Below are 43641 nucleotides of genomic sequence, written 5' to 3' on the forward strand. Positions count from 1 at the left end.
TTCAGGTAGTAAAAGGGGAGGTAACGGTCAACGGCGAGCAGGCTTCCACCAGCGACGCGTTTGCCATTTGGGACGAACCCCATCTGCACATCAGCGCCGACAGCGCGGCGGAAATTCTGCTGTTCGATCTGCCTGCTGTCTGATCCCTGCGATTTGGGTGCGGCAAGCCGCGCCCTTTTTGTTACACTCTCTTTATCTCTCCCTCACCTGACATGACGATGAAGAAGAAAAGACCGGTATTACAGGACGTTGCCGATCGCGTGGGCATCACAAAAATGACCGTCAGCCGCTATCTGCGCAACCCCGATCAGGTTTCCGCCGCGCTACGAAGCCGCATCGCCGAGGCGCTGGACGCGCTGGGCTACATTCCTAATCGCGCGCCCGATATCCTTTCCAATTCCACCAGTCGGGCGATTGGCGTGCTGCTGCCATCGCTGACCAACCAGGTGTTTGCCGACGTACTGCGCGGTATCGAAACGGTCACCGACGCGGCGGGCTATCAGACCATGCTCGGTCATTTCGGTTACAGCGCAGAAAAAGAAGAGTTGCAGATGCGCTCGCTGCTGGGCTGGAACATTGACGGACTGATCCTCACCGAGCGCACCCACACGCCGGGCAGCCTGAAAATGCTTGAAACCGCCGGGATCCCGGTGCTGGAGATGATGGACAGCGTATCGCCCTGTCTGGATATGGCGGTCGGCTTCGATAACGTTGAGGCCGCCCGGCAGATGACGCAGGCCATTTTGAAGCGCGGCCATCACCATACCGTCTACCTCGGCGCGCGCCTTGATGAGCGTACGCTACTTAAGCAGCAGGGTTACGAACGGGCAATGCGCGAAGCGGGGCGAACGCCGCACAGCGTAATGATTGAGGATGCCTCGTCATTCTCCCTCGGCGGACAACTGTTAAAAGAGGCGCAAAAACGCTATCCGCAAACCGACAGCCTGTTCTGCACCAATGATGACCTGGCGGTGGGCGCGATATTCGAATGTCAGCGACAGGGGCTTCGCGTGCCGCAAGATATGGCTATCGCGGGTTTTCACGGTCACGATATCACCCAGGTGATGACGCCGCCGCTGGCGACGGTGATCACGCCGCGCGAGCAGATGGGGCGTGAGTCCGCCACGCTTTTGCTGGCGCGCATCCGCGGGGAACAGGTGCCCGATCGGCCCGTAGACGTGGGGTTTGCCATTTCCGAAGGCGGCAGCATCTGATGCTATCCGGCATCATTTTGACGAAATGTGCCTGCCTGGTCTGAAATTGCCATTTTTTTGAAGCGGTTCACAGATACCACCTTTTTCTTGCACAGGTGTTGCCTTGCATGGCACGCATCCAGACAATGTTACCGATAACAAATCGCGTTGACGCCTCTTCTCAACCTTTTGCGGAGCAGAAAATATGAACACCTCCCCGTCGTCCCATCACGTTTTTGTGCTGATGGGCGTTTCAGGAAGCGGCAAATCCGCCGTTGCCAGCGCTGTGGCCTGGCAGCTTAAAGCCGCTTTTCTCGATGGGGATTTTCTCCATCCTCGCGCCAATATTGAGAAAATGGCTGCCGGCCATCCGTTGAACGATGAGGATCGCCAGCCGTGGCTTGAGTCCATTAATGATGCGGCTTTCGCCATGCAGCGCACCAATGCGGTGTCGCTGATCGTCTGCTCTGCGTTGAAAAAGCGCTATCGCGATATTCTGCGTAAAGGCAATGAGAACCTCTCTTTCATCTACATGAAAGGTGATTTCGATACTATCGAAGCACGCCTGCGCGCGCGCAAAGGGCATTTCTTTAAGCCGCAGATGCTGGTTACCCAGTTTGAAACGCTGGAAGCGCCGGGCGACGATGAGCCGAACGTGCTGGTAGTCGATATTGCGCAATCGCTGGACAAGGTTGTGGCCGAAACGATTGCCACCATCGACAATGTGGTCAATCCGGGGGCGTAATGGCAACGGCAACGCTGGTTTTAACGGCGGCGGGTTCCGTTCTGCTGCTGCTTTTTCTGGTCATGAAAGCACGTATGCACGCTTTCCTTGCCCTGATGTTGGTGTCGGTCGGCGCCGGCGTTTTTTCCGGCATGCCGCTGGATAAAATCGCCGATACCATGCAAAAAGGCATGGGCGGCACGCTGGGCTTTTTAGCCATTGTGGTGGCGCTTGGCGCGATGTTCGGCAAGATTTTGCATGAGACCGGCGCGGTCGATCAGATAGCCATTAAGATGCTGAAAACCTTTGGCGAACACCGTGCGCACTATGCCATGGGCATCGCCGGGCTGATCTGCGCGCTGCCGCTCTTTTTTGAAGTGGCGATCGTGCTGCTGATCAGCATCGCCTTTGCCGTCGCGCGTCGAACCAATGACAATCTGGTGAAGCTGGTAATCCCGCTGTTTGCCGGTGTCGCTGCGTCTGCCGCTTTTTTGATGCCCGGCCCGGCACCAATGCTGCTTGCCTCGCAGATGCACGTTGATTTCGGCTGGATGATCCTGCTTGGCCTGTGCGCGGCGCTGCCGGGCATGCTGATCGCCGGGCCGCTGTTCGGCAATTTTATCAGCCGCCGGGTGACCTTTACTTTGCCTGAAGATACGCACCATCCTGAATTTGAAGAGAGCACGCTGCCGTCGTTTGGCTTCAGCCTGTCGCTGATTCTGTTTCCGCTGGTATTGGTGGGTTTAAAAACCATCGGCGCGCGTTTCGCCCCGCAGGGCAGCACGCTTTATCAGTGGCTGGAGTTTGTCGGTCATCCGTTTATCGCCATTTTAGTGGCCTGCCTGGTGGCGATTTATGGCCTGGCGTATCGGCAGGGAATGGATAAAGAGCGCGTGATGGCGATCTGCGGCAGCGCGCTGCAACCGGCGGGCATCATTTTGCTGGTGATCGGCGCCGGTGGCGTATTTAAGCAGGTGCTGGTGGATTCAGGCGTTGGCCCGGCGTTGGGCAATGCCCTGACCAGCGCGGGACTGCCGGTGGCGCTCGCCTGCTTTATTCTTGCGGCGGCGGTGCGGATTATTCAGGGATCGGCGACGGTCGCCTGTCTGACGGCCGTTGGACTGATCATGCCCGTTATCGAGCCGCTGCACTATTCAGGCGCGCAGATGGCTGCGCTGTCGATCTGCATCGCGGGCGGTTCTATCGTGGTCAGCCACGTTAACGATGCGGGTTTCTGGCTGTTTGGCCGCTTCACCGGCGCCACGGAAGGGCAAACGTTGAAAACCTGGACGATAATGGAAACGCTGCTCGGCACCAGCGGCGCACTGGTCGGGATGATCGCGTTTACGCTGCTGTCGTAATCCTGCCGCGCGGGCGAACGGCGTCGTTGAGGGGCAGCCTGCCGGGACGTCGTAAATCCGTCCCGGCTCTTCTGAGGCCAACGGTGTTGTCTTCAGCTTCAACAAGCAACGGCAGGGAGAGGCTGTTCGCAGGCGCTGGCCGTCCAGCCCAGGGATACGCGATGAGCCTTAAATCTTCAGATAAGCGCGAATGCCGTCAAGAAACATCTGCGTGGCTAACATAATCAGGATCAGTCCCATCAGCCGCTCCAGCGCGTTCACGCCTTTCTCTCCCAGCAGCCGCAAAAACAGCCCGGAAAGCAGCAGGATAATCACCGTGGCGCCCCATGCAATCAGCAGTGCGCCAACCAGATGAGACATCTGGTCGGGATACTGATGCGACAGCAGCATCAGCGTCGCCAGCAACGACGGTCCGGCAACCAGCGGGATCGCCAGCGGAACCAGAAAGGGTTCTTCACCGGCGGAAAGCCCGCTGCTGCTGCTTTCGTGGGAGGGAAAAATCATTTTTATCGCAATCAAAAACAGAATGATGCCGCCCGAAATCGATACCGTTTCCGTACGCAAATTAAGAAAGGCGAGAATTTTTTCTCCGGCAAAGAGAAACAGCAGCATGATCACCAGGGCAATCAGCATTTCGCGGATAAGCACCATCCGGCGACGTTTTGGCTCCAGATGCTTTAAAACCGACATAAAAATCGGCAAATTGCCCAGCGGATCCATTATCAGCAACAATAATACTGTTGCCGAAATCATTTCAGTCATTGTAATTATTCTCTTAATTATCAGGTTTGCATCGGGTTATAAGCAGCGCTGCTAAAAAAACGCCGTTAATCGATTTAATTCACTTGCCACTTCTGCTGCATTTTGTAAGGTAAATGCAGATCGTTTTCTTATTCTATTTACTCTAACAGGTCAGATGCGACTGACGCAGCCCGTTTTCAGGCACGAAGCCGGAAAAAACTGCGCATGTCGTCTGAAGCAGGTACAACATGAAATCAGTGGGTTTGATCGGCTGGCGCGGCATGGTGGGTTCCGTGCTGATGCAGCGTATGAGCGAAGAGCGTGATTTCGACGCTATTCGCCCGGTTTTTTTCTCAACGTCTCAGCACGGTCAGACCGCGCCTGAATTCGGCGGCGTTGCTGCGGGCGTGCTTCAGGATGCTTACAACATCGACGGCCTGAAAGCGCTGGACATCATTATTACCTGCCAGGGCGGTGACTATACCACCGAAGTCTATCCAAAACTGCGTGCTTCTGGCTGGCAGGGTTACTGGATTGATGCCGCCTCCACGCTGCGTATGCAGGACGATGCCATTATCATCCTCGATCCGGTTAACCATCACGTTATTCGTCAGGGCCTGGAAAAGGGCATCAAAACCTTTGCTGGCGGCAACTGCACCGTCAGCCTGATGCTGATGTCGCTGGGCGGGCTGTTCGCCAGCAACCTGGTTGAGTGGGCCTCGGTCGCCACTTATCAGGCGGCCTCCGGCGGCGGCGCGCGCCACATGCGCGAACTGCTGAGCCAGATGGGCATGTTGCATGATGGCGTGGCGACCGATCTACAAAACCCGGCGTCGGCCATTCTGGATATTGAACGCAAGGTCACTGAGATGAGCCGCAGCGGCGTGCTGCCGACGGACAACTTCGGTGTGCCGCTGGCGGGCAGCCTGATCCCGTGGATCGATAAACAGCTGGAGAACGGCCAGAGCCGCGAAGAGTGGAAAGGGCAGGCGGAAACCAATAAAATTCTGCAACCGGCCGCGACCATTCCCGTTGACGGCCTTTGCGTGCGCGTTGGCGCGCTGCGTTGTCACAGCCAGGCCTTCACGCTGAAGCTGAAAAAAGACGTGCCGCTGCATGATATTGAACAGATGCTGGCCGCGCATAACGCGTGGGTCAACGTGGTGCCTAACGACCGCGAAGTGACCATGCGTGAACTTACGCCTGCCGCCGTGACCGGCACGCTGAAAACGCCCGTTGGCCGCCTGCGTAAGCTGAATATGGGGCCGGAGTATCTCTCCGCCTTTACCGTCGGCGACCAGCTACTCTGGGGCGCGGCCGAACCGCTGCGTCGTATGCTGCGCCTGCTGGTGGATTAACCGACTCACCGCCGATCTGCCTTATCTCACGATCGGCGGTTTTTATTCTTTTTTACCCTGTCATCATGCTTCTTTCAGCGCCGTTCACGTTTTCTGTCTGTTTTTTAATCGTTAAAATTTAACCGCAATCGCGCCGTCCTTTTTTTTCCATCAAATCGTGCTGAAAATCTCGGAAATTTTGATCTACAAGCCATATTTTTCTCGTTTCAACCCGAGCTTTTGTTACGGCCTGGCTATGCTTAAAACTATCGCGTAATCAAAGAGCGACCAGAGTACTGGTCTGAACGCGCTTAAGACATTTAATGCAGGTTGTCGCGCGCTGCGGCGGTTTTAACAGAGGATGCTCGTCTTCCCCGGCAGCGTGTTTTTGGCTCAATGAAGAGCAGCACATCCCACCGGATCGTCTGCCAAACATCACGGGAAGAAAGACATGTCCGAGCTTACGGATCACTCGCTTATTAATGCTTTATTTTCCGGTCACTACTCTGACCCGTTCGCCCTGTTGGGCATGCACCAGACCAGCAAAGGGCTGGAGGTGCGCGCACTGCTGCCGGATGCGACCGAGGTCTGGGTCATTGAAACCAACACCGGCCGCAAGTGCGCCCGACTTGAATGTATTGACTCGCGCGGTTTTTTCCAGAGCGTTATTCCCCGTCGCAAAAATCCTTTCCGTTACCAGCTTGCGGTCACCTGGCACGGTCAGCAGAACCTGATTGATGACGCTTACCGTTTTGGCCCGCTGCTGGCGGAAATGGACAGCTGGCTGCTGGCGGAAGGCACGCACCTGCGCCCCTATGAAACCATGGGCGCCCATGCGGACGTCATTGATGGCGTCATCGGTACGCGTTTTTCAGTCTGGGCGCCCAACGCTCGCCGCGTATCGGTGGTCGGGGATTTTAACTTCTGGGACGGACGCCGCCATCCGATGCGCTTCCGCCGTGAAATCGGCGTCTGGGAACTGTTTGTGCCCGGCGCGCTCCAGGGACATCTCTATAAATTCGAAATTATCGACGCGCACGGCGAGCTGCGGCTGAAGGCCGATCCCTATGCCTATGAAGCGCAGATGCGCCCGGAGAGCGCCTCGATGATCTGCGGATTGCCGCCAAAAGTCAGCATGCCGGAAGTGCGCCAACGCGCCAACGATTTTGATGCGCCCATCTCTATTTACGAAGTGCATTTAGGATCGTGGCGTCGTCATACGGACAACAATTTCTGGCTGAGCTACAAAGAGCTGGCCGAGCAACTGGTGCCCTACGCCAAAGAGATGGGTTTTACGCACCTGGAACTGATGCCGATCAACGAGCATCCTTTTGACGGCAGCTGGGGCTACCAGCCAACCGGCATGTATGCGCCAACCCGCCGCTTCGGCACGCGTGATGAGTTCCGACTGTTTATTGATGCCGCGCACGAAGCCGGGCTGAACGTGCTGCTGGACTGGGTGCCGGGCCACTTTCCTTCCGATGACTTCGCGCTGGCGAAATTCGACGGCACCGAGCTGTATGAGCACGGCGACCCGCGCGAAGGCTACCATCAGGACTGGAACACGCTGATTTATAACTTTGGCCGCCGCGAAGTGAGCAACTTCCTGGCGGGCAATGCGCTTTACTGGCTTGAGCGTTTTGGCATTGACGGGCTGCGCGTCGACGCCGTTGCCTCAATGATCTATCGCGACTACAGCCGTGCCGAAGGGGAATGGGTGCCGAACCATCTCGGCGGCCGCGAAAATCTGGAGGCGATCGCCTTCCTGCGCTACACCAACCGCGTACTGGGCCAGGCCGCGCCCGGTTCGGTGACCGTGGCGGAAGAGTCTACCGACTTCCCTGGCGTGTCGCGTCCGCCGGAAACGGGCGGTCTGGGATTCTGGTACAAATGGAACCTGGGCTGGATGCACGACACGCTGGACTATATGTCGCTGGATCCGGTGTACCGCAAGCATCACCACAACAACCTGACCTTCGGTATGATCTACAACAGCACCGAAAACTTTGTGCTCCCGCTCTCTCATGATGAGGTGGTACACGGCAAGAAATCGATTCTCGACAGAATGCCGGGCGACGCGTGGCAGAAATTCGCCAACCTGCGCGCCTACTACGGCTGGATGTTTGGTTTTCCCGGCAAAAAGCTGTTGTTTATGGGGAACGAATTCGCGCAGGGCAGAGAGTGGAATCACGATACCAGCCTTGACTGGCACCTGCTGGAAGGCGACGACAACTGGCACAACGGCGTTCAGCGCCTGGTAAAAGATCTTAATCACACCTATCGCGCACATACGCCGCTGCATCAGCTTGATTTCGACGCCATGGGCTTTGAGTGGCTGGTGGTGGACGATTTCGAAAACTCGGTGCTGATCTTTGCCCGCCGCGACCGCGAGGGCAACGAGGTGATCGTCGCCAGCAACTTCACGCCGGTGACGCGGCATGACTACCGTTTTGGCGTTACCGAGCCCGGTAGCTGGCACGAGGTGCTTAATACCGATTCAGGCCACTATCACGGCAGCAATACGGGCAATCAGGGCAGCGTTCACAGCCAGCCGCAGCCAGGCCATAATCGGGAGCATTCGCTCAGCATTACGCTGCCGCCGCTTGCCACGCTCTGGCTGGTGAAGGAGGCGCGATGAGCCCACTGCTTGCCGGTAAACCGACGCCTGCGGGCGCCGTTTACGACGGCAAAGGCGTCAACTTTGCACTTTTTTCGCGGCACGCAGAGCGGGTGGAACTGTGCCTGTTCGATAAAAACGGCAAAGAGACGCGGTGGGCTTTGCCTGCGCGCACCGGTGATGTCTGGCATGGTTACCTGTCAGATGCCGAGCCGGGGCAGCGCTATGGCTATCGCGTTCACGGCCCCTGGCAGCCGGAAAATGGCCATCGTTTTAATGCGAACAAATTATTAATCGATCCCTGCGCGCTGGCGGTCGACGGGAAGGTCAGTAAAGACGCGCGCTTTCTCGGCGGTGAATGGGAAAGAGACACGCAGGATAACGCAGCGATAGCACCGAAAAGCGTGGTCGTGGCCAATGATTTCGACTGGGAAAACGACAGACCTCCGCGCGTGCCGTGGGGATCAACCGTGCTGTACGAAGCACACGTACGCGGCCTGACGTTGACGCACCCCGATCTGCCGCCTGACATCCGCGGCACCTATGCGGCGCTGGGCCATCCGGTGATGATCGCGCACTTCACGCGGCTTGGCATCACCAGCCTTGAGCTGCTGCCGGTGGCCTGCTTCGCCGACGAACCGCGTTTATTGCAAATGGGGCTCAGCAACTATTGGGGCTACAACCCGATGGCGCTGTGGGCGCTTGATGAACGTTATGCGGCGGGCGACTGCGCCAGAAACGAATTCCGCCAGGCGGTCAAGGCGCTGCATCAGGCAGGCATCGAAGTGATCCTGGATGTGGTGTTCAACCACACGGCGGAGCTGGAGGAGATTGGTCCGACGCTGTCGCTGCGTGGCGTGGACAACAAAAGCTACTACTGGCTGGACGACCACGGCGGCTATCAAAACTGGACCGGCTGCGGCAACACGCTGAACGTCAGCCAGATGCTGGAGTGGACGCTGGACTGCCTGCGCTACTGGGTGGAGGCGTACCACGTTGACGGCTTCCGCTTTGACCTGGCCCCCGTGCTGGGACGCACGCCCGATTTCCGGCGCGACGCGGCGTTCTTTACGGCACTGGCGACCGATCCGCTGCTCTCAACGTGCAAGATGATCGCCGAACCGTGGGATATCGGCCCCAACGGCTATCAGATGGGCAATTTTCCTGCGTCCTTTGCCGAATGGAATGACCGCTTTCGTGACGTGATGCGTCGTTTCTGGCTGCATGGCGACGTTGCTAACGGCGAGTTCGCGCAGCGGTTTGCTGGCTCAGCTGAGGATTTCAGTGAGGAAGGGCGACTGCCGTCCGCCAGCGTTAACCTGCTCACCGCCCACGACGGCTTTACGCTGCGCGATCTGCTCAGCTTTAACGATAAGCACAACGACGCGAACGGTGAACAAAACCGTGACGGCCACGGCAGCAACTTCAGCCACAACCACGGCGTGGAAGGGCTGGAGGCGCCGGAAAGCGTGATGGAACGGCGTCAGAACAGCGCCAGGGCGCTGTTGGCAACATTGCTGCTGTCGCAGGGTACGCCAATGCTGCTGGCGGGCGATGAGCTTGGCAACACGCAGCATGGCAACAACAACGCCTACTGTCAGGACAACGCGCTCTCATGGATTGACTGGCAGGCCATTGACCATCGCCTGTTTGATTTTACCGCCGCGTTGATTCATCTGCGGCGGCGCATTCCTGCACTTCAGCGCGACAGCTGGTGGCAGCCGGATGATAACAACGTTAAGTGGCTGGATCAGCATGGCCATCCACTCAATGCCGACGGCTGGCAGCATGGCGCGCATCGCTTACAAATTCACCTGTCGCACGACTGGATTTTTACCCTTAACGCCACCGAAGAAGTGTGCGATTTCTTGTTACCTCAAGGGGAATGGTGCGCCATTCCCCCCTTCGCCGGGGATGATAACCCGACTTCAACAACTGTCTGGCATGCGCCGCCTCATGGTGTATGTGCGTTCCATAAACAATCATAACAGGAGTCAGACATGGTCAAATTAGATAAGAACGATCCCCTGATGCTGGCAAGACAATTGCCATCACAAACTATAGCCCTGATCCTGGCGGGCGGCCGCGGTACGCGCCTGAAAGACCTGACCGCCAAACGCGCCAAACCTGCCGTACACTTTGGCGGTAAATTCCGTATCATCGATTTTGCGCTCTCCAACTGCCTCAACTCCGGCATTCGACGCATCGCGGTGATCACCCAGTATCAATCGCACACGCTGGTGCAGCACATTCAGCGCGGCTGGTCGTTCCTGACGGAAGAGATGAATGAGTTTGTCGATCTGCTGCCTGCTCAGCAGCGGCTGTCAACGGAGCACTGGTACCGCGGCACCGCCGATGCCGTCACCCAGAACCTCGATATCATTCGGCGCTACGATGCGCAGTACGTGGTGGTGCTGGCGGGCGATCACATCTACAAGATGGACTATTCGCGGATGCTGCTTGACCACGTGGAAAACGCTGCGAAATGCACCATCGCCTGCCTGCCCGTGCCTCTGGAAGAGGCCAGCGCGTTTGGCGTGATGGCGGTGGGCGATAATAACCGCGTGAGCGCGTTCCTGGAAAAACCGGCCGATCCGCCGCACATGCCGGGCGATGAAAAACAGGCGCTTGCCAGCATGGGCATCTATGCTTTCAATGCGGATTACCTTTACCAACTGTTGGAAGAGGATCTGCAAAACCCGAACTCTAATCACGACTTCGGCAAGGACATTTTGCCGAAGGTGGTTGAGGCAGGCGAGGCGCTGGCACACTCCTTCAGCGACTCCTGCGTACAGAGCGACGACACAGCGCCGCCGTACTGGCGCGATGTCGGGACACTGGAAGCCTACTGGAAGGCTAACCTCGATTTGGCTTCGGTCACGCCGGAGCTGGATATGTACGACCAGAACTGGCCGATCCGCACGCATACCGAACCGCTGCCGCCGGCAAAATTTGTTCAGGACCGATCCGGCAGTCACGGTATGACCATGAACTCACTGGTATCGGGCGGCTGCATTATTTCCGGCTCGGTGGTGGTGAATTCCGTGCTGTTTTCCCGCGTGCGGGTTAACTCATTCTGCAATATTGAATCATCCGTTCTTTCACCGGATGTCGTGGTAGGGCGCTCCTGTCGCCTGCGCCGCTGCGTTATCGATCGCGCCTGTATTTTACCCGAAGGCACGGTGATTGGTGAAAACCCGGATGACGACGCGCGTCGCTTTTACCGTTCCGAAGAGGGAATTGTGCTTGTTACGCGAGCAATGCTGGCGAAGCTGGGCTGGCAGGACTAGATATTAATAATAACGCGCAGTTTGGCAAAGAAAGGCACAAGCATAATCGATGCGGGGGATCGCGTCAGGATACGGTGAAGGAGCCGATGATGCAGGTTTTACATGTCTGTTCAGAAATTTTCCCGCTGCTTAAAACCGGCGGGCTTGCTGATGTTGTAGGAGCATTACCGGCCGCGCAGATCGCTGAAGGCACTGATACGCGCGTGCTGGTTCCGGGTTTCCCGGATATCAAGAAAGGCATCGCCAACACGAAAGTGGTGGCGAAGCTGAATACCTTTGCGGGTGATGTCGAGCTGCTCTTTGGTCTGTTTGACGGGGTGGGGATCTACATTATCGACGCGCCGGATCTCTATGATCGGCCCGGCAGCCCCTACCACGATGAGTCGCAGTATGCCTATGTGGATAACTATCTGCGCTTTGCGCTGCTGGGCTGGATGGGCTGCGAAATGGGCTGCGGCCTGGACACCTGGTGGCGGCCGGACGTGGTGCATGCGCACGACTGGCATGCCGGCCTGGCCTGCGCCTATCTGGCGGCGCGAGGTCGACCGGCTAAATCAGTGTTTACCGTGCACAACCTCGCCTATCAGGGGCTGTTCGCCGCGAAGCATTTGGATGAGATCCAACTGCCGCCGTCCTTCTTCGACATGCACGGTCTGGAGTTCTTCGGTCAGATTTCCTATCTGAAAGCGGGACTGTTTTTTGCCGATCACATCACGGCGGTAAGCCCCACCTACGCGCGTGAGATAACGCTGGCGGAGTTTGGTTACGGCATGGAAGATCTCCTGCGCCAGCGGCACATGGAAGGCAGACTGACCGGCATTCTGAACGGCGTCGATCCGAATATCTGGGATCCGGCGCAGGATCTGCTGCTGACGGCGCGCTACAACCGCGACGTGCTGGATGCCAAACAGGAGAACAAACGCCAGCTGCAAATCACCATGGGCCTGAAGATTGACGACAAGGTGCCGATATTTGCTGTGGTCAGCCGTCTGACCAAACAGAAAGGGCTGGATCTGGTGCTGGAGGCGCTGCCGGGCCTTCTGGAGCAGGGCGGTCAACTGGTGCTGTTAGGCGCGGGCGATGCCGTGCTGCAACAGGGATTCCTCGCCGCAGCGGCGGAATACCCCGGGCAGGTTGGCGTACAGATTGGTTATCACGAGGCGTTCTCACACCGCATTATGGGCGGCGCCGACGTGATTATGGTGCCAAGCCGCTTCGAACCCTGCGGTCTGACGCAGCTTTATGGTCTGAAATACGGCACGCTGCCGCTGGTGCGTCGCACTGGCGGGCTGGCCGATACGGTGTTTGACAGCTCCCTGGAGAATCTGGCTGACGGTGTCGCCAGTGGTTTTGCCTTTGAAGACAGTAACGCCTGGTCATTACTGCGCGCAATACGACGTGCATTCGTTCTCTGGTCACGTCCTTCGCTGTGGCGCTATGTTCAGCGTCAGGCAATGGCGATGGATTTTAGCTGGCAGGTAGCCGCCGTGGCCTATCGCGATCTCTATCAACGGCTGTTGTAAACAGGAATTGGGAAAACTGACATGAACGCACCTTTTACCTATACCGCTCCCACGCTCAGCGTGGATGCGTTGAAGCATTCCATTGCTTACAAGCTGATGTTTACGATTGGCAAGGATCCGTCGATTGCCAACAAACACGAATGGCTCAATGCCACTCTGCTGGCGGTGCGCGATCGGATGGTGGAGCGCTGGCTGCGTTCAAATCGGGCTCAGCTTTCCCAGGACGTGCGGCAGGTTTACTACCTGTCGATGGAGTTTCTGGTTGGCCGTACATTATCAAACGCGCTGCTGGCGATGGGCATGTACGAAGACGCACAGGCCGCGCTGGAAGAGATGGGCTTCAATCTGGACGATCTGATTGAAGAAGAGAACGATCCCGGTCTCGGCAACGGTGGTCTTGGTCGGTTGGCGGCCTGCTTTCTGGATTCGCTGGCGACGCTCGGCCTGCCGGGGCGCGGCTACGGCATTCGTTACGACTATGGCATGTTCAAGCAAAACATCGTCGATGGCCGGCAGATGGAGTCCCCGGACTACTGGCTGGAATACGGCAACCCGTGGGAATTCCAGCGTTTTAACACGCGCCACAAGGTACGTTTCGGCGGTCGTATTCAGATGGAAGGCAGCCACGCGCGCTGGCTGGAAACGGAAGAAGTGCTGGCGATGGCTTACGATCAAATCATTCCCGGTTTTGATACGGACGCCACCAACACGCTCAGGCTGTGGGGGGCGCAGGCAAGTAATGAGATCAATTTAGGTAAATTCAACCAGGGCGACTATTTTGCGGCGGTTGAGGACAAAAACCACTCTGAGAACGTCTCCCGCGTGCTCTACCCGGACGACTCAACCTACTCAGGTCGCGAACTGCGCCTGCGTCAGGAGTATTTCCTCGTTTCCGCCACGGTGCAGGACATTTTGCATCGCCACTGGACGATGCATCAGACCTTCGACAACCTTGCCGACAAAATTGCCATTCACCTGAACGATACGCATCCGGTGCTGGCGATCCCTGAATTAATGCGTCTGCTGATTGATGAAAATAAGTTCACGTGGGATGACGCGTTCGACGTCGCCTGTCAGGTCTTCTCCTATACCAACCACACGCTGATGCAGGAAGCGCTGGAAACCTGGCCGGTGGATATGATCGGCAAAATTCTGCCGCGCCATCTGCAAATTATTTTTGATATTAATGATTATTTCCTGAAAACTATTCTGGATTACTACCCGGAAGATAAGGAACTGCTGTCGCGCATCTCGATTATTGATGAAAAAGATGGCCGACGCGTGCGCATGGCGTGGCTGGCGGTAGTGGTCAGTCATAAGGTCAACGGCGTGTCGGAACTGCACTCAAACCTGATGGTGCAGTCGCTGTTTGCGGATTTCGCCGCCCTGTTTCCGGGCCGCTTCTGCAATAAAACCAACGGCGTGACGCCGCGCCGCTGGCTGGCGCTGGCTAATCCGCCGCTTTCTGACGTGCTGGACGACACTATTGGCCGCAACTGGCGTACCGAACTGAGTCAGCTGGACGAGCTGAAGCAGCATATTGACTATCCGAGCTTCCTGACCCGCATCAGCGACGCCAAGTTACGCAACAAAAAGCGTCTGGCGGAATATGTCGCGCAGAAGCTGGATATTGTTATCGATCCGCACGCGCTGTTTGACGTGCAGATTAAGCGTATTCACGAATACAAACGCCAGTTGATGAATGTGCTGCACGTGATCACCCGTTACAACCGCATTAAGGCTAACCCGGACGCCAACTGGGTGCCGCGCGTGAACATTTTCGCCGGTAAGGCCGCCTCGGCTTACTATACTGCCAAGCATATTATCAACCTGATCAACGACGTAGCGCAGGTGATCAATAACGATCCGCAGGTGAAGAACAAGCTGAAGGTGGTGTTTATTCCTAACTACAGCGTAAGCCTGGCGCAGATCATTATTCCCGCCGCCGATCTCTCCGAACAGATTTCCCTGGCCGGAACCGAAGCCTCCGGCACCAGCAACATGAAATTCGCCCTCAACGGCGCGCTGACCATCGGTACGCTGGACGGCGCCAACGTTGAAATGCTCGAACACGTAGGCGAAGAGAATATCTTTATTTTCGGTAACACCACGCCGCAGGTGGAAGCGCTGCGCAGTAATGGTTATAACGCGCGCCAGTTCTACGAGCAGGATGCTGAACTGCATCAGGCGCTGACGCAGTTGGCCACCGGCGTCTTCAGCCCGCAGGAGCCAGGACGTTACCAGAATATTTTTGATTCGCTGGTTAACCTGGGTGACCACTACCAGCTTCTGGCCGACTATCGTAGCTATGTGGATACGCAGGATAAGGTAGACGAAGTCTATCGCCATCCGGAAGAGTGGACGCGTAAGGCGCTACTGAATATTTCCGGAATGGGCTACTTCTCTTCGGATCGGACTATTCAGGAATATGCCGATGAGATTTGGGGAATAACGCCAATCCGGTTGTAGACTATCGTCAATAATACATCCTGTAATCCGCCTGTTTGCCTGGCGGATTACAGGGAAACGTTATGTAATCACGCTATTTCTCTTCTGATAAAAACACTCCCTCGATTTTCAGCGTAAACAGCGTTATTAATTAACGTAATATGACGCACTATTACCACTTCCTGCTGAATTTACCTGATTAATGAAATGTGATGCTTGTCGTTTTTTTAAAGCGGCGAAATTGCTATTTATAGCTGCCTCCACGGCAATGAGGCTGGTTTACGGGTTAAGGACAAGGATGCTGGAACGTAACGGATTACGACTTTTGACACCGGGCGAGAAATTATTAGCGAACGAACTTTTCTTCAACTCTGTCAGCTATTATCAGGTTTGGGTACATCACGGCAGTTTTCTTCCTTTTGATATGCAGGGAAATCATACGGCGATGACGCCGCTCGGCGAAATATGGTTTGAGAGTCATGTTTACCAGGATGACTTTTTTATGGCAACCGTTGATTTTCAACATCTCTTTTTGCATGAAATGATGCATGTCTGGCAATATCAGCATGGCATGAACGTGATGATGCGCGGCCTTTTTTCATGGGCAGCGGACTATACCTATGATTTTGATAAGAAAAGGCTCTCTGATTACTCAATGGAGCAGCAGGCGAGTATTGTTGCTGACTATTGGCTATTCAATCGTTATGAAAAGACAAAGTATATTGAGTTAAATAACTACAAAGGATACTCCCGTGATGAAAAGTCATCAGCACTTGCGTCAAAATATAAGAAGATTTTGAGAGGCTTTCCAGAATGAAAAAATCACTTTTTCTTTTTATGATGATGATGTTGCTGTCAGGTTGCGGTTTACAAGATTATCCGGTATTCAGGTATCAGGGTGAGGTCTTTGTACCTGATGACAATCTGGTGTGCATAAAGTCCGCTTCAAACGATATGCTTACTTTCTATACGATCAGTTCTACTGAGGATGATCACAAGACCGATCTGGCTGTTGGGAGAGATATCAAAAAGCAATATCCTGATACATGCATCAGGCTGGTTTTAACACCCGGCGTTGAATACACCATGCTCTATATTCTGAATGGCGTTAAATATCGCGTGGTTTTCGATAGCAACGGCACAATAAACAGAAGTCCGTAAATTCTGAAGGCATAAAAAAGGGCGAAAATGACCGCCCTTATGTCATCGACAGCCGTTAAGAGGCAAGTGACATTGCCCCTGTAATATTGATAAGAGCAGGCTTTCTGATTACTCAATGGAACAGCAGGCGAGTATTTTTGCTGACTATTGGCTATTAAAAAGTCATGATGCGACATACTATAGCTATTTGATAAAATATAGAAATTATCGTGAGGAAAAAAACGCTGCGTTGCTGCAATCAAAGTATCAGGAAATAATGAAAGGATTTCCGTTATGAAGAAATTTTTTTTGCTTTTTACCTCAGTATTTTTTCTGTCAGGATGTTGGTTTCAAGACTCATTGGTTTTTAAGAATCCCGGATATGTATATGTTTACGACAGGTTTGTTTGTATCAAGTCCTCTTCAGGCGATAGCCTCAATTACTTCATGATAAGCTCGCCTGAAAACAGGCACATGAAGCCGGTCAGATTTGGTGATAATCTGAACAGAAAATATCCCGATACCTGCATCCTGGTCGTTTTAACACCCGGTGTTGAATACACCATGCTCTATATTTTGAATGGCGTTAAATATCGCGTGGTTTTCGATAGCAACGGCACAATAAACAGAAGCCCGTAAATTCTGAAGGCATAAAAAAGGGCGGAAATGACCGCCCTTATGTCATCGACAGCCGTTAAGAGGCAAGTAACAGTGCCCCTGTAATATTGATAAGAACAGGCTTTCTGATTACTTAATGGAACAGCAGGCGAGTATTGTTGCTGATTATTGCTATTCAATCGTTATGAAAAGACAAAGTTTATTGAGTTAAATAACGAAAAGAAATACTCCCGCGATGAAAAATCATCAGCTCTTGCGTCAAAATATAAGATGATTTTGAGAGGCTTTCCAGAATGAAAAAATCACTTTTTCTTTTTATGGTGATGATGTTGCTGTCAGGTTGCGGTTTACAAGATTATCCGGTATTCAGGTATCAGGGTGAGGTCTTTGTACCTGATGACAATCTGGTGTGTATAAAGTCCGCTTCGAACGATATGCTTACTTTCTATACGATCAGTTCTACTGAGGATGATCACAAGACCGATCTGGCTGTTGGGAGAGATATCAAAAAGCAATATCCTGATACATGCATCAGGCTGGTTTTAACACCCGGTGTTGAATACACCATGCTCTATATTTTGAATGGCGTTAAATATCGCGTGGTTTTCGATAGCAACGGCACAATAAACAGAAGCCCGTAAATTCTGAAGGCATAAAAAAGGGCGGAAATGTCCGCCCTTTTGTCATCGACAGCCGTTAAGAGGCAAGTGACAGTGCCGGTTTTTTTGCATGCTGCGCAAGCCATTCGGCCACGCGGGCACGCTGCTCATCATTTAAATGGATACCCATTTTCGTTCGACGCCACAATGCATCGTCCTCGGCACGCACCCACTCGTTTTCGACCAGATAACGCAGCTCCGCCTCATAGAAGTGATGACCGAACAGCTCGCCAAGATCGTCCAGGCGGGTTGCATCCTTCAGGATCAGTTCACTGCGGCTGCCGTAGGTGCGCGCGTAGTGCCTGGCCTGTGCTTCGCTGATAAATGCGTAGCGACGGCGCAGGCTGGCGGCGTAGTCTTCCCGCGTGCCGGCGATGTCGCCGCCGGGCAGCACGCAGCTTTTCGTCCAGGCCGGGCCGATGTTGCTGTAATACTTCGACAGCTTCTCCATTGCGTGTTCGGCCAGCTTGCGGTAAGTGGTCAGCTTGCCGCCGAATACCGAAAGCAGCGGCGCCTGGCCGTTGTCATCGCGCACGTCGAGCGTATAGTCGCGGGTGATGGCCTGCGGTGAATCCGATTCGTCGTCACACAGCGGACGCACGCCTGAGTAGGACCAGACGATGTCTTCGCGGCTCAGCGTTTTCTTAAAGTGCGCGTTGAAGACGTTGAGTAGGTAGTCCGTCTCGTTCTCATCAATATGAACGTTTTTCGGATCGCCTTTATATTCGACGTCGGTGGTGCCCACGATGGAGAACTCATCCATCCACGGGATCACAAAGACGATGCGGTGGTCTTCGTTTTGCAGAATATAGGCCTGCTTTTCAGTGTGAACGCGCGGCACCACGATATGACTGCCTTTGATCAGGCGGATGCCGTAAGGCGATTTCAACTTGAGACCGTCATCGAACAGCTGTTTCACCCACGGACCGGCGGCGTTCACCAGGCCTTTTGCCTGCCAGGTATGGATTTTACCGCTGTCGATATCTTCTGCTTCGACCGTCCACAGACCATTTTCACGCCACGCGCGGGTCACTTTGGTGCGCGTGCGGACTTCGCCGCCGTGTTTTTCCACTTCCTGCGCGTTGAGCACGACCAGGCGAGCATCGTCCACCCAGCAGTCGGAATATTCGAAACCGCGCACAATTTCAGGTTTAAGTACCGAATCTGAGCCAAAACGCACGCCTTGGCTGCCTGGCAAACTGGTACGTTTGCCCAGATGATCGTACATAAACAGCCCAATGCGGATCATCCATGCCGGGCGCAGATGTGGGCGGTGCGGCAGACGGAAACGCATCGGGAAAGCGATATGCGGCGCCATTTTCAGCAGCACTTCGCGTTCGGCCAGTGCTTCGCTCACCAGGCGGAATTCATAGTGTTCAAGGTAGCGCAGGCCGCCATGAATCAGTTTTGAACTGGCAGAAGAGGTAGCGCAGGCCAAGTCTTGCGCTTCCAGCATCAGTACTGACAGGCCGCGTCCGGCGGCATCTGCCGCAATCCCGGCGCCGTTAATGCCGCCGCCGATTACGATCAAGTCTTTGGTTTCCACGTTATCTCCTCCGATGTTCGGAATAGTTCTTTAATGTTCGTTTTCGAACATAATAATAATCGGAAACCAACATTGATGCCAGCGTTAACGTAATAAAAACATTTATGCGTGATGTAGGTAACATAATTGTACAAAGAAAAGACGATTAACCCTCCAGGTTAATGGGTTATTGTGCGTGGCGTTCACGCTACAATGATGTTTATTTGTCACTCTTTGACGAGACTTCACCATGGAAAAATTCGACTGTATCAGCGTACAGCGCGCGCAAGCGCTGCTGGCTGACCACCGCGCCAATCTGGTCGACGTGCGCGATCCGCAAAGCTATGCGACGGCGCACGCCAGCGGCGCCTTTCATCTCAGTAACCATTCCCTCAACGCGTTTATTGAGCAGGCCGATCTGACCGCGCCGCTGCTGGTAATGTGTTATCACGGCAACAGCAGTAAAAATGTGGCGCAATATCTTCTGGGGCAGGGCTTTACTGAAGTCTATAGCATTGACGGCGGCTTTGAGGCCTGGCAACGCGCTTTTCCGCAACAAACGGAAGCACTGGCGTAGCCGATAAGTAAGAGATATTCTGCTTTTTATTGTGAAACAGGGACTTCCGCTGGCGATGATGCGCATTACTGAATTTTCCAACCCTCGTATGGCGCAGGCCTTCGTGGACTATATGGCAACGCGTGGCATCCAGCTGCGTATTGAACATGAAGAGCGCTACACCCTCTGGCTTGATGATGATTCGAAAGTGAATCTGGTTGAAAACGAACTTAGCCAGTTCATTCGCGAACCGGAACACCCACGCTATCTGGAAGCCAGCTGGCACGCCGGAACCACCAACAGCGGCCTTCAGTATCAGAGCACCTCGCTGATGGACAACATTCGCCAGCGTGCCGGGCCGTTGACGCTGAGCGTGATGGTTATCTGTATCGCCGTATTCGTGTTGATGCAGACGCTGGGCAACGAAACCGTTATGGGCTGGCTTGCCTGGCCGGATGAGGGCCAGCGGCTTGAGCTGTGGCGCTGGTTTACCCATGCGCTGCTGCATTTCTCCCTGCTGCACATCGCGTTTAACCTGATGTGGTGGTGGTACCTTGGCGGCGCGGTTGAAAAACGGCTCGGTGCCGGTAAGCTTTTCGTGATTTTAATTATATCCGCGCTGCTGAGCGGCTGGATGCAGGCGAAGTTCAGCGGCGTAATGTTTGGTGGGCTATCGGGCGCGGTTTATGCGCTGATGGGCTATACGTGGCTCCGGGGCGAGCGCGATCCTGAAAGTGGGATCTGGCTGGAGCGTGGTCTGATGGCCTTCGCGGTGTTATGGCTGGTCGTCGGTTATATGGGCTGGTTTGGTCTCTCAATCGCTAATGCTGCCCATGTCACCGGCCTGCTGGTCGGGCTGGCGATGGCCTTTGTCGATACCCGAAACAAAAAACAGGCTTGAGTAAAGGCACGGGTGAATTAACAGGAGAGCTTTGTGAAGCAGACGCAACGTCACGACGCCATTATCGATTTGGTGCGTCGTCAGGGTTATGTCAGTACGGAAGAGCTGGTGGATCACTTTACCGTCAGCCCACAGACCATTCGCCGCGATCTGAACGATCTGGCGGAGCAGAACAAAATTCAACGCCACCACGGCGGCGCGGCGCTGCCTTCCAGTTCTGAAAACACCGCGTGGCAGGATCGTAAAATGATGTGGTCGGCGGAAAAAGCACGCATCGCCCGCCGGGTTGCCAGCCAGATCCCCGATGGCGCCTCGCTGTTTATTGATATCGGCACCACGCCGGAAGCGGTGGCCCACGCGCTGATGAATCACACGAATTTGCGGGTGGTCACCAACAACCTCAACGTCGCCATGCTGCTGATGTCCAAACCGGATTTCAGCCTGATTATTGCCGGTGGTGAAGTACGAACCCGCGATGGCGGCATCATCGGTGAAGCCACGCTGGACTATATCTCACAGTTTCGCCTCGACTACGGCATCCTGGGCATCAGCGGTATCGATATGGATGGCTCGCTGCTCGACTTCGATTACCATGAGGTACGCACCAAGCGCGCCATTATTGAGAATTCACGCTGCGTAATGCTGGTGGCGGATCACTCAAAATTTGGCCGTAACGCGATGGTCAACCTCGGCAATATGAGCCTGATCGACTATCTGTTCACCAACGAAGCGCCGCCGCCCGGCGTGCTGAAAATGATTGAGCAGCACGACGTTCATCTGGAACTCTGCTGACCCCGCGCGGCACGGACGCCGCATCATCCTTATTTTTAACCATAATTTCCCACAGCGATGAGCATTTTTCCCTTTTACGGTCTTAACTGTAAGAGGCGTGAGCCCGTATTTGATTTTGTTCGTTTTTTAAGAAGGAAGGGGTATGTCGCAGCAGAGAGTTAATCCGTTTCGTTCTGGTATAAATAACGGGCGGAAGCATGGATAAAAAAAAGTTTGAACAGATGGCGGCTGCGGCAGGTATTGCCGCGAAATACGTCAATGCCAAAGGCGAGCCGGAAGAGATCGGTCGCGAGGTGCGCGAACGGCTGCTTGCCGCGATGTCTGACCTCTGGAAAGCAAAGCCCGGCCCGATCCCGGTCTGCAAGGTTTTTATTCGTAAACGCACCATGCAGTTGGGCGTGACCGGCAAAGGCGAGTATGTCTGGCGACTGGAGACGGAAAACCAGCGCGAATACAGCGGTCAGGTCAGCGCCGGTGAGGCGATCACGCTGCCGGGTGCGTTACCCTTTGGCTACCATCAGCTCCGGCTGAGTCAGGGTAAAAAGTCCTGGACATGCCGGGTCATCATCGCGCCGAAACGCTGCTATGAACCTGCGCCGCTGCTGGAAGGCAAGAAGCTGTGGGGCGCCTGCATACAGCTTTATACCCTGCGCTCGGAAAATAACTGGGGCATCGGCGATTTTGGCGATCTGAAACAGATGATTGCCCACGTGGCCGAACGGGGCGGCGCTTTTATCGGACTCAATCCCATCCATGCGCTCTATCCCGCCAGCCCGGAAAACGCCAGCCCGTACAGTCCCTCATCCCGACGCTGGCTTAACGTTATCTATATCGACGTGGCGGCGGTGGCGGATTTTCAGCAAAGCAAAGCCGCACAACGCTGGTGGCAGCAGAAAAATACCCAGGCGCGCCTGGCTAAGGCGAGGCAGGGCGAGTGGGTGGATTACCGTCTGGTCAGCGAGCTGAAAATACAGGGGCTGCGCCATGCCTGGCAGCATTTCTGCCAGCGGCCGGACAACGACGACGCCTGTGAGGCATTTGAGGCCTTTATCGCCCACGGCGGCGGCAGCCTGTTCTGGCAGGCGGCTTATGATGCGCTGCATGGCGCGATGCTCACTGAGGATCCGCAGCGCTGGGGCTGGCCAGCCTGGCCCGAAGCGCTACAGGATATCCACGGCGAGGCGGTGCAGGCATTCTGTCAGGAGAACGAGCAGGAGATCCGTTTCTGGCTGTGGTTGCAGTGGCTGGCCGACACGCAGTTTGCCGCCTGCTGGCAGCTCAGCCAGCAGCATGAGATGCCCGTTGGGCTCTATCGCGACCTCGCGGTCGGCGTGGCGGAAGGCGGCTCAGAAACCTGGTGCGATCGAGAACTGTATCGCCTGGCGGCCTCCGTTGGCGCGCCGCCGGACCCGCTCGGGCCGCTCGGGCAAAACTGGGGGCTGCCGCCGATGGATCCGCACGTGATGACAGCGCGCGGTTACCAGCCCTTTATCGATTTGGTTCGCGCCAACATGCACAACTGCGGCGCGCTGCGCATCGATCACGTAATGTCGATGCTGCGGCTGTGGTGGATCCCGCATGGTGAAACCGCCAACGTTGGCGCTTACGTTTATTATCCGGTTAACGATCTGCTGGCGATTCTGGCGCTGGAAAGCCACCGCAACAAATGCATGGTGATTGGCGAAGATCTGGGCACCGTGCCGCAGGAGATTGTTGCCATGCTGCGTCAGGGCGGTATCTATTCGTGGAAGGTGATGTACTTCGAGCAGGAGAGCGGCGATCGCTATCGGGCGCCGTCTGCCTGGCCGCGGCAGTCGATGGCCAGCGCCACCACGCACGATCTGCCGACGCTGAAGGGCTTCTGGACGGCGGGCGACCTGGCGCTGGGCGAAACGCTGGGTGTATATCCTGACAAAGCGGTGCTGCAAGCGCTCTGTCAGCAGCGTGCGCGGCAGAAGCAGGCGCTGCTGGAGGCGCTTCATCAATATGGCTGCCTGCCAAAGCGTAGCGGAAAAAAAGCCAGCGTAATGAAGATGACGCCCGTGCTGAACCGTGCGCTGCATCGCTTCATCGCCGACAGTAACAGCGCGCTGTTGGGGCTGCAACCGGAGGACTGGACGGGTATGGACAAGCCAGTGAACGTGCCGGGCACCACCGATCAGTATCGCAACTGGCGGCGCAAGCTCAACGTCACGCTGGAAGAGATGTTTGCGGACAGAGAAGTAACTGGGTTGCTTAACGATCTGAACCGAAGAAGGAAAACCGGGAAGCCGTTAAAAAAGGCGTAAGAGAGGATGCGGGCGGTGAAGGCCGCCCGCATGAATAAAGAACTTAGTAAAAAGAGTGTTCGCCGCGTTGATGCTCGGTCAAATCGCGTACGCCTTTCAGTTCAGGGAAGGTCGCCAGCAGCTCTTTCTCAATACCCTCCTTCAGGGTCACGTCAACCATCGAACAGCCGTTACAGCCGCCGCCAAACTGAAGAATGGCGTAGCCTTCATCGGTGATTTCCATCAGCGATACCCGGCCGCCATGGCTGGCAAGCTGTGGGTTGATCTGCGCCTGAAGCTGATACTCGACGCGCTCAATCAACGGCGCATCATCGCTCACTTTGCGCATTTTGGCGTTAGGCGCTTTCAGCGTGAGCTGGGAACCGAGGTTGTCGGTAACAAAGTCGATTTCCGCTTCTTCCAGATACGGCGCGCTCAGTTCATCAACGTACGCAGAAACCCTGTCAAACTTCAGTTCAGTATCGGTGGCTTCGACCGCGTCTGGCGGACAGTAAGAGACGCCACACTCCGCCGTTGGCGTGCCTGGATTAATCACGAAAACGCGAATCTGGGTGCCATCTTCCTGTTTTGACAGCAATTTTGAGAAGTGCTCCTGGGCAGCATCAGTAATTCGGATCATGGCGATTGCTCAATAGTTGACTAATTTAGTTGGTTATTATACGCCCAACGCCGACGCTCTACAAGGTTCGGCACAGGCACCATACCTGCACGCTGGCCGCTCCGGCGGCAAGTAAAATGCCGCTGATCTCTTCGACGGTACTGCCGGTGGTGACCACGTCATCCACCAGGGCGATATGTTGCCCTTTGACGGCGATTTCAACCCGAAATGCACCGCGCAAATTCCGGCGGCGGGCACTGGCGCGCAGGCTGCGCTGGATTCTGGTCTTACGCGTTCGCGTCAGCCCGCCCGCAGCATAGCGGCAGCCACACCAGCGGGCCAGATAACGGGCGATATCGCTGAGCTGATTATAACCGCGCCGCCAGGCACGCATTTTATGTAAGGGTACACTAAGAAGCAGGTCGGGATTGCGCAGCCCGTGCTGACGACGTGCCGCCAGCCAGCTCAGCAGCAGCAGTCGCGCCAGCGTTCGCGACAGCGCGGTAGCCTGATGAAACTTCAGCTTTTTTACCAGGTCGCTCACCGGCGGCCGCCAGTCGCTTACGGCGATGAGCCTGCTCCAGGCGGGAGGGCGCGCCAGACAGCGGCCGCACGCCTGACGAGAGTGCAAAGAGGGCAGGCCGCAGCGCGGACAACAGGGCGGCAGCGCGGGCAGGCTGCGCAGGCACAGGCTACAGCAGCCATGATGCGACAGCGTCAGCGGCATCTGACATAGCCAACAGGCGGTAGGGATTGATAGCATAGCGGCCTCCATGGCAAAAACGGGACTATAACGGATGACGCAGCTTTACTGGCAAACTATCGGCAGGGGTGATCACGATCTTGTGATGCTGCACGGCTGGGGGCTGAATGCAGAGGTATGGCACAGCATTGTTTCGCGGCTCAGCCCGCATTTTCGCCTGCATCTGGTCGATCTCCCTGGCTATGGCCGCAGCCGTGATTTTCCGGCGATGGACGTTGAGGAAATGGTTGCGGCGCTGTTGCCGTTCGCGCCGCAGAAGGCCATCTGGCTGGGCTGGTCGCTGGGCGGCCTGGTGGCCAGCAAAATGGCGCTGCTGCACCCGGCACAGGTGAGCGGATTAGTCAGCGTCACCTCCTCCCCCTGCTTTACGGCGAACGACGACTGGCCAGGTATTAAAGCGGACACGCTGCGCGGCTTTCAGCAGCAGTTGCGCGATGATTTTCAGCGTACCGTGGAGCGTTTTCTGGCGCTGCAAACGCTGGGCACCCAGACCGCCCGCCAGGATGCGCGTTTATTAAAAAGCGTGGTGCTGGCGCTGCCTGCGCCGGAGGTGGGCGTGCTCAACGGCGGTCTGGAGATCCTGCGCACGGTGGATATTCGTAATGAGATGCAGGCGTTAACGATGCCGATGCTGCGTATTTACGGCGCGCTGGACGGCCTGGTGCCGCGTCGCATTGCGCCGTTGCTGGACGCGGTCTGGCCGCAGAGCGAGTCGGTTATTATCGATAAAGCAGCGCACGCGCCCTTTATCTCTCACCCGGACAGCTTCTGCGATCGCCTGGTCGTCTTCGCGGCGGGACTGAAAGAGTAATTTTTCTCCTTAAACAGTGGCGATTTATTCATTAGAGATAATAATTGTTCAGGTAGGCAGGATCGCTTAATTTTACCTCTGGACTGCCGGGAGCAGGCTGCGTCCGCTCCCCCGAATGCGCATCCGGCGACTGCTTACTTCCGCTAATAATTAAGGAGTTTTTTTAATGAATATGTTTAAAACAATTGCAGTGGGTCTGCTGGTTGGCGGCGTTTCTTTCGGTGCATTTGCGGCCAAAGAAGTGACCAAGGAAGACGTGCAAAAGATGAATCTGGAAAAAATCGGCACGGTAAACACCACCTCGGAAACCACCTCGCCGATGGATGCGAAGGAAGCCCTGTCGAAGCTTGCCGATGAGAAGGGTGGGAAATACTTCCTGGTGATTGCAGGGCGCGAACACGGTAAGTTCAGCGCCACGGCGGATGTTTATAAATAACACGCCTTACAGGCGGCGCTCTGCCGCCTGTTTCTCTTAACTTTTCAGCCAGAGCCAGTGCCACGGCGCCAGCGTTAACGGCTGTTCCCCGTCTACGATCTCATCATGAACGATATCGCGATAACGCTGACTTTCCGGCGGTGTCCATGCAATCGCGCGCGCACTGAGGTTATAAACACACAGCAACGGACCTTCATCATTTTTCGTCCGACGGCGCATCACCAGCAGCGCGTTATCGCTCTCCAGCACCTCCATCGGCGCATCGGGGTGAAAAGCGGGCTGGCGAATACGGATCCGAATCAAATGGCTTAACGCATGATAAACCCGATGGCGCAGCGACTGCGGATCGCTTAAATCGGCTTCAATCGCGCTGATGGCATACTTTTCGCGGTTGATCGCCCGGTTGTGGCCTGCGGCTTTAACCCCTTCTATATCGTTTCGCGAACCGAGAATGCTCTGCACATAAACCGCAGGCACGCCGGGAAATGCCAGCAGCAGCGCGTGAGCCAGCAGGAAGCGCAGCAGGCGGGTATCGTCACTGTCATCTTTTTTATTCAGCGCATCCATATAGGTGACGTTGATTTCGTAAGGGCTGGTGGTGCCGTCAGGATTATTTTTGTAGGAGATTAGCGCGCCTTCCATCGCCAGGTCGCGCACCAGCGAAACGATTTCCGTTTCCGGTAAAATGCCCCGCAGCGGATTCAGACCGATGCCGTCATGGGACGCGAGAAAATTAAAGAAGGTGGTGGCGCCGCCGCCCTGATCCAGCGAGGCGGCCCACTGTTTCAGCGCACGGGACGAGCCGTTATGGATGGCGTGCAGCACCAGCGGCGGCAGCGAGAACTGGTACACCATCTGCGCTTCATCATGCCCGTTGCCAAAATAGCTGATGTTGTCTTTGTGCGGCACGTTGGTTTCGGTGATGATCACCGTACCTGGCGCAACCTCGTTTGCAATGGCGCGAAACAGTTTTACCAGCAGATGCGTTTTATGCAGATGAATACAGGAGGTGCCGGGCGTTTTCCACATGTAACCTACCGCATCAAGCCGCACGTAGTCGGCACCTTTCGCCAGATAATCCAGCAGCACGTCCACCATGGTTAACAGCACCGCAGGATTGCCGAAGTTCAGGTCGATCTGATCGGCGCTGAAAGTTGTCCAGATAAAATGCGTGGTGCCGTCGGCCATTTCAAACGGTGTGAGCAGCGGCGAGGTACGCGGACGGGTGACGCCACTGAGATCGGTGGCGGGCGGCATGCTGATAAAATAGTCATTCCAGGCGGGGTCCATCGCCAGATACTGCTTAAACCAGGCGCTGTGCGCCGACATGTGATTGCAAACGAAATCAAACATCAGGCGCGTATGCTCGTGCAGCTCGGCGATATCTGTCCAGTCGCCACAGATGGCGCTGACCTGATGGTAATCGATAACGGAAAAACCATCGTCGGAGGAGTACGGGAAAAAGGGCAGCAGATGCACGAGATTAAAAGTGGATTGCAGATGCTGCTGATAAAATCGCGATAAGGTGCGTAAGGTTGGGGCTTCGCTCTCACGGAACTGATCTGCGTAGGTGATCAGCACCACATCTTTTTCATCCCAGTGCGTTTTACGCTGATGGTTGAGCGCGGCGCGCGTGCGCTGAATGGCGTTTATCAGCCTTTCCCGGCAGTCGGCGGGAAAGGCATGGTCGTAGATCTCATCGATTAACTGATTAATAACGTCCATTTTTTACAGTGTGCCGCTGTCAGCCACGTTAACTTTCACTGTAGACCGTTGAAGCAAAATCGCAACTTCAACACTGCGGATCAGTGGCAGCTTCCGCTTTTGGCGCAGCCCTGGCAGCCCGATGCGGTGAGAGTCTTCAGCGCCAGACGCTCCGGCGGCAACCTGACCTTTTTCAGCGTGATCCACAGCAGCAGATTAAACAAAACGACCGCCAGCAACGTAGCGCTTGCAGACTGCGGATGCTGCGTAAAGGTGGCGAACTGATAAAAAATCGTCGCCAGCGAGTAAGCCAGGTTCAGGCCCCAGAAAATTGAGAACAGCATCCAGCGGCGGCTGCTTTCACGCGCAACGGCGCCCATCACCGAGACGCAGGGAATATAGAGCAGCACAAAAATCAGATAGCTGTAAGCTGCGGCGTCGTTGCCAAATTTAGCATGCATGACCCCCATTGCGCCGCCAGCCATTTCACCGTCGCCTTTACTGGCTTCAATTGGATTGAACAGCACGTCCGGCCTGAATGCCGCCTGGACGCTGTCCCACGTTTCCGTCAGCGCCTCACCCAGTTCGTTAAACAGGCTGAACTCTTCGGCATCAAACGCTTCTTCATGCAGCGCTTCAGCGGTATAGAGCGTGTTCAGCGTGCCGACCACCACCTCTTTCGCCATCGCGCCGGTGATTAATCCCACCGTTGCCTGCCAGTTATCGGCCTGCACGCCCATCGGTGACAGCAGCGGCGTGAGCTGGCGGCTCAGCATCGCCAGCGCCGAATCATCGATAGCGGACACCGGCCTGCCGCTGAATGAAAAACTGTTCAGGGCGCCGATGAGTACGCAGACCGCTACGATCACTTTACCGGCTCTGAATACAAAGCTTTTCAGCCGCTGCCAGGTCTGAATCAACAGGCTTTTCAGGTGCGGCACGTGCCAGGTGGGCAGTTCCATAATAAATGGCGTCGCCTCGCCGCGCAGCAACGTATGTTTCAGCGCCAGACCGGTCAGAATGGCGGCGGTGATGCCCAGCAGGTAAAGGCTGAATACCACCAGCGACCCGTTCTGACCAAAAAAGGCGGCGGCGAACACCGCAAAAATTGCCAGTCGGGCGCCGCAGGACATAAACGGCGCCATCAAAATGGTCATCAGCCGCTCGCGCGGCGCGTCAAGCGTGCGTGCGCCCATCACCGACGGCACGTTGCAGCCGAAACCAACGATCAGCGGCACAAACGATTTTCCCGGCAGTCCCAATGCCTGCATCAGGCGATCCATCACAAAGGCGGCCCGTGCCATATAGCCGGAGTCCTCCATCAGCGAGAGAAACAGATACATCAGGCCGATTTGCGGCACCAGCGGCATCACGGTATTGATGCCGCCGCCAATGCCCTGCGCGAGAAACAGCGTCAGGGGCAGAGGGAAGTGCAGCGTGGCGCCGAGCCACTGCATACCGTGAATAAAAATTGCCGCCGAACCGAGGTCAAACAGCGGCTGGAGCGCGCCGCCCAGGTTGATCGCCAGGAAAAACATCAGATACATCACCAGCAGAAAAACCGGCAGCCCGAGCCAGCGGTTAAGCACCAGGCGATCGAGACGGGCGGATAGCTGATGCGGCGTGGCGCTGTCGGGCAGGATCGCCGCCTGGCTGATGGTTTCAATGGCCTGATAGCGCGCGGCCGCGATACGCAGCGGCATATCCTGCGGAACGTCGGGCGACGTCAGCAGCCGGGCGGCGTCGCCCATTTGCGAGGCGCAGTAAATATCACCTTCAAGCGCCTGGCGCGCCAGCCAGTCGCGCTGGCGTGGCGATAACTGAGCAGGCATCGCTTCGCTCAGCGATCGGACGGCCTTCTGCACCGCGGCGGGCCAGTCAATGGCGATGTGATCTGGCTCGCCGCGTCGGGCATCAATGGCGGCTTTCAGTTGCTCAATGCCTTTGCCGCGACTGGATACCAGCGGCACCACCGGGCAACCGAGGCGCTGCGCCAGGGTGGGGATATCAATGATTATCTTCTGGTTCTGCGCGATATCGAGCATATTCAGCGCCACGATGCAGGGCACGCCCAGCTCTTTAAGCTGTAGCGTCAGGTAGAGATTGCGCTCGAGATTGCTGGCGTCCACCACGTTAATCACCAGATCCGGCTCGCCGCTCAGTATATAGTGGCAGGCGATTTGCTCGTCCAGCGAAGCGTGTTCAGACGCTGTGGTCAGGGAATAGGTGCCGGGAAGATCCACCAGCCGTACGCTGGACTGGGCGGTGGTAAAGAAACCTTCTTTGCGCTCAACCGTGACACCGGCCCAGTTTCCCACCCGCTGGCGCGCGCCGGTGAGCTGGTTGAACAGCGTGGTTTTTCCGGCATTTGGGTTGCCGATCAGTCCGATCGTTAACGTTTTCACTTTTCGCTCTCCTTAGCGCAGCGCTTCAAGCTGAAGAAATGCGAGGTCTTTTTTCCGTAACATCAGGTTGACGCGAGGGGTGGCGATTTGCACGGGATCGCCAAACGGCGCGATGCGCTTAACCTCAAAAACCGCGCCGGGCAGCAGCCCGAGCGACAACAGCTTCTGGCGGAACGCGGCGCTGACGTCAGATGAGAAGGTAATAATTTTATAATGCTGTTGCGGCATGAAATGCATAATCCACCCTGATGACGGAAGGTAATAATCAAGGGGGAAAATTATAATGAGAATTATTCTCGAATAATTTGATGCAAGACAAGCTTAGGGATGGACAAAAAAAGAGCGGATCGAACAATCCGCTCTGCGATCTTTAATTTTTCTTGCCGAAAGCCGCTGCCAGCGCATCGCCCATCGCGCTGTTGCCAGCGGGCTGCGCAACCGGCCGGGGGCGTGGTTTCCCGCCGCGCGGTGCGGCTGCGCCATCGCGTGCGCCGCCGTTGCCGCGACGCGATGTGGTTTCGCCAGGCTGCTCGTCCAGCCGCATCGTCAGCGCAATGCGCTTGCGTTGCAGATCGACCTCCATCACTTTGACTTTGACGATATCGCCTGCTTTAACCACCTTGTGCGGATCGTCAATGAAGCGGTCAGAGAGCGAGGAGATATGCACCAGCCCATCCTGATGCACGCCGATATCAACAAACGCGCCAAAGTTGGTGACGTTGGTGACCGCGCCTTCCAGCACCATACCCGGCAGCAAATCGTTCATCGTTTCGATGCCTTCCGCAAACTGCGCGGTTTTGAATTCAGGACGCGGGTCGCGGCCGGGTTTTTCCAGCTCTTTGATAATGTCGCTGACCGTCGGCACGCCGAAACGCTCGTCGGTAAAGTCTGCCGCTTTCAGCCCACGCAACGCCGTTGGATTGCCCATCAGCAGATCCAGAGTTTGCTGCGTGGCCGCCATAATACGCTGCACTACCGGATAGGCTTCCGGGTGAACCGTTGAGGCGTCCAGCGGGTTGTCGCCCTGGCTGATGCGCAGGAAACCAGCGCACTGCTCAAAGGCTTTCGGCCCCAGCCTGCCCACCTTCAGAAGCTGCTGGCGATTCTGGAAGCGGCCATTTTCATCGCGCCAGCCGACGATATTCTGCGCGATCATTTTGCTCAGGCCCGCCACGCGGGTGAGCAGCGGCACGGAGGCGGTGTTCAGATCAACGCCCACGCCGTTAACGCAGTCTTCCACCACCGCATCCAGCTTCTTCGCCAGCTGACTCTGGCTGACATCGTGCTGATACTGACCGACGCCGATGGATTTCGGATCGATCTTCACCAGCTCGGAGAGCGGATCCTGCAAGCGACGCGCGATGGAAACGGCACCGCGCAGGGAAACGTCAAGATCGGGGAACTCCAGCGCCGCCAGCTCGGAGGCCGAGTAAACAGAGGCGCCCGCTTCGCTGACGATCACCTTTTGCGCCTGTACCTGCGGAAACTGTTTCTGCACGTCCATAAAGAAGCGCTCGGTTTCGCGCGAGGCGGTGCCATTGCCGATCGCCACCAGCTCCACCTGATGTCTGGTGCAGAGCGCCGCCACGGCGGCAGCGGCTTTCGCCGTCTGGCCGGTGTGAGGATAGATGGTGTCGGTGGCGACCAGCTTGCCGGTGGCGTCCACCACGGCAACCTTCACGCCGGTACGCAGGCCGGGATCGAGCCCCATGGTCGCGCGCATGCCCGCCGGGGCGGCCATCAGCAGGTCGTGCAGGTTGCGGGCAAAGACGTTAATGGCCTCGTCTTCAGCACGTTCGCGTACCGTGCCCATCAGCTCGGTTTCCAGATGTAGCAGCACCTTAATACGCCACGTCCAGCTCACCACGGCTTTACGCCAGCCATCCGCCGGTGCGTTGTTCAGGCGCAGATTAAGGTGATCGGTGATGATCTGCTCGCCGTGGCTTTCGCGCGGCGGCTCATCAAACTGCGGATCGGCGTTCAGCGAAAGCTGCAATACGCCCTCATTGCGCCCGCGAAGCATCGCCAGCGCGCGGTGTGAAGGAACGGTGGCGAGCGCTTCGTGATGGTCGAAATAGTCGCGAAATTTCGCGCCTTCTTCCTCTTTCCCTTCCACCATGCGGGAAACCAGATGCGCGTTTTTCCACAGGTAGTCGCGCACTTTCGCCAGCAGCGCGGCGTCTTCAGCGATGCGTTCCATCATGATGTAGCGTGCGCCATCCAGCGCGGCTTTGATGTCGGCTACACCTTTCCCGGCATCAACAAAATCAGCGGCCAGCACGTCAGGATGGTGCGACGGATCCTGCCACAGCGTTTCAGCCAGCGGCTCCAGACCCGCCTCAATAGCGATCATGCCGCGCGTGCGGCGTTTGGGCTTGTAGGGCAGGTAGAGATCTTCCAGCTCGGTTTTACTCAGGGTGCCGTTAATGGCACTGGCCAGTTCATCAGTCAGCTTGCCCTGCTCGCCAACGGATTTGAGGATTGACTGGCGACGCTCTTCCAGCTCGCGTAGGTAGCCCAGACGGCTCTCCAGCTGGCGCAGTTGGGTGTCGTCCAGCCCGCCGGTCACTTCCTTACGATAGCGTGCGATAAACGGCACGGTATTCCCTTCATCCAGCAGACGAACAGCGGCGTCCACCTGTTCTGCTCTGGCGTGCAGCTCACTTGCGATTATGCGGCTCAGCGAATCTTTCATTTTTGCGTACTTTATGGCTTAAGGATCAGCGGACAGTTATACGGACTGCGGGCAGAAATTGCCAGCGTGTGAAGACCGCGCTGCATGCATTCAGGATTGTTTAACGTAGTCGATTTCGTTGACGTACCAGGTCGCTTCGCCGCCCGGCGTGTTCACCGCCACCACCTCGCCAACCTCTTTTTTCAGCAACGCGCGCGCCATCGGCGAGTCGATTGAAATATAGTCTTTTCGACCGAATATTTCGTCGTAGCCGACGATGCGAAAGCGTTTAATGTCGCCGTCGTCGTTTTCCACCTCAACCCATGCGCCGAAGAAGACTTTGCCTTCCTGCTGCGGCGAATAGTCAACGATACGCAGCTGCTCCAGACATTTGGTCAGGTAGCGAACGCGCCTGTCGATCTCGCGCAGCCGCTTTTTATTGTATTGGTAGTCGGCGTTTTCGCTGCGATCGCCAAGACTGGCCGCCCAGGTGACTTTTTTGGTCACTTCAGGACGCTCTTCGCGCCAGAGAAAATCCAGCTCCGTTTTGAGCTTGTCGTAACCTTCACGGGTGATCAGTTTCGTTTTCATCAGTATTCCGTCGTGACCTGGCGTTGATGCGTATTTTGTGATGGGTGAAGACGGGATGCAATCGTAATGGTGGGATACGCTTATCTGAAAGAGGCAACGGGATTTCAAAACGATGCTCAACCGGAGCGGGACAGTTATACAGCGCGGGTGCGAGAGCTACCGGTAATGGGAAAGAGTGGGTTCAGTGCTGAGTATGTGTACGTTCTGCGTTGAGTAAAAATAGTTTATAACTACATCAGAATTTCCAGAACTTCGTGTCTTCTGATTTTACTGTATATCTGATATTTTAATTACAACAGCAAGCAATATTGCGGAGAAAAAACATAGCATGCTTAAAAAAGACATTTTATAAAAAAATCTCATCCAGTTTGTCAATTTATTACTTTCAGTATCAAAAAAATCATAGAATTTACTCTCGGAAGGAATCATGCGTATTTTTCTTCTTTTGTGTATTCTTAGAAAAAATTTAACCATCGGATAAGCGCCAAAAAAACCAACTGATGCATGGAAAAAGAAAGGAGAAGGGAGAGAATGTTGTTGCTCGAATAATTCTATTAATTTTTTATATTTCTTTCTGTTAAGAATATATGAAAAAAATGAAATAATAAATAATAATATGCTTGTACACATTAAAAATAAACCTAATTTTTTTATAAGCATAGTCAGTCTCCTAAAAATATATCTATTGTTTCTTCTGCGGCCCTGCTGGCAACATAACCCGTCGCCAGCGATCCTATTGCTGCACAGGTAACACCGCCGATTCCTGCTGTGGCAACACCAATGGCTGCACAAATGCTTAATCCCGCCGTGGCGCCATAAGCGCCGATTCTTACATTTGCCAAAGTGCCCGCTCCAAACTTAACATATTCTTTAAAAGCAAACTTCCCGCACTCATTTTCCCGGCCCACCGTGCAGGCATGTATCACGTCATTGCTGACGTTGGCAAAGGAAAAGCCGATGCCGATATAGCCGCCTTGCTTTAAAAACCGCGCCGCTTTCGCCGCGTTGCTGGTATAGGTTGAATAGCCCGGGATGCCCGCCACGCCGACTGACGACCATTCATGCACAATGGATCGGCTGGAGAGATTCAGCGCTTTGCGTATATCCTCATACGGTCTGAACTTTACCGAATAGCGGGCCAGGGACTTTATCAGCGGCTTATTCACCAGTTGTTTTAGCTGATTGAACAACTGATTCCGTTCAACGAAAAACTGTCGGCTGATTAAGGTGCCCTGCGATCGATATTGATGCTGATAGCTGGCCTCAATTTTCTGTAACGTCTGCTCAATGGCGGAAAAATACCGCGCGCCCAGGTCGCTCGCTACGCCAAATATTTTGTCTCCGGCGCGTGTCAGTCCGGCGATCATAGCGTAGTGTTCATGTAAAAAAGTGGCTTCATCAACGTTGACGCCCGTCAATGCGGTATTGGCTTTCTGTTTCACCTGTCTGAGCGAATGCAGCATTTGCTGAGTTATTACGGAGTCTGGATCGGTGACAATCACTATCTGGCCAGGTTTCAGCCAGGCCGTGTCAGCATTAATTTGCAAAAACTGACGCGCCGCGGCCGAGTAACTATTCCGAAAGAGCAGGCTGGCCTGAAAATCCAGGGTGCCGGGTTCTTCAACAATACAATACCCGGGGGCAATATTACGCGACATACGTACTCCTTACGTGATGAGCAGATTCTCCTTCAGGCAGAAAGCTGGCGGATATCGTGCCGGCAAGCCTGCTTACTCTTCGCAATTTTTTTGCATGTTCCAGGTAAAGGCAACTTCCGGCCCTTTCATACCGTCTGCCGACTGCAAACGGTATTGCTGACGCACCCGTGAGGCTTTAAAGGCATAATGCACAAACAGCGTTTCGCCGTCGTTAATGCCATCATAATTAACGGTGATGACCTGAACGTCTTCAAGCGTAATAAGGCAGTTACTTTCTGAAGGGTTGCCAGCCTGACAAACGGCAAGGTTTACCGTGGGGATATGGCGGCCGCTTAAACAACAGGCAAGCAGCGCGCTGGTCGCTTTATCGATGGGGGCGTTGACGGAAAGAGGCCTGAAAGCCACTTTACCGGTTGCGTTGCCGCCAGAGCAGGCTTGCAGCGCACCCCATCTGAATGAGGCGATCGCGGTCCATCCCTGATAGTTGGCACTCACTGATTCTCCGCTGATGCCTTCAGCGCGTAAAAACATGGCGACCTCCGTGTGGCGCTATCCGTTAATTCCCTGAAAAAGCTGCCTGTATGGTAGCCAGTAAGCACGGAGTAAACTGTGATCGCGCTCTTTCGTTCCTGAAAAAACACGCGCTAATGCGACCAGTTCTGTAAAAAAATAAAGATAAGCCTCTGTTTAATATGCTTTGTAACAATTTCGGCTAGAATATAAACCATTAATGACTGTCACAATCAGGCAACTTTTTGAAGAATACGGGCTTGGGCAATTGCGCCTTTGGGAGTAACACAATGCAAGAGAACTACAAAATTCTGGTCGTGGATGACGACATGCGTCTGCGTGCGCTGCTTGAACGCTATCTGACGGAGCAGGGCTTTCAGGTTCGCAGCGTGGCAAACGCCGAGCAGATGGATCGTCTGCTGACGCGTGAATCCTTTCACCTGATGGTGCTGGATCTGATGCTGCCGGGCGAGGATGGCCTCTCCATCTGCCGCCGTCTGCGCAGCCAGAGCAACCCAATGCCGATCATCATGGTGACGGCAAAAGGGGAAGAGGTGGATCGCATTGTCGGGCTGGAAATCGGCGCGGACGACTACATTCCAAAACCGTTTAACCCTCGCGAGCTGCTGGCACGCATTCGCGCCGTGTTACGTCGTCAGGCCAATGAGCTGCCGGGCGCGCCGTCCCAGGAAGAAGCCGTGATCGCCTTCGGTAAATTTAAGCTCAACCTCGGCACGCGCGAAATGTTTCGTGAAGACGAGCCGATGCCGTTAACCAGTGGTGAATTTGCCGTGCTGAAAGCGCTGGTCAGCCACCCGCGCGAACCGCTGTCCCGTGACAAGCTGATGAACCTGGCGCGTGGCCGTGAATACAGCGCGATGGAGCGCTCTATCGATGTGCAAATCTCCCGCCTGCGCCGCATGGTGGAAGAAGATCCGGCGCATCCGCGCTATATCCAGACCGTGTGGGGCCTGGGCTACGTCTTTGTGCCGGACGGCAGTAAAGCATGAGGCGACTCCGCTTCTCTCCGCGAAGTTCGTTTGCCCGTACGCTGCTGCTGATCGTTACGCTGCTGTTTGTCAGCCTGGTCACCACCTATCTGGTGGTGCTCAACTTTGCCATTCTGCCGAGCCTTCAGCAGTTTAACAAAGTGCTGGCTTACGAAGTGCGTATGCTGATGACAGACAGGCTTCAGCTTGAAGATGGCACCCAGCTTGAGGTTCCACCGGCGTTTCGCCGCGAAATCTATCGCGAACTGGGCATTTCGCTGTATACCAATGCAGCGGCGGAAGAGAGCGGATTACGCTGGGCGCAGCATTACGAATTCCTCAGTCAGCAAATGGCGCAGCAGCTTGGCGGCCCGACCGACGTGCGCGTTGAGGTCAATAAAAACTCGCCGGTGGTCTGGCTGAAAACCTGGCTGTCGCCCGATATCTGGGTAAGAGTGCCGCTGACCGAGATCCATCAGGGCGATTTCTCTCCGCTGTTCCGCTACACGCTGGCGATTATGCTGTTGGCGATTGGCGGCGCGTGGCTGTTTATTCGTATGCAGAACCGTCCGCTGGTCGAACTGGAACACGCGGCGGTGCAGGTCGGTAAAGGGATTATTCCGCCACCGCTGCGTGAATATGGCGCATCTGAGGTGCGGTCGGTGACGCGCGCGTTTAATCAGATGGCGGCAGGCGTGAAGCAGCTTGCCGATGACCGTACGCTGTTGATGGCGGGCGTCAGCCACGATCTGCGTACGCCGCTGACCCGTATTCGCCTTGCGACGGAGATGATGTCGCAGGAGGATGGCTACCTCGCCGAGTCCATCAATAAAGACATCGAAGAGTGCAACGCCATCATTGAGCAGTTTATCGATTACCTGCGCACAGGCCAGGAGATGCAGACAGAGCGGGCCGATTTGAACAGCGTGCTGGGCGAAGTCGTCGCCGCCGAGAGCGGCTACGAGCGGGAGATCGAAAATGGCGTGATGGAGGGCGAACTGATGCTGGACATCAATCCGCTCTCGATCAAACGCGCCGCCGCCAATATGGTGGTCAACGCCGCCCGTTATGGCAACGGCTGGATCAAGGTGAGCAGCGGCAGCGAATCAGAGCGTGCATGGTTCCAGGTGGAAGACGACGGCCCCGGCATTCGCCCCGATCAGCTTAATCATCTTTTCCAGCCGTTTGTGCGCGGCGACAGTGCGCGCAGCACCAGCGGCACCGGGCTGGGATTAGCGATTGTGCAACGCATTATCGATGCGCATCAGGGCTCGCTGGATATTGGTGAAAGCGAACGCGGCGGGCTTTGTATCCGTGCTTACCTGCCGCTACCGGGCGATGCGCCGCCTGTTTCCATCGGCGCTGGCTGATCGTGCCCCAAAGAACAGGTCGTTCATAAGAACGACCTGTTTTCTCACAGCACCGGCCCGGCCTGCACCAACGCTTTTCCTGCTGGGGTATCGGTATATTTGGCGAAGTTTTTGATAAACCGCTGCGCCAGATCGCGCGCTTTGCTTTCCCACTCCTCCTCGCTGAGCCAGGTATTCCGCGGATCGAGCAGATGCGCATCAACACCGGGCAGCGATACCGGGATCTCCAGATCGAAAATCGGCAGCGTGGCAGTGTCGGAACGGGCGATTTCACCGCTGAGGATCGCGTTGATAATCGTGCGGGTAGCCTGAATCGAAATGCGTTTGCCGCTGCCGTTCCAGCCGGTATTCACCAGCCAGGCTTCAGCGCCTGCCGCTTCCATCCGTTTGACCAGCACGTCGGCGTACCGGGTGGGATGCAGCGTCAGAAACGCCGCGCCAAAACAGGCAGAAAAGGTTGGCGTCGGTTCCGTAACGCCGCGTTCGGTACCGGCCAGCTTGGCGGTAAAACCCGAAAGAAAATGATAACGGGTTTGGTCGGGCGTCAGACGCGAAACCGGTGGCAGCACGCCAAAGGCGTCGGCGGTGAGGAAGATCACCTTTTTGGCATGTCCCGCTTTCGACACGGGCTTCACGATATTATCAATATGATAAAGCGGGTAGGAAACGCGGGTATTCTCCGTTTTACCGTCATCGTCGTAATCAACCGAGCCATCGGCGCGTACCACCACGTTTTCCAGCAGTGCGTCGCGACGGATCGCCTGGTAGATTTCCGGTTCGGCTTCAGGCGAGAGCCGGATAGTCTTGGCGTAGCAACCGCCTTCAAAATTAAATACGCCGTCGTCATCCCAACCGTGCTCGTCGTCGCCAATCAGCCTGCGTCGCGGATCGGTGGAGAGCGTGGTTTTGCCGGTGCCGGAAAGGCCAAAAAATACCGCCACGTCATCCTCTTCGCCCACGTTGGCTGAACAGTGCATCGAGGCAATGCCCTTCAGCGGCAGCAGGTAGTTCATTATCGCGAACAGCCCTTTTTTCATTTCGCCGCCGTACCAGGTGCCGCCGATAAGCTGAATACGTTCAGTAAGGTTGAAGGCGATAAAGTTTTCCGAGTTAAGCCCCTGCGCCTGCCAGTCAGGGTTGGTGCATTTCGCCGCGTTCATCACCACAAAGTCAGGTTCGAAGCCCGCCAGTTCCTCTTCGGCCGGGCGGATAAACATGTTTTTGACAAAATGCGCCTGCCACGCCACCTCAGTGATAAAACGAACGCTGAGCCGCGTGTCGGGATTTGCGCCGCAGTACGCGTCAATCACAAACAGGCGCTTTGCCGAAAGCTGTTCAGTCACGCGCGCTTTAAGCGCCTGCCAGATCTCTTCGGAAAGAGGCTGATTGTCGTTTTTGGCACCCTGATCGTTCCACCAAAGCGTGTCGCGTGTGGTGTCATCGCGGACGATATATTTATCTTTTGGCGAGCGGCCGGTGAAGATGCCGGTATCGACGGCAATCGCACCGGATTGTGTCTCAATGCCGCGCTCGAAGCCGGACAGTTCCGGCCGGGTTTCCTCCCGGTACAGCGTTTCATAATCAGGGTTATGAACGATCTCCACGGCATCCCGGATGCCCCAGGCCGCGAGGTCTTCTGACGTGATATAGCCCATTTCACTGCTCCTTTATCGGCTTTGTTCTGCAATTCAGTACGAGAGAACCGTACTCTTTATAGAGGACGGCATGCTGATTCCATGGCGCGACGTTGCCACATGTGCGAGAGGCTTAATAGCAGCAGGATCGAGAAATGAGAGCCGGTACGCAGATTGGTCTGCGGGCTTACTTTATTAAAATTACTTAATCAAAGAATCACGGGTTTTACGCGGAAATGGCGGTCAGATAAAAGCAGAAGTGGGCGGCCACCACGCAGCCGTCCACGTTTTATTGTCAATGAACCTGAGCGTTGCCCTCAGAGGCGGCATTGTTGCGTAATGCGGCAATATCAACAGCGTCATAAATATAATGGCTGCCGCAATAATCGCAGTGCATATCAATTTTGCCATCTTCTGCGAGAATGCCGTCCACCTCTTCAACCGGCAGCGACAGCAGTACCGCGCCGCAACGCTCATGAGAACAGGTACAGCGGAAGCAGACATCCTGCGGATCGTAGAGCGTGACCTCTTCCTGATGATACAGACGCCACAGCACCTCATTTGCCGGCAGAGTCAGCAGCTCTTCGGTTTTAATCGTCTCGGTGAGCGTCGCCAGATGCGTAAAGTCATCGGTGCTGGCGTCCTGAGCGGGTAGCACCTGAAGCAGGATGCCCGCCGCGCCAGGCTGGCTCTCTGCTTCGCCGGTACGGATAAACAGCCGGGTAGGCAATTGCTCGGAACGCATAAAGTAGTCTTCAAGGCATTCGGCCAGGGTTTCGCCTTCCAGCCCGACCACGCCCTGATAACGCTCGCCCTCGGCAGGCGTAATGGTGATGACCAGGTAGCCATTCCCGACCATCTCTTTCAGGCTGCTGCCGGGGGCGATATCGCCCTGCGTCCTGGCAATACCGCGCATCTCCTGGCGATTGTTGCCGTTGATCACCGCCATCGTCAGCGGGCCGTCACCCTGAAGCTGGACGGTGATGTCGCCGTCAAACTTCAGTGTGGCGGTCAGCAGGCTGGTAGCAACCAGCAGCTCGCCAAGCAGATCCCTGACCGGCAGCGGGTAATCATGACCGTCGATGATGTCGCGCCACGTTGTGGAAACGCTGACCAGTTCGCCACGCACGGCGTAATTTTCGAACAGGTAACGATGCAGTTGGTCTTGATGAGCCATAATATTCTCTCGTTTAGGCGCGCTACTCGTCGCCTGAATTTTTGAATTTCATTAAATCACGCCGCTCTTTTTTATCAGGACGACGGTCGGGATGCGGCATGCTGAGCGCGTTCATTTTCCGCGCCAGCGCGATTTTCTCGCGTTTCTCAATGCTGGGTGCGGTTTCAGCGTACATCTGCTGGGCTTCCACGGCAGGGCGGCGCTGATCGCTTATCGTCAGCACGATCACCGTGCGTTCATCGTTGCCCTGGCGAAGCGTCAACTCTGCGTTCAGTTCGACAAGCTTGCTGGGCTTGCTGCGCTGGCCGTTATAGTGCACCTTGCCGCCTTCGATCATTTCACGCGCGACCGCACGCGTTTTGTAGAAGCGCGCGGCCCATAACCATTTATCAAGCCGGACAGCTTCCGCGGATTTTTCTTTCATCGCAGCTCCTTTACAGGGATAACCCTATGTAGGGATGGTTCGCCAGAAAACAAGGCGACACGCCGTAAGTAATTTAGCGGTGAGAGCGGGGGAGGCGTTGAACCTTAAAAGTAGCATAAAAGCGCCAGGCTCAGAACAGAGGGTTAATGCTCTGTGTGGTATTCAGTTCGGGGCTGAGGCATTTATCGTAATAGCTTTGAATCGCTACGATCCGCTTACGGTTGCGATGGATACGCCGTAGCGCCAGCAGGCTGTTGACGATAAAGCTGAGGGCGACCACAACCAGCAGCAGGCTGGTGCCGAGATAGCGCCAGAGCGTGGCAGCATCCGGTTCGCTGTGCAGCGCAATGTGACGCGTGCCGTTAGCATCGGTGGTGATGTTAGTGACGATGCCGCTCGCGGAGAAGCGCGCGTGCAGCAGCATACCTGACAGGCGTTGCAGCTCCTGCCACTGCTCGGGCGCGTCATAGTCGAACAGTGAAACCGTCGGCACCTGCTGCTCAACCATCTGACGGCCTTCGTCGCTGATAATCAGAAAACCGCCCGGCGGCGGACTGTTTAACGACTCCGCAGCACGGCGCGTCTCCCGATAGAAAAAGGAAGAGGTGGCGGTATTGACGAGATTTTCCAGCGCTTCGGCGCTGACCGGACGCAGCAGCACGTTCATGCCGTTCAGCGAACCTGAATCAGCCCGACGCACCAGCGCCTCCCAATCCTTAGCGTTACCCAGGTTCACCAGCGCATTTTTCAATCTGACGCAGTCCTGCTCCTGGCTGCACAGCTCCTGCGTCTGCAAGACGATATCGGAGAAGTCGTCCAGCAGGATCATGCCAGATTTTTGAATAGCCGTTGCCAGCTGCGGGTTGAGCTTAGGATCCGTGCTGGTTTGCGGATGTAGCTGCTGGCTGGTGGTATTCAGCAGGGCGGTCGCTTTATCAATAATATCGGACTGCGGCGGCGGCAGCGGCGCGGCATTGTTCCAGTATACCGCCGAGCAGTCAAACGGCATAAAAGCGTAGGATCGATTCCCCTGATAGGAGGTGGGGATCGAGCACATACCGGTGCCGCTGACTTTCAGGCTGTCACCAACCCGCAGTGAAATCTTTTCCAAATCGTTTACCGAGGTGACCTGTACGCGATCGGTTCCTTTCAGCCAGGCCATGCTGAGCTTGAGGGGCATGCCCAGCGGGATCCAGACGATGAGCAGCGTCAGGACAAGCAGCGACGCCGCCGCCATCACCACATTCTTTCGCCAGCGCTGAACCGGGAAATTACGCGCTTCATCCTGTAACGACAAAAAGCGGCCTTGGCGAACCACGTGGCGACTGAGATAGATATCGACTTCGGTTGGCTGACCTAAATCATGCGCCACGTAGGGCTGCCAGTGCGGCGGATAGATAAGATCGATAATGCCGAGGGAAATATTACTGACCTGCCCCTGATTTGATTCGCCAAACAGCCCCCAACGTTTGGGCGCGCCGCGCAGGCAGTGTATTTCACGCAGATCTTTTTCACCGGGGCGGCGACACAGAAACCACAGGCTGACCGCAACAATCGCAACGCCTGCCAGCACCAGCCACGGCATCAATACCAGTGGCCCCACCAGACTGAAGAAAAAAAGCAGCAGGGCAACGCCAATAGCTGCGGCCTCACGCGTGCCGTCCGGGCGGCTGAGCGTATACTCCTCTGCGGTTTCCTTACGTACGCTGAGCAGTTCAATATGCTCACTTTCTTCTTTACGTATTGAGGCATTTGGCGCCAGCGGCCGCGCGGCCGCTGCGATACTCGGCTGCTCGTAAGCGTAATTGACCAGCGAATGACCATTAAGCGAGACGACCAGCGGAATGGTCTGGGTTTTAATCAGTTCGACGAAGTTTTCTTCCGCGATGTACTGCTCCCACAGCGGCGGCAGATGCACTTCTACTTCGTCCAGATAGTAGCGCCATTTATGGGGTTCATCGGTGGAAAGGCCATAGCGTGTGATTGAACGCGTGACCGGATAGACATTACTGCTTTGCGAGGTCAGCACCAGCGGATCGCTGCCGCCGGGCAAAATAGTCTTCAGGTTTTGTTCAAGTGAAGTGATATAGCGCTCGACGGCTTTGCGCTCATCGTCGCTTAATTTGCGATAAGGTGGACTGATAAATGGCAGCGGTTTCGCTAACGGCGGGCGATGCCGCATAG

General features: G+C 55.6%; 38 protein-coding genes. 22 read left to right on the forward strand and 16 right to left on the reverse strand.

All coding sequences use genetic code 11. The annotated features are described in order from the left end of the window. The 4 genes from GS12_RS12435 to gntU form a co-directional block, all read left to right on the forward strand. The coding region (locus tag GS12_RS12435; protein ID WP_034947443.1) for a pirin family protein at positions 1 to 143 on the forward strand (143 nt) is incomplete at its 5' end. 75 nt (positions 144 to 218) lie between these two features. Continuing rightward, on the forward strand, positions 219 to 1214 hold the full coding sequence (gene gntR / locus GS12_RS12440; protein ID WP_034917672.1) for a gluconate operon transcriptional repressor GntR: 996 nt from the start codon (positions 219 to 221) through the stop codon (positions 1212 to 1214). A 184-nt stretch (positions 1215 to 1398) separates the two neighbouring features. Beyond that, positions 1399 to 1938, forward strand: coding sequence for a gluconokinase (gene gntK / locus GS12_RS12445; RefSeq protein WP_034947445.1), 540 nt, complete (start codon positions 1399 to 1401; stop codon positions 1936 to 1938). Continuing rightward, entirely contained in the window at positions 1938 to 3278 is a 1341-nt protein-coding gene (gene gntU / locus GS12_RS12450) for a gluconate transporter (protein WP_034947448.1), read from the forward strand. Before gntK ends, gntU begins: the two co-directional genes overlap by 1 nt. Before the next feature lie 168 nt (positions 3279 to 3446). Here gntU and GS12_RS12455 read toward each other — a convergent pair whose 3' ends face one another. Next, positions 3447 to 4040: a YhgN family NAAT transporter gene (locus tag GS12_RS12455; RefSeq protein WP_034947451.1), complete on the reverse strand. Its 594-nt coding sequence runs from the start codon at positions 4038 to 4040 to the stop codon at positions 3447 to 3449. A gap of 227 nt (positions 4041 to 4267) precedes the next feature. Between GS12_RS12455 and asd the strand changes: the two genes are divergently transcribed. The 10 genes from asd to GS12_RS12510 all read left to right on the forward strand — a co-directional run bounded on the left by asd (position 4268) and on the right by GS12_RS12510 (position 17633). Continuing rightward, complete coding sequence (gene asd / locus GS12_RS12460; protein WP_034947453.1) at positions 4268 to 5377, forward strand: aspartate-semialdehyde dehydrogenase; 1110 nt, start codon at positions 4268 to 4270, stop codon at positions 5375 to 5377. A 430-nt stretch (positions 5378 to 5807) separates the two neighbouring features. Next, complete coding sequence (glgB, locus tag GS12_RS12465) at positions 5808 to 7994, forward strand: 1,4-alpha-glucan branching enzyme (protein WP_034947456.1); 2187 nt, start codon at positions 5808 to 5810, stop codon at positions 7992 to 7994. After that, positions 7991 to 9961 carry a glycogen debranching protein GlgX gene (gene glgX / locus GS12_RS12470; protein ID WP_034947459.1) on the forward strand — a complete coding sequence of 657 codons (1971 nt, stop codon included), beginning with the start codon at positions 7991 to 7993 and terminating at the stop codon, positions 9959 to 9961. The genes glgB and glgX overlap by 4 nt, the downstream gene beginning before the upstream one ends. Positions 9962 to 9973: 12 nt before the next feature. Beyond that, positions 9974 to 11263, forward strand: a complete 1290-nt coding sequence (gene glgC, locus GS12_RS12475) for a glucose-1-phosphate adenylyltransferase (protein WP_034947462.1) — start codon at positions 9974 to 9976, stop codon at positions 11261 to 11263. 89 nt (positions 11264 to 11352) lie between these two features. Next, a complete protein-coding gene (gene glgA / locus GS12_RS12480) occupies positions 11353 to 12786 on the forward strand; it encodes a glycogen synthase GlgA (RefSeq protein WP_034947465.1) in 1434 nt (477 codons plus the stop codon). 21 nt (positions 12787 to 12807) lie between these two features. Further along, on the forward strand, positions 12808 to 15255 hold the full coding sequence (gene glgP / locus GS12_RS12485; RefSeq protein WP_034917651.1) for a glycogen phosphorylase: 2448 nt from the start codon (positions 12808 to 12810) through the stop codon (positions 15253 to 15255). 277 nt (positions 15256 to 15532) lie between these two features. Then, complete coding sequence (locus tag GS12_RS12490; RefSeq protein WP_034947467.1) at positions 15533 to 16051, forward strand: hypothetical protein; 519 nt, start codon at positions 15533 to 15535, stop codon at positions 16049 to 16051. Further along, on the forward strand, positions 16048 to 16395 hold the full coding sequence (locus tag GS12_RS12495) for a putative T6SS immunity periplasmic lipoprotein (protein WP_034917644.1): 348 nt from the start codon (positions 16048 to 16050) through the stop codon (positions 16393 to 16395). The genes GS12_RS12490 and GS12_RS12495 overlap by 4 nt, the downstream gene beginning before the upstream one ends. Positions 16396 to 16668: 273 nt before the next feature. Next, the gene (locus GS12_RS24615; protein WP_034947470.1) at positions 16669 to 17013 is read left to right on the forward strand and encodes a putative T6SS immunity periplasmic lipoprotein; all 345 of its coding nucleotides are present in this window, start codon (positions 16669 to 16671) and stop codon (positions 17011 to 17013) included. A gap of 272 nt (positions 17014 to 17285) precedes the next feature. Then, positions 17286 to 17633, forward strand: coding sequence for a putative T6SS immunity periplasmic lipoprotein (locus GS12_RS12510; RefSeq protein WP_034947473.1), 348 nt, complete (start codon positions 17286 to 17288; stop codon positions 17631 to 17633). Positions 17634 to 17688: 55 nt separating this feature from the next. Here the strand turns inward: GS12_RS12510 and glpD are convergent, their stop codons facing one another. Continuing rightward, positions 17689 to 19197 (reverse strand): glycerol-3-phosphate dehydrogenase, encoded by a 1509-nt coding sequence (gene glpD / locus GS12_RS12515; protein WP_034917641.1) that lies wholly within the window; start codon positions 19195 to 19197, stop codon positions 17689 to 17691. 229 nt (positions 19198 to 19426) lie between these two features. Between glpD and glpE the strand changes: the two genes are divergently transcribed. The 4 genes from glpE to malQ all read left to right on the forward strand — a co-directional run bounded on the left by glpE (position 19427) and on the right by malQ (position 23713). Further along, the gene (gene glpE / locus GS12_RS12520) at positions 19427 to 19753 is read left to right on the forward strand and encodes a thiosulfate sulfurtransferase GlpE (protein WP_034947476.1); all 327 of its coding nucleotides are present in this window, start codon (positions 19427 to 19429) and stop codon (positions 19751 to 19753) included. Between the two features lie 58 nt (positions 19754 to 19811). Continuing rightward, complete coding sequence (glpG, locus tag GS12_RS12525; protein WP_034919473.1) at positions 19812 to 20633, forward strand: rhomboid family intramembrane serine protease GlpG; 822 nt, start codon at positions 19812 to 19814, stop codon at positions 20631 to 20633. 33 nt (positions 20634 to 20666) lie between these two features. After that, positions 20667 to 21425: a DeoR/GlpR family transcriptional regulator gene (locus GS12_RS12530; protein ID WP_034917636.1), complete on the forward strand. Its 759-nt coding sequence runs from the start codon at positions 20667 to 20669 to the stop codon at positions 21423 to 21425. A 197-nt stretch (positions 21426 to 21622) separates the two neighbouring features. Continuing rightward, positions 21623 to 23713 (forward strand): 4-alpha-glucanotransferase, encoded by a 2091-nt coding sequence (gene malQ / locus GS12_RS12535; RefSeq protein WP_034947479.1) that lies wholly within the window; start codon positions 21623 to 21625, stop codon positions 23711 to 23713. A 43-nt stretch (positions 23714 to 23756) separates the two neighbouring features. On the opposite strand, the gene nfuA is transcribed toward malQ, so the two are convergent. Continuing rightward, on the reverse strand, positions 23757 to 24332 hold the full coding sequence (gene nfuA, locus GS12_RS12540) for a Fe-S biogenesis protein NfuA (protein ID WP_034947482.1): 576 nt from the start codon (positions 24330 to 24332) through the stop codon (positions 23757 to 23759). A gap of 58 nt (positions 24333 to 24390) precedes the next feature. Further along, entirely contained in the window at positions 24391 to 25074 is a 684-nt protein-coding gene (gene gntX, locus GS12_RS12545; RefSeq protein ID WP_034947486.1) for a DNA utilization protein GntX, read from the reverse strand. Positions 25075 to 25108: 34 nt separating this feature from the next. On the opposite strand from gntX, the gene bioH reads away from it, so the two are divergent. Next, positions 25109 to 25885: a pimeloyl-ACP methyl ester esterase BioH gene (gene bioH / locus GS12_RS12550; protein ID WP_034947489.1), complete on the forward strand. Its 777-nt coding sequence runs from the start codon at positions 25109 to 25111 to the stop codon at positions 25883 to 25885. Positions 25886 to 26051: 166 nt separating this feature from the next. After that, complete coding sequence (locus GS12_RS12555; protein ID WP_034917628.1) at positions 26052 to 26321, forward strand: YdgH/BhsA/McbA family protein; 270 nt, start codon at positions 26052 to 26054, stop codon at positions 26319 to 26321. A gap of 36 nt (positions 26322 to 26357) precedes the next feature. Here the strand turns inward: GS12_RS12555 and GS12_RS12560 are convergent, their stop codons facing one another. The 8 genes from GS12_RS12560 to GS12_RS12595 all read right to left on the reverse strand — a co-directional run bounded on the left by GS12_RS12560 (position 26358) and on the right by GS12_RS12595 (position 35884). Beyond that, a complete protein-coding gene (locus GS12_RS12560) occupies positions 26358 to 28046 on the reverse strand; it encodes a sugar phosphorylase (RefSeq protein ID WP_034947491.1) in 1689 nt (562 codons plus the stop codon). Positions 28047 to 28126: 80 nt separating this feature from the next. Next, entirely contained in the window at positions 28127 to 30430 is a 2304-nt protein-coding gene (feoB, locus tag GS12_RS12565) for a Fe(2+) transporter permease subunit FeoB (RefSeq protein ID WP_034947492.1), read from the reverse strand. A gap of 12 nt (positions 30431 to 30442) precedes the next feature. Then, a complete protein-coding gene (gene feoA / locus GS12_RS12570) occupies positions 30443 to 30667 on the reverse strand; it encodes a ferrous iron transporter A (protein WP_034917621.1) in 225 nt (74 codons plus the stop codon). A gap of 133 nt (positions 30668 to 30800) precedes the next feature. Next, the gene (locus GS12_RS12575; protein ID WP_034917618.1) at positions 30801 to 33125 is read right to left on the reverse strand and encodes a Tex family protein; all 2325 of its coding nucleotides are present in this window, start codon (positions 33123 to 33125) and stop codon (positions 30801 to 30803) included. 90 nt (positions 33126 to 33215) lie between these two features. Next, positions 33216 to 33695 carry a transcription elongation factor GreB gene (gene greB / locus GS12_RS12580; RefSeq protein ID WP_034917616.1) on the reverse strand — a complete coding sequence of 160 codons (480 nt, stop codon included), beginning with the start codon at positions 33693 to 33695 and terminating at the stop codon, positions 33216 to 33218. Between the two features lie 267 nt (positions 33696 to 33962). Beyond that, a complete protein-coding gene (locus tag GS12_RS12585) occupies positions 33963 to 34355 on the reverse strand; it encodes a hypothetical protein (RefSeq protein ID WP_034947494.1) in 393 nt (130 codons plus the stop codon). 2 nt (positions 34356 to 34357) lie between these two features. Further along, entirely contained in the window at positions 34358 to 35353 is a 996-nt protein-coding gene (locus GS12_RS12590) for a hypothetical protein (protein ID WP_034947496.1), read from the reverse strand. Between the two features lie 72 nt (positions 35354 to 35425). Then, on the reverse strand, positions 35426 to 35884 hold the full coding sequence (locus GS12_RS12595) for an Hcp family type VI secretion system effector (protein WP_034947498.1): 459 nt from the start codon (positions 35882 to 35884) through the stop codon (positions 35426 to 35428). A gap of 269 nt (positions 35885 to 36153) precedes the next feature. Between GS12_RS12595 and ompR the strand changes: the two genes are divergently transcribed. Next, entirely contained in the window at positions 36154 to 36873 is a 720-nt protein-coding gene (gene ompR, locus GS12_RS12600) for an osmolarity response regulator transcription factor OmpR (RefSeq protein WP_001157751.1), read from the forward strand. Beyond that, positions 36870 to 38222, forward strand: coding sequence for a two-component system sensor histidine kinase EnvZ (gene envZ / locus GS12_RS12605; protein ID WP_034917608.1), 1353 nt, complete (start codon positions 36870 to 36872; stop codon positions 38220 to 38222). The genes ompR and envZ overlap by 4 nt, the downstream gene beginning before the upstream one ends. Before the next feature lie 44 nt (positions 38223 to 38266). Here the strand turns inward: envZ and pckA are convergent, their stop codons facing one another. The 4 genes from pckA to GS12_RS12625 all read right to left on the reverse strand — a co-directional run bounded on the left by pckA (position 38267) and on the right by GS12_RS12625 (position 43639). Continuing rightward, positions 38267 to 39877 (reverse strand): phosphoenolpyruvate carboxykinase (ATP), encoded by a 1611-nt coding sequence (gene pckA, locus GS12_RS12610; protein WP_034917606.1) that lies wholly within the window; start codon positions 39875 to 39877, stop codon positions 38267 to 38269. A gap of 274 nt (positions 39878 to 40151) precedes the next feature. Continuing rightward, positions 40152 to 41033: an Hsp33 family molecular chaperone HslO gene (gene hslO / locus GS12_RS12615; RefSeq protein ID WP_034947501.1), complete on the reverse strand. Its 882-nt coding sequence runs from the start codon at positions 41031 to 41033 to the stop codon at positions 40152 to 40154. A 22-nt stretch (positions 41034 to 41055) separates the two neighbouring features. After that, positions 41056 to 41457: a ribosome-associated heat shock protein Hsp15 gene (gene hslR / locus GS12_RS12620; protein ID WP_034917602.1), complete on the reverse strand. Its 402-nt coding sequence runs from the start codon at positions 41455 to 41457 to the stop codon at positions 41056 to 41058. A gap of 130 nt (positions 41458 to 41587) precedes the next feature. Beyond that, on the reverse strand, positions 41588 to 43639 hold the full coding sequence (locus GS12_RS12625; RefSeq protein ID WP_034947503.1) for an intracellular growth attenuator family protein: 2052 nt from the start codon (positions 43637 to 43639) through the stop codon (positions 41588 to 41590). Between the last annotated feature and the right edge of the window lie 2 nt (positions 43640 to 43641).

Source organism: Erwinia oleae (assembly GCF_000770305.1).
In the GTDB taxonomy this organism is placed as follows: Bacteria; Pseudomonadota; Gammaproteobacteria; order Enterobacterales; family Enterobacteriaceae; genus Erwinia; species Erwinia oleae.

What these genes read in the sequence shown, in the direction of transcription:
- gntR (WP_034917672.1), top strand. Translation starts at nt 219, where the DNA reads ATGAAGAAGAAAAGACCGGTATTACAGGACGTTGCCGATCGCGTGGGC.
- gntK (WP_034947445.1), top strand. Translation starts at nt 1,399, where the DNA reads ATGAACACCTCCCCGTCGTCCCATCACGTTTTTGTGCTGATGGGCGTT.
- gntU (WP_034947448.1), top strand. Translation starts at nt 1,938, where the DNA reads ATGGCAACGGCAACGCTGGTTTTAACGGCGGCGGGTTCCGTTCTGCTG.
- GS12_RS12455 (WP_034947451.1), bottom strand. Translation starts at nt 4,040, where the DNA reads ATGACTGAAATGATTTCGGCAACAGTATTATTGTTGCTGATAATGGAT.
- asd (WP_034947453.1), top strand. Translation starts at nt 4,268, where the DNA reads ATGAAATCAGTGGGTTTGATCGGCTGGCGCGGCATGGTGGGTTCCGTG.
- glgB (WP_034947456.1), top strand. Translation starts at nt 5,808, where the DNA reads ATGTCCGAGCTTACGGATCACTCGCTTATTAATGCTTTATTTTCCGGT.
- glgX (WP_034947459.1), top strand. Translation starts at nt 7,991, where the DNA reads ATGAGCCCACTGCTTGCCGGTAAACCGACGCCTGCGGGCGCCGTTTAC.
- glgC (WP_034947462.1), top strand. Translation starts at nt 9,974, where the DNA reads ATGGTCAAATTAGATAAGAACGATCCCCTGATGCTGGCAAGACAATTG.
- glgA (WP_034947465.1), top strand. Translation starts at nt 11,353, where the DNA reads ATGCAGGTTTTACATGTCTGTTCAGAAATTTTCCCGCTGCTTAAAACC.
- glgP (WP_034917651.1), top strand. Translation starts at nt 12,808, where the DNA reads ATGAACGCACCTTTTACCTATACCGCTCCCACGCTCAGCGTGGATGCG.
- GS12_RS12490 (WP_034947467.1), top strand. Translation starts at nt 15,533, where the DNA reads ATGCTGGAACGTAACGGATTACGACTTTTGACACCGGGCGAGAAATTA.
- GS12_RS12495 (WP_034917644.1), top strand. Translation starts at nt 16,048, where the DNA reads ATGAAAAAATCACTTTTTCTTTTTATGATGATGATGTTGCTGTCAGGT.
- GS12_RS24615 (WP_034947470.1), top strand. Translation starts at nt 16,669, where the DNA reads ATGAAGAAATTTTTTTTGCTTTTTACCTCAGTATTTTTTCTGTCAGGA.
- GS12_RS12510 (WP_034947473.1), top strand. Translation starts at nt 17,286, where the DNA reads ATGAAAAAATCACTTTTTCTTTTTATGGTGATGATGTTGCTGTCAGGT.
- glpE (WP_034947476.1), top strand. Translation starts at nt 19,427, where the DNA reads ATGGAAAAATTCGACTGTATCAGCGTACAGCGCGCGCAAGCGCTGCTG.
- glpG (WP_034919473.1), top strand. Translation starts at nt 19,812, where the DNA reads ATGCGCATTACTGAATTTTCCAACCCTCGTATGGCGCAGGCCTTCGTG.
- malQ (WP_034947479.1), top strand. Translation starts at nt 21,623, where the DNA reads ATGGATAAAAAAAAGTTTGAACAGATGGCGGCTGCGGCAGGTATTGCC.
- nfuA (WP_034947482.1), bottom strand. Translation starts at nt 24,332, where the DNA reads ATGATCCGAATTACTGATGCTGCCCAGGAGCACTTCTCAAAATTGCTG.
- gntX (WP_034947486.1), bottom strand. Translation starts at nt 25,074, where the DNA reads ATGCTATCAATCCCTACCGCCTGTTGGCTATGTCAGATGCCGCTGACG.
- bioH (WP_034947489.1), top strand. Translation starts at nt 25,109, where the DNA reads ATGACGCAGCTTTACTGGCAAACTATCGGCAGGGGTGATCACGATCTT.
- GS12_RS12555 (WP_034917628.1), top strand. Translation starts at nt 26,052, where the DNA reads ATGAATATGTTTAAAACAATTGCAGTGGGTCTGCTGGTTGGCGGCGTT.
- GS12_RS12560 (WP_034947491.1), bottom strand. Translation starts at nt 28,046, where the DNA reads ATGGACGTTATTAATCAGTTAATCGATGAGATCTACGACCATGCCTTT.
- feoA (WP_034917621.1), bottom strand. Translation starts at nt 30,667, where the DNA reads ATGCATTTCATGCCGCAACAGCATTATAAAATTATTACCTTCTCATCT.
- GS12_RS12575 (WP_034917618.1), bottom strand. Translation starts at nt 33,125, where the DNA reads ATGAAAGATTCGCTGAGCCGCATAATCGCAAGTGAGCTGCACGCCAGA.
- greB (WP_034917616.1), bottom strand. Translation starts at nt 33,695, where the DNA reads ATGAAAACGAAACTGATCACCCGTGAAGGTTACGACAAGCTCAAAACG.
- GS12_RS12585 (WP_034947494.1), bottom strand. Translation starts at nt 34,355, where the DNA reads ATGCTTATAAAAAAATTAGGTTTATTTTTAATGTGTACAAGCATATTA.
- GS12_RS12590 (WP_034947496.1), bottom strand. Translation starts at nt 35,353, where the DNA reads ATGTCGCGTAATATTGCCCCCGGGTATTGTATTGTTGAAGAACCCGGC.
- GS12_RS12595 (WP_034947498.1), bottom strand. Translation starts at nt 35,884, where the DNA reads ATGTTTTTACGCGCTGAAGGCATCAGCGGAGAATCAGTGAGTGCCAAC.
- ompR (WP_001157751.1), top strand. Translation starts at nt 36,154, where the DNA reads ATGCAAGAGAACTACAAAATTCTGGTCGTGGATGACGACATGCGTCTG.
- envZ (WP_034917608.1), top strand. Translation starts at nt 36,870, where the DNA reads ATGAGGCGACTCCGCTTCTCTCCGCGAAGTTCGTTTGCCCGTACGCTG.
- pckA (WP_034917606.1), bottom strand. Translation starts at nt 39,877, where the DNA reads ATGGGCTATATCACGTCAGAAGACCTCGCGGCCTGGGGCATCCGGGAT.
- hslO (WP_034947501.1), bottom strand. Translation starts at nt 41,033, where the DNA reads ATGGCTCATCAAGACCAACTGCATCGTTACCTGTTCGAAAATTACGCC.
- hslR (WP_034917602.1), bottom strand. Translation starts at nt 41,457, where the DNA reads ATGAAAGAAAAATCCGCGGAAGCTGTCCGGCTTGATAAATGGTTATGG.
- GS12_RS12625 (WP_034947503.1), bottom strand. Translation starts at nt 43,639, where the DNA reads ATGCGGCATCGCCCGCCGTTAGCGAAACCGCTGCCATTTATCAGTCCA.